Origin of the sequence: Pseudomonas floridensis, assembly GCF_002087235.1 — a bacterium.
Classification (GTDB): domain Bacteria; phylum Pseudomonadota; class Gammaproteobacteria; order Pseudomonadales; family Pseudomonadaceae; genus Aquipseudomonas; species Aquipseudomonas floridensis.
In genome coordinates this window covers 1-48,740 of the sequence record NZ_MUIO01000090.1, presented here as the reverse complement: position 1 = coordinate 48,740, position 48,740 = coordinate 1, and the positions used below count along the sequence as shown (strand labels likewise).

Annotated in this window: 43 protein-coding genes and 1 pseudogene; 29 read left to right on the top strand and 15 right to left on the bottom strand. The window is 60.9% G+C overall.

Features of this window, described 5'->3' with window-relative positions:
- Positions 1 to 95: 95 nt before the first annotated feature.
- Together BZK31_RS21430 and aptA are read right to left on the bottom strand one after the other, a co-directional pair.
- Positions 96 to 1,589: a CoA-acylating methylmalonate-semialdehyde dehydrogenase gene (locus BZK31_RS21430; RefSeq protein WP_083185212.1), complete on the bottom strand. Its 1,494-nt coding sequence runs from the start codon at positions 1,587 to 1,589 to the stop codon at positions 96 to 98.
- Positions 1,590 to 1,670: 81 nt separating this feature from the next.
- The gene (gene aptA / locus BZK31_RS21425) at positions 1,671 to 3,017 is read right to left on the bottom strand and encodes an omega-aminotransferase AptA (protein ID WP_083185210.1); all 1,347 of its coding nucleotides are present in this window, start codon (positions 3,015 to 3,017) and stop codon (positions 1,671 to 1,673) included.
- Between the two features lie 113 nt (positions 3,018 to 3,130).
- On the opposite strand from aptA, the gene BZK31_RS21420 reads away from it, so the two are divergent.
- The 9 genes from BZK31_RS21420 to BZK31_RS21380 all read left to right on the top strand — a co-directional run bounded on the left by BZK31_RS21420 (position 3,131) and on the right by BZK31_RS21380 (position 13,619).
- On the top strand, positions 3,131 to 4,051 hold the full coding sequence (locus tag BZK31_RS21420; protein WP_083185208.1) for a LysR family transcriptional regulator: 921 nt from the start codon (positions 3,131 to 3,133) through the stop codon (positions 4,049 to 4,051).
- Between the two features lie 187 nt (positions 4,052 to 4,238).
- On the top strand, positions 4,239 to 5,636 hold the full coding sequence (locus BZK31_RS21415; RefSeq protein WP_083185206.1) for a uracil-xanthine permease family protein: 1,398 nt from the start codon (positions 4,239 to 4,241) through the stop codon (positions 5,634 to 5,636).
- Between the two features lie 83 nt (positions 5,637 to 5,719).
- A complete protein-coding gene (locus BZK31_RS21410) occupies positions 5,720 to 6,382 on the top strand; it encodes a TetR/AcrR family transcriptional regulator (protein WP_083185205.1) in 663 nt (220 codons plus the stop codon).
- Between the two features lie 32 nt (positions 6,383 to 6,414).
- Positions 6,415 to 7,008, top strand: coding sequence for an IMPACT family protein (locus BZK31_RS21405; RefSeq protein ID WP_083185203.1), 594 nt, complete (start codon positions 6,415 to 6,417; stop codon positions 7,006 to 7,008).
- A 520-nt stretch (positions 7,009 to 7,528) separates the two neighbouring features.
- Entirely contained in the window at positions 7,529 to 9,082 is a 1,554-nt protein-coding gene (locus BZK31_RS21400; RefSeq protein ID WP_083185201.1) for an ABC transporter ATP-binding protein, read from the top strand.
- Between the two features lie 11 nt (positions 9,083 to 9,093).
- A complete protein-coding gene (locus tag BZK31_RS21395) occupies positions 9,094 to 10,194 on the top strand; it encodes an ABC transporter permease (protein WP_083185199.1) in 1,101 nt (366 codons plus the stop codon).
- Positions 10,194 to 11,120 carry an ABC transporter permease gene (locus tag BZK31_RS21390; protein WP_083185197.1) on the top strand — a complete coding sequence of 309 codons (927 nt, stop codon included), beginning with the start codon at positions 10,194 to 10,196 and terminating at the stop codon, positions 11,118 to 11,120. The genes BZK31_RS21395 and BZK31_RS21390 overlap by 1 nt, the downstream gene beginning before the upstream one ends.
- Positions 11,121 to 11,353: 233 nt before the next feature.
- Entirely contained in the window at positions 11,354 to 12,037 is a 684-nt protein-coding gene (locus BZK31_RS21385) for an SDR family oxidoreductase (protein ID WP_083185196.1), read from the top strand.
- A 226-nt stretch (positions 12,038 to 12,263) separates the two neighbouring features.
- Positions 12,264 to 13,619 (top strand): 8-oxoguanine deaminase, encoded by a 1,356-nt coding sequence (locus BZK31_RS21380; RefSeq protein WP_083185194.1) that lies wholly within the window; start codon positions 12,264 to 12,266, stop codon positions 13,617 to 13,619.
- A gap of 30 nt (positions 13,620 to 13,649) precedes the next feature.
- On the opposite strand, the gene BZK31_RS21375 is transcribed toward BZK31_RS21380, so the two are convergent.
- Positions 13,650 to 14,741: a calcium:cation antiporter gene (locus BZK31_RS21375; protein ID WP_083185192.1), complete on the bottom strand. Its 1,092-nt coding sequence runs from the start codon at positions 14,739 to 14,741 to the stop codon at positions 13,650 to 13,652.
- 243 nt (positions 14,742 to 14,984) lie between these two features.
- Between BZK31_RS21375 and BZK31_RS21370 the strand changes: the two genes are divergently transcribed.
- The 7 genes from BZK31_RS21370 to BZK31_RS21340 all read left to right on the top strand — a co-directional run bounded on the left by BZK31_RS21370 (position 14,985) and on the right by BZK31_RS21340 (position 21,988).
- Positions 14,985 to 15,905 carry a Fe(3+) dicitrate ABC transporter substrate-binding protein gene (locus BZK31_RS21370; protein WP_083185190.1) on the top strand — a complete coding sequence of 307 codons (921 nt, stop codon included), beginning with the start codon at positions 14,985 to 14,987 and terminating at the stop codon, positions 15,903 to 15,905.
- Entirely contained in the window at positions 15,906 to 16,895 is a 990-nt protein-coding gene (fecC, locus tag BZK31_RS21365) for an iron-dicitrate ABC transporter permease FecC (RefSeq protein ID WP_167378074.1), read from the top strand.
- A complete protein-coding gene (locus BZK31_RS21360; RefSeq protein WP_083185189.1) occupies positions 16,892 to 17,860 on the top strand; it encodes an iron chelate uptake ABC transporter family permease subunit in 969 nt (322 codons plus the stop codon). Before fecC ends, BZK31_RS21360 begins: the two co-directional genes overlap by 4 nt.
- Before the next feature lie 4 nt (positions 17,861 to 17,864).
- Entirely contained in the window at positions 17,865 to 18,656 is a 792-nt protein-coding gene (gene fecE / locus BZK31_RS21355) for a Fe(3+) dicitrate ABC transporter ATP-binding protein FecE (protein ID WP_083185187.1), read from the top strand.
- Positions 18,657 to 18,806: 150 nt separating this feature from the next.
- A complete protein-coding gene (locus BZK31_RS21350; RefSeq protein WP_083185185.1) occupies positions 18,807 to 19,901 on the top strand; it encodes a BMP family ABC transporter substrate-binding protein in 1,095 nt (364 codons plus the stop codon).
- A 74-nt stretch (positions 19,902 to 19,975) separates the two neighbouring features.
- Positions 19,976 to 20,956 carry a 2-oxoglutarate and iron-dependent oxygenase domain-containing protein gene (locus tag BZK31_RS21345; protein WP_083185184.1) on the top strand — a complete coding sequence of 327 codons (981 nt, stop codon included), beginning with the start codon at positions 19,976 to 19,978 and terminating at the stop codon, positions 20,954 to 20,956.
- Positions 20,957 to 21,034: 78 nt separating this feature from the next.
- Positions 21,035 to 21,988, top strand: coding sequence for an adenosine deaminase (locus tag BZK31_RS21340; RefSeq protein ID WP_083185183.1), 954 nt, complete (start codon positions 21,035 to 21,037; stop codon positions 21,986 to 21,988).
- A gap of 559 nt (positions 21,989 to 22,547) precedes the next feature.
- Here the strand turns inward: BZK31_RS21340 and BZK31_RS21335 are convergent.
- Entirely contained in the window at positions 22,548 to 23,162 is a 615-nt protein-coding gene (locus tag BZK31_RS21335) for an AvrPphF family type III effector (protein ID WP_167378073.1), read from the bottom strand.
- A gap of 67 nt (positions 23,163 to 23,229) precedes the next feature.
- Positions 23,230 to 23,622: a CesT family type III secretion system chaperone gene (locus BZK31_RS21330; RefSeq protein ID WP_083185182.1), complete on the bottom strand. Its 393-nt coding sequence runs from the start codon at positions 23,620 to 23,622 to the stop codon at positions 23,230 to 23,232.
- A 333-nt stretch (positions 23,623 to 23,955) separates the two neighbouring features.
- Between BZK31_RS21330 and BZK31_RS21325 the strand changes: the two are divergent.
- Positions 23,956 to 24,687 (top strand): annotated as a pseudogene (locus BZK31_RS21325) (Tn3 family transposase).
- A 34-nt stretch (positions 24,688 to 24,721) separates the two neighbouring features.
- Here the strand turns inward: BZK31_RS21325 and BZK31_RS21320 are convergent.
- Together BZK31_RS21320 and BZK31_RS21315 are read right to left on the bottom strand one after the other, a co-directional pair.
- Positions 24,722 to 25,414 carry an ArsR/SmtB family transcription factor gene (locus BZK31_RS21320; protein ID WP_083185180.1) on the bottom strand — a complete coding sequence of 231 codons (693 nt, stop codon included), beginning with the start codon at positions 25,412 to 25,414 and terminating at the stop codon, positions 24,722 to 24,724.
- A 454-nt stretch (positions 25,415 to 25,868) separates the two neighbouring features.
- Positions 25,869 to 26,774: a LysR family transcriptional regulator gene (locus tag BZK31_RS21315; RefSeq protein WP_083185178.1), complete on the bottom strand. Its 906-nt coding sequence runs from the start codon at positions 26,772 to 26,774 to the stop codon at positions 25,869 to 25,871.
- Positions 26,775 to 26,891: 117 nt separating this feature from the next.
- Between BZK31_RS21315 and BZK31_RS21310 the strand changes: the two genes are divergently transcribed.
- The gene (locus tag BZK31_RS21310; RefSeq protein WP_083185176.1) at positions 26,892 to 27,905 is read left to right on the top strand and encodes a zinc-binding alcohol dehydrogenase family protein; all 1,014 of its coding nucleotides are present in this window, start codon (positions 26,892 to 26,894) and stop codon (positions 27,903 to 27,905) included.
- Between the two features lie 57 nt (positions 27,906 to 27,962).
- Here the strand turns inward: BZK31_RS21310 and BZK31_RS21305 are convergent, their stop codons facing one another.
- Positions 27,963 to 29,159 (bottom strand): multidrug effflux MFS transporter, encoded by a 1,197-nt coding sequence (locus BZK31_RS21305; protein WP_083185174.1) that lies wholly within the window; start codon positions 29,157 to 29,159, stop codon positions 27,963 to 27,965.
- A gap of 264 nt (positions 29,160 to 29,423) precedes the next feature.
- The gene (locus BZK31_RS21300) at positions 29,424 to 29,621 is read right to left on the bottom strand and encodes a heavy-metal-associated domain-containing protein (RefSeq protein WP_083185172.1); all 198 of its coding nucleotides are present in this window, start codon (positions 29,619 to 29,621) and stop codon (positions 29,424 to 29,426) included.
- 145 nt (positions 29,622 to 29,766) lie between these two features.
- Between BZK31_RS21300 and BZK31_RS21295 the strand changes: the two genes are divergently transcribed.
- From BZK31_RS21295 to cueR, 3 genes are all read left to right on the top strand, one after another.
- A complete protein-coding gene (locus BZK31_RS21295; RefSeq protein WP_083185170.1) occupies positions 29,767 to 30,147 on the top strand; it encodes a hypothetical protein in 381 nt (126 codons plus the stop codon).
- Between the two features lie 69 nt (positions 30,148 to 30,216).
- Positions 30,217 to 32,415 carry a heavy metal translocating P-type ATPase gene (locus tag BZK31_RS21290; protein ID WP_083185169.1) on the top strand — a complete coding sequence of 733 codons (2,199 nt, stop codon included), beginning with the start codon at positions 30,217 to 30,219 and terminating at the stop codon, positions 32,413 to 32,415.
- The gene (gene cueR / locus BZK31_RS21285) at positions 32,412 to 32,861 is read left to right on the top strand and encodes a Cu(I)-responsive transcriptional regulator (RefSeq protein ID WP_083185167.1); all 450 of its coding nucleotides are present in this window, start codon (positions 32,412 to 32,414) and stop codon (positions 32,859 to 32,861) included. Before BZK31_RS21290 ends, cueR begins: the two co-directional genes overlap by 4 nt.
- Positions 32,862 to 33,014: 153 nt before the next feature.
- Here cueR and BZK31_RS21280 read toward each other — a convergent pair whose 3' ends face one another.
- Together BZK31_RS21280 and BZK31_RS21275 are read right to left on the bottom strand one after the other, a co-directional pair.
- Positions 33,015 to 33,911 (bottom strand): PA4780 family RIO1-like protein kinase, encoded by an 897-nt coding sequence (locus BZK31_RS21280; RefSeq protein ID WP_083185165.1) that lies wholly within the window; start codon positions 33,909 to 33,911, stop codon positions 33,015 to 33,017.
- 201 nt (positions 33,912 to 34,112) lie between these two features.
- The gene (locus tag BZK31_RS21275; RefSeq protein WP_083185163.1) at positions 34,113 to 34,925 is read right to left on the bottom strand and encodes an AraC family transcriptional regulator; all 813 of its coding nucleotides are present in this window, start codon (positions 34,923 to 34,925) and stop codon (positions 34,113 to 34,115) included.
- A gap of 85 nt (positions 34,926 to 35,010) precedes the next feature.
- Here BZK31_RS21275 and BZK31_RS21270 point away from each other — a divergent pair, with 85 nt between their 5' ends.
- Positions 35,011 to 36,039, top strand: a complete 1,029-nt coding sequence (locus tag BZK31_RS21270; RefSeq protein WP_083185161.1) for a bile acid:sodium symporter family protein — start codon at positions 35,011 to 35,013, stop codon at positions 36,037 to 36,039.
- A 6-nt stretch (positions 36,040 to 36,045) separates the two neighbouring features.
- Here the strand turns inward: BZK31_RS21270 and BZK31_RS21265 are convergent, their stop codons facing one another.
- The 3 genes from BZK31_RS21265 to BZK31_RS21255 all read right to left on the bottom strand — a co-directional run bounded on the left by BZK31_RS21265 (position 36,046) and on the right by BZK31_RS21255 (position 39,166).
- A complete protein-coding gene (locus tag BZK31_RS21265) occupies positions 36,046 to 37,497 on the bottom strand; it encodes a DUF726 domain-containing protein (protein ID WP_083185159.1) in 1,452 nt (483 codons plus the stop codon).
- 34 nt (positions 37,498 to 37,531) lie between these two features.
- Positions 37,532 to 37,810, bottom strand: a complete 279-nt coding sequence (locus BZK31_RS21260) for a hypothetical protein (RefSeq protein WP_083185157.1) — start codon at positions 37,808 to 37,810, stop codon at positions 37,532 to 37,534.
- A gap of 78 nt (positions 37,811 to 37,888) precedes the next feature.
- Positions 37,889 to 39,166: an acetyl-CoA C-acetyltransferase gene (locus BZK31_RS21255; RefSeq protein WP_083185155.1), complete on the bottom strand. Its 1,278-nt coding sequence runs from the start codon at positions 39,164 to 39,166 to the stop codon at positions 37,889 to 37,891.
- A gap of 109 nt (positions 39,167 to 39,275) precedes the next feature.
- On the opposite strand from BZK31_RS21255, the gene BZK31_RS21250 reads away from it, so the two are divergent.
- The 7 genes from BZK31_RS21250 (at position 39,276) to BZK31_RS21220 (ending at position 46,065) form a co-directional block, all read left to right on the top strand.
- Entirely contained in the window at positions 39,276 to 40,631 is a 1,356-nt protein-coding gene (locus BZK31_RS21250; RefSeq protein ID WP_083185153.1) for a 3-oxoacyl-ACP reductase, read from the top strand.
- A gap of 30 nt (positions 40,632 to 40,661) precedes the next feature.
- Positions 40,662 to 41,519: a MaoC/PaaZ C-terminal domain-containing protein gene (locus BZK31_RS21245; RefSeq protein ID WP_083185152.1), complete on the top strand. Its 858-nt coding sequence runs from the start codon at positions 40,662 to 40,664 to the stop codon at positions 41,517 to 41,519.
- A 104-nt stretch (positions 41,520 to 41,623) separates the two neighbouring features.
- Positions 41,624 to 41,929: a MazG-like family protein gene (locus BZK31_RS21240; protein ID WP_083185151.1), complete on the top strand. Its 306-nt coding sequence runs from the start codon at positions 41,624 to 41,626 to the stop codon at positions 41,927 to 41,929.
- Entirely contained in the window at positions 41,926 to 42,675 is a 750-nt protein-coding gene (locus BZK31_RS21235) for a methyltransferase domain-containing protein (RefSeq protein WP_083185150.1), read from the top strand. The genes BZK31_RS21240 and BZK31_RS21235 overlap by 4 nt, the downstream gene beginning before the upstream one ends.
- 18 nt (positions 42,676 to 42,693) lie before the next feature.
- The gene (locus BZK31_RS21230) at positions 42,694 to 43,317 is read left to right on the top strand and encodes a DUF4136 domain-containing protein (RefSeq protein ID WP_083185148.1); all 624 of its coding nucleotides are present in this window, start codon (positions 42,694 to 42,696) and stop codon (positions 43,315 to 43,317) included.
- Between the two features lie 18 nt (positions 43,318 to 43,335).
- Positions 43,336 to 43,899 carry a DUF4136 domain-containing protein gene (locus BZK31_RS21225; protein WP_083185147.1) on the top strand — a complete coding sequence of 188 codons (564 nt, stop codon included), beginning with the start codon at positions 43,336 to 43,338 and terminating at the stop codon, positions 43,897 to 43,899.
- 132 nt (positions 43,900 to 44,031) lie between these two features.
- Positions 44,032 to 46,065 carry a pilus assembly protein TadG-related protein gene (locus BZK31_RS21220; protein ID WP_083185145.1) on the top strand — a complete coding sequence of 678 codons (2,034 nt, stop codon included), beginning with the start codon at positions 44,032 to 44,034 and terminating at the stop codon, positions 46,063 to 46,065.
- Here the strand turns inward: BZK31_RS21220 and BZK31_RS21215 are convergent.
- Positions 46,062 to 48,740 (bottom strand): PAS domain-containing sensor histidine kinase (locus BZK31_RS21215; RefSeq protein WP_341865301.1); only part of this gene is annotated, 2,679 nt, incomplete at its 5' end. The genes BZK31_RS21220 and BZK31_RS21215 overlap by 4 nt on opposite strands.

The following is a 48,740-nucleotide window of genomic DNA, read 5'->3' as shown; positions in this document are numbered from 1 at the left end:
GTCAACCGTTATTTTCAAAAACCTTTCATTGATTCAATCAGCCCCAATAGACACGGGATAAATCAATAGAAGCGCGCAGCCCTTTAGGTCACCTATTACAAGCTGGGAAACGCAAATTGCGACGCCTCATGGCTCGCGCGTTGCGGCCAGCGCTGGGTAATGGCTTTGCGACGAGTATAGAAACGCACTCCATCCGGTCCATAGGCATGCAAATCACCGAACAGCGAGCGCTTCCAGCCACCGAAGCTGTGATAAGCCACCGGTACCGGCAAAGGCACGTTTACGCCGACCATCCCCACTTCGATCTCGTCGCAGAACAGGCGCGCCGCTTCGCCATCCCGCGTAAAGATGCAGGTGCCATTGCCGTACTCATGATCATTGATCAGTTGCATGGCGGCTTCAAGGCTATCGACACGCAAGATGCACAGTACCGGCCCGAAAATCTCTTCTTTATAGATCCGCATTTGCGGCGTCACTTTGTCGAACAGGCAGCCGCCCATGAAGAAGCCCTGCTCGTGACCTGCAACCTCAAGGCCGCGACCATCGACGATCAGGCTTGCCCCCGATTGAACGCCGTCCTCTATGTAGCTGCTGACCTTGTCGCGATGTTGACCGGTCACCAACGGCCCCATGTCCAGACCACAACTCGTGCCTGCACCTATTTTCAGGCTCTGGATCTGCGGGACCAGCTTCGTCACCAGTGCATCGGCAATCTGATCGCCGACGCAGACCGCAACGGAAATCGCCATGCAGCGCTCGCCACATGAACCATATGCCGCGCCCATCAACGCATTCACCGCATTATCCAGGTCCGCATCCGGCATCAGCACCGCATGGTTCTTCGCCCCGCCCAGTGCCTGAACGCGCTTGCCGCGAGCGGCGCCCTCTTTATAGATGTATTCGGCGATAGGCGTAGAACCGACAAAACTCAGCGCCTTCACTTCCGGCGCTTCGATCAGCGCATCGACTGCCACCTTGTCACCATGCACCACATTAAGCACACCCTTGGGCAGTCCCGCTTCATGCAACAGCTCGGCAATCAGCAGCGTCGAGCTGGGATCACGCTCGGACGGTTTGAGAATGAAGCAGTTACCACAGACAATGGCCAGCGGGTACATCCAAAGCGGCACCATCGCCGGGAAGTTGAAGGGCGTGATCCCCGCGACAATACCCAGCGGCTGGAAGTCTGACCAGGCATCGATGTTCGGCCCCACGTTGCGGCTGTATTCGCCCTTGAGCACTTCCGGTGCCGCACACGCGTACTCAACGTTCTCGATACCGCGCTTCAACTCCCCCGCCGCATCTTCCAGTGTCTTGCCGTGCTCCTCGCTGATCAATTGAGCGATACGGCTTTCGTTCTGCTCCAGCAGTTGCTTGAAGCGGAACATTACCTGAGCGCGTTTCGCGGCAGGCGTGCTGCGCCAGGTCGGAAAGGCGGATTTCGCTGAGTCGATGGCCTGCTGAACGGTTTCACGGCTGGCAAGCGCCACATTGCGAATGGCCTGACCGGTCGACGGGTTGAACACATCAGCCGTGCGTCCTTCACCGGAAACGAACTCACCGTGAATCAGGTGCTGAATGTTGTTCATGAACAAACTCCAAAAAATTTCCGTCAGGCGCGAACTGCTTCGCGCCTGGTATCTATATAAGAAGGATTCGAATGGAAACGATCAATCGACCAGATTCAGTGCTTCGCCCACCGCGTCGAATAGCCGGTCCAGGTCCTGCGCCTTGCTGTTGAAGGTTGGCCCGAACTGCAACGTGTCGCCGCCAAAACGCACGTAGAAGCCCGCTTTCCACAGTTTCATTCCGGCTTCAAACGGCCGCACGATGGCATCCCCGTCCCGCGGCGCAAGCTGAATCGCGCCTGCCAGACCGTAGTTGCGGATGTCGACGACGTTCTTGCTCCCTTTGACGCCATGCAACGCACGCTCGAAATGCGGCGCCATTTCCGCCGCCTGCTGCACCAGATTCTCGCGCTGCAGCAGGTCGAGCGCAGCCAGGCCGGCGGCACAGGCCACCGGGTGGGCCGAGTAGGTATAGCCGTGCGGGAATTCGACGGCGTACTCCGGCGTCGGCTGATTCATGAAGGTCTGGTAGATCTCGCTGCTGGCAATCACCGCACCCATCGGGATCGCGCCATTGGTGATCTGCTTGGCGATACACATCAAGTCGGGCGTCACGCCAAAGCTGTCGGCACCGAACATCGAGCCGGTGCGACCAAAACCGGTGATCACTTCGTCGAAGATCAGCAGGATATTGTGCTGGTCACAGATCTCGCGCAGGCGCTTGAGATACCCCTGCGGCGGAACGATCACACCTGCGGAGCCCGCCATTGGCTCGACGATCACCGCAGCGATGTTCGATGCGTCGTGCAGCTCGATCAGCTTGAGCATTTCGTCAGCCAGCGCGATGCCGCCCGCCTCAGGCATTCCTTTTGAATACGCATTGCTGGCCAGCAGCGTATGAGGCAGATGATCGACATCCATCAACTGACCAAACATCTTGCGATTGCCATTTACCCCACCCAGGCTGGTGCCTGCGACGTTAACACCGTGGTAACCACGCGCCCGCCCGATCAACTTGGTCTTGGTGGCCTGGCCTTTGAGACGCCAATAAGCGCGCACCATCTTCACTGCCGTGTCGGCGCACTCGGAGCCGGAGTTGGTGTAGAACACATGGTTGAGGTTGCCCGGCGTCAGGTCGGTGATTTTCTCCGCCAGCTGGAACGACAACGGATGGCCGAACTGGAAGCCCGGCGAGTAGTCCAGCACACCCAGCTGTTTGTAGACGGCTTCCTGAATTTCCTTGCGGGTATGTCCGGCGCCACAGGTCCACAACCCGGAAAGCGCATCGTAAATCGTGCGGCCCTTGTCGTCTGTCAGATAACTGCCTTGCGCGGCAACGATCATGCGCGGGTCTCGCTGGAAGTTACGGTTGGCCGTGTAGGGCATCCAGTGAGCATCCAGCTTCAATTGACGGGTAACACCGGGATCGGACGACTCGAACATATTCATTGGAGCGAACCTCGTGGGGTGCTGGAGCAGACAGTTATTTAGGTTAAGGTGCCATGGAGCCAATGTCCGAAAAATCCGACTTTCATGATCTTTAGTTTGGTAGAGACTAAACAATGAGCACCCGCCGCACCGAACTCCTCGCGCAAGTCAGTGACTTCGATATCCGCCTGTTGCGCCTCTTTAAAAGCGTCGTCGAGGCCGGCGGCTTTTCGGCGGCGGAAAGCGCGCTGGGCATCGGCCGCTCGGCGATCAGTCAGCAGATGAGCGATCTGGAGCAGCGCCTGGGTTTACGCCTGTGCCAGCGGGGTCGCGCCGGTTTCTCGGTGACCGATGAAGGTCATGAGGTCTATCAGTCAGCACTGCAATTGCTGGGTGCTGTGGAAAGTTTTCGTACCGAGGTCAACGGTCTGCATCAGCATTTGCGCGGCGAACTGAATATCGGTCTGACCGACAACCTCGTCACCATGCCTCACATGCGCATCACTCACGCGCTCTCGCGACTCAAGGAGCGTGGACCGGATGTGCGCGTCAATATAAGCATGATTGCCCCGGCCGAAGTCGAGCAAGGTGTGCTCGAAGGGCGGCTGCATGTTGGCGTTGTGCCTCAGGTCAGCGTGCTGCCTGGCCTTGAATACCTGCCGCTCTACAGCGAACGTTCGCTGCTTTACTGCGCCGTCGGTCACCCGCTGTTCTATGCCGATGACGCGGCACAGGACAGCGCACGTCTTGCGGAGCAGGACGCCATCGCGCCGACGTTCAGACTGCCGGTCGAGATTCAGGCTCATTATCAGGCGCTGAAATGCACGGCCAGCGCATCGGATCGAGAAGGTATGGCATTCCTGATTCTGACCGGACGCTACATCGGCTATCTGCCGGACCACTATGCCAGCGCCTGGATCAAGGAAGGCCGTTTGCGCGCACTCAAGCCTGACTCACGGTTTTACGACTTGAGCCTGGTGACGGTGACACGCAAAGGAAGACGCCCTCATTTGGTGCTGGAAAACTTCATGGAAGGCTTGTCTGCTACCCGATGACCCACTTTCAGCGTTACGTCATATTAATCTGCATGACCAGACCTGACCCTGAGGTGCCGCAGTTGATTGATCTGGCTGGATATATCGAGCGTTTCGGATCCATTACCTGAGCAACTGGACAGCTTTTTGCAACACATCTGGATAACGATACGCCAGCTCATGGCACATCCTGATTCGAGAACCTGCCATGCAGCCCGACGCTCCTCACCACAATGATCTGATCTACGGCCTCGACGACCGGCCAAAACCTCCAACGGCACTCCTTGCCGCACTGCAACATGTGCTCGCCAGCTTCGTCGGCATCATCACGCCGCCATTGATCATCGGTTCGACGCTGGGTCTGAGTGCCTATCTGCCGTACCTGATCAGCATGGCGCTGATGGTTTCCGGCGTCGGCACGTTCATTCAGGCGCGCCGCCCATTCGGCATCGGTGCCGGGATGATCTGCCTGCAAGGCACCAGTTTTGCGTTTTTGGGAGCGGTGCTGTCGGCAGGTTTTCTGGTCAAGCAGCGCGGTGGCAGCCCGGAAGACATCATGGCGATGATCTTCGGCGTGTGCTTTTTCGGCGCGCTGGTGCAGATCGTGCTCAGCCGCTGCATCGGCCAGTTGCGCCGCGTGATCACGCCCTTGGTGACCGGCATCGTGATTACGCTGATCGGCGTCAGCCTGATCAAGGTCGGTGTGACGGACCTGGGCGGCGGCTTCAACGCGCCTGACTTCGGCTCGCCGTTGAACCTGGCGCTCGGCGTGTTCGTGCTGGTGGTGATCATTGCGCTGAATCGCTCCAACACGCCATGGATTCGCTTGTCCGGGATCATCATCGGCCTGGCCGTGGGCAGCCTGGCGGCCTGGTTGAGCGGGAAGCTTGTGCCGCAACCGATTCACGATTTGCCCCTGATCAGTGTTCCGGTGCCGTTCCGGTTCGGCTTCAGTTTTGACTGGAGCGCTTTCCTGCCGGTTGCGCTGATTTATCTGATCAGCAGTATCGAAACCGTCGGCGATCTGACCGCCAACTGCATGCTCGCCAAACAACCAATCAGCGGCCCGAGCTATGTCGCGCGGCTCAAGGGCGGCGTGCTGGGCGACGGCGTGAGCTGCATGCTGGCCGCCACCTTCAGCGCCTTTCCCAACACCACATTTGCCCAGAACAACGGAGTGATTCAGTTGACGGGCGTGGCCAGTCGCTATGTCGGACTGTACATCGGTACGGTGCTGTTCATGCTCGGGTTGTTCCCGCACATTGGCGCCATCGTTCAGCAGATTCCCAAGCCGGTGCTGGGCGGCGCAACCCTGGTGATGTTCGGTAGCGTTGCCGCAGCCGGCGTGCGGATTCTTGCGCAATCGCCACTGGATCGCCGCAGCATGCTGATCATCGCCACGTCGTTCGGCGTCGGTCTGGGTATTGCCTCACAGCCCGCGCTGCTGCATGAGATGCCAAAACTCGTACAGAATCTGTTCGACTCGGCGATCACCAGCGGCGGCCTTACCGCGATCCTGATGTGCCTGCTGATTCCCGAAGATAAAGCCGCCGTAACCAATGCCGAACGTGTGCCAGTGGCAGACCCCCTTGAGCCTCGACGTTAAATTCCCGAGCCTGCGCTTGCGGGATGACCGCAGGTGAGTTATCTGTGCACTCGCTGCGCCCCTTGATCTGTCCGGAACCGACCATGACCCTCCAAGTCCCTGCGCACAACGCTCACGTCGCAAAGCCTGCCAGCCGTATTCGTCAGAAGAACGAAGAGGCCATCATCAAGGCCGCTGAAGACGAATTCGCCCGTCACGGCTTCAAGGGCACCAGCATGAATACCATCGCGCTCAAAGCCGGGCTGCCCAAAGCCAATCTGCACTACTACTTCACCAACAAGCTCGGTCTCTACGTGGCCGTGTTGAGCAATATCATCGAGTTGTGGGACAGCACCTTCAACACCTTGAGCGTGGACGACGATCCCGCCGAGGCGCTGGCCCGCTACATCCGCGCCAAGATGGAGTTTTCGCGTCGGCAGCCCCAGGCATCACGGATCTTCGCCATGGAGATCATCAGTGGCGGGGAATGCATGAGCGAGTATTTCAGCCAGGATTACCGCCTGTGGTTCCAGGGACGGGCGGCAGTTTTCCAGGCCTGGATCGACGCGGGAAAGATGGACGCCATCGACCCGGTCCACCTGATTTTCCTGCTGTGGGGCAGCACTCAGCACTACGCTGACTTCGCCTCCCAGATATGCCGTGTCACCGGACGCACGCGCCTGACCCGACAGGACATGGACGAGGCCAGCGAGAACCTGATCAGGATCATCCTCAAAGGGTGTGGGCTTACGCCGCCAGCCTTGTAGAATTCGCACCTTGTCGCCTGTCGGATACACGCATGCCTTTTACCCTCAAAGGCCCTTGCGAATTTCGTGAAGAAATCCGCAAGAGCCGCTTCATCACCCTCGCAGCTCCCATCACCAGCCCGGCTGACGCACAAGCGTTCATCGATCAGCACAGCGATCTGAACGCCACGCATAACTGCTGGGCCTGGAAGCTGGGCGATCAATACCGCAGTAACGATGACGGCGAACCGGGTGGCACTGCGGGTCGGCCGATTCTGGCAGCGATCGAGGCGCAGGGTTTCGATCAGGTCGTGGTGCTGGTGATTCGCTGGTATGGCGGCATTCAACTGGGCACCGGTGGCCTGGCCCGTGCTTATGGCGGAGGTGCCAACAAATGCCTGCAACAGGCACCTCGGCTGGAACTGGTCAACCGGCTGTCGTTCCAACTCGAATGCAGTTTCAGTGAGCTGGCGCTGGTCAAGGTTCGCCTTGCAGACGCCAATGGTCTGGTTGAAGCCGAGGATTTCACGGCCAATGGTGTGGAGATGTCGGTCGCCCTCGCGCCGGAGCATGTCGAGACACTGCAACGGCAACTGGCCGACTTGAGCCGGGGCAGGATTGTGTTACACCGCGCGTCCGCTCTGTAACCACAACGTCAAGAAAGTCTGCGTTTTGCCCACATCTACTGTGCATCCGGCTGTGGATAAGCTGAGCACATACCGCTGCAAGCCTTATCGGGCAAGCGATACGGGCGATTGATCATTTTTTGTACAATTAACAAGTGTCGCTGTAAAAACATCGACAAAACAGCGATTTAACGACCCTTAGCACGTTCGGCTGCTAAGCCATACGGCGTTATTCTCGGTTCATCGCCTTTCGCACAGGAACTGTGGAGCAACCTGTGGATAACAGGTGCAAGGGTCGCGCTGCGGGTTGACCGGTCTCTCTCGCAGGCATCTGTACATTTTTTGCTCAAATCAATGAGCCATATTAGCTCTCGTTATCCGCAGGTACGCCCCGATCTGGTGCCGATAGCTCGCTTATTGGCTTAGCGAGCACTTTATGCCGTTCTGTCAGGCCCGATTCTGCGCATTGTGAGAAAAGCTGACTCCCTGGCCAGGATTTTGCTTTACCCACGAGCGATCCTCTCCTGCATCAGAGCCCGATATGTCAAACCACGCGATACCTGCGCGTCTCCAATTGCGCCACATCACCAAACGGTATCCCGGCTGTCTGGCCAACGACGCCGTCGATCTGACCATTCAGCCAGGCGAAATCCACGCGCTGCTGGGTGAAAACGGCGCCGGCAAGAGCACCCTGATGAAGATCATCTATGGCGTGACGCAGCCGGACGCCGGTGCCATCGTCTGGCAAGGTCAGCCGCAGACCATGCGTAACCCCGCGCAGGCGAGGAGCCTGGGCATCGGCATGGTGTTTCAGCACTTTTCACTGTTTGAAACCCTGAGCGTGGCGCAGAACATCGCCTTGGCGATGGGTGCGGCTGCCGGAACACCGAAACAGCTGGAGCCACGCATTCGTGAGGTGTCACAGCGCTATGGCATGGCTCTGGAGCCACAGCGGCTGGTCCACAGCCTGTCGATTGGCGAGCGGCAAAAGGTAGAAATCATTCGCTGCCTGATGCAGGACATTCGCCTGTTGATTCTCGACGAGCCGACGTCCGTGCTCACGCCGCTGGAAGCCGAAGAGTTGTTCGTCACCCTGAGGCATCTGGCGGCCGAGGGCTGCAGCATCCTGTTCATCAGCCACAAGCTGGGTGAGGTCCGGGCCCTGTGTCACAGCGCAACGGTGTTGCGCAACGGAAAGGTTTCAGGGCACTGCATCCCGGCCGAATGCTCTGACCTTGAGCTGGCGCGGCTGATGGTGGGTGATGCCGAAGGCCTGACCGCGCAGTATGAAAAAGTCAGCGGCGCGGCACCGTTTTTGAGGATCGAGCGCTTGTCCTGGCACAACCCCGACCCGTTCGGTTGCTCGCTGAAGGACGTGAGCCTGCAAGTGCGCAGCGGCGAAATCGTCGGCATCGCCGGTGTAGCGGGCAACGGACAGGACGAATTGCTCGCTCTGCTCAGCGGCGAACAGCGCCTGCCCGTCGATCAAGCGGCCACGCTGCGTTTCGCCGATACACCGGTCGGCCACCTGCGTCCCGACGCCAGGCGCAAACGTGGCCTGGCCTTCGTACCGGCCGAACGCCTGGGCCACGGCGCGGTGCCTGAATTGAGCCTGGCCGATAACGCGCTGCTCACGGCGTTTCAGCAAGGTCTGGTCAGCCGCGGCTTGATTCAGCGCAACAAGGTCCGCGCATTGGCGGATGAGATCATTCGCCGTTTTGCGGTCAAGACGCCGGATGCCCAGACCGCAGCGCGCAGCCTCTCCGGCGGCAACCTGCAGAAATTCATTCTGGGCCGCGAGATCATGCAGAACCCGAAACTGCTGGTGGCCGCGCACCCGACCTGGGGCGTGGATGTCGGCGCGGCGGCGGCCATCCATCGCGCACTCATTGCCCTGCGCGATGCCGGTGCGGCGATTCTGGTGATCTCCGAGGACCTCGACGAACTGTTCCAGATCAGTGACCGCCTCGCCGCCCTGAGCGGCGGACAACTTTGCGACCTGATTCCGACCGGACAGACCAGCACCGTGCAGATCGGCGGCTGGATGGCGGGTCAATTCGCCCCTTCTCAAACCCAGGCCCACACGCCTGGTTAACGGAGCAAAAGATGCTGCTTTCTCTGGAACCGCGCGGACAGCAGTCGCGCGCCATGTTGTGGTGCTCTCCCCTGCTGGCAGCCGTGCTGACGCTGGTGAGCGGATCGCTGCTGTTCATCGCGCTGGGGCTCGATCCCTGGGTGACGCTGCACACCTTGTTGATCGCGCCGGTCAGCGATCTGTACGGGCTGTCGGAACTGATGGTCAAAACCCTGCCGATTCTGCTGTGCGCGCTGGGTCTGGCAGTGGCCTATCAGGCGCGCATCTGGAACATCGGGGCCGAAGGCCAACTGCTGCTCGGCGCTCTGGCGGGCAGCGCGGTGGCGGTCAATATCATCGAGATGGAAAGCCGCTGGGCACTGGTGATCGTCCTGCTCGCCGGGACACTGGCCGGTGCCGCATGGGCCGGAGTGACCGCCTGGTTGCGCACGCACTTCAATGCCAATGAAATCCTCACCAGCATCATGCTCAACTACATCGCGCTCAATCTGCTGCTGTACTTCGTGCACGGTCCGCTCAAGGACCCGGCGGGCATGAACTTTCCAGAGTCGGCGACCTTTGGGGACGCCAGTCGTCTTCCGCTGCTGATGGAGGATGGCCGCGCGCATGTGGGCGTGTATTTCGCACTGTTCGCACTGATAGCGGTGTGGGTGCTGCTGCAGCGCAGCTTCATCGGTTTTCAGATCAAGGTGCTGGGTCTGGACAAACGTGCTGCCGGGTTCGTCGGCTTTCGTGAGAAACGTCTGGTGTGGCTGGCGTTGCTGATCAGCGGCGCGCTGGCCGGGTTGGCGGGTGTTTCGGAAGTCACCGGCCCCATCGGACAACTGGTGCCGCAGGTTTCGCCGGGTTACGGCTACGCCGCGATTACCGTGGCGTTTCTCGGGCGCCTCAACCCCATCGGCATTCTGTTCTCCAGCCTGCTGATCGCTCTGCTGTACCTGGGAGGCGAAAGCGCGCAGATGACGCTGAACCTGCCGCCCGCCATCACTCAACTGTTTCAGGGCATGATGCTGTTTTTCCTGCTGGCCTGCGATGTACTGATTCTTTACCGCCCGCGCCTGAAGCTGCGCTGGGCCAAGCGTCAGATGACGCCTGCCGTGGGAGCCGTGTGATGGATATCGATCTGCTGAGCAATATTTTCTACGCCATGGTGCGCTGCGGTACGCCGTTGTTGCTGGTTGCGCTGGGTGAATTGATCTGCGAGAAGAGCGGCGTGATCAACCTGGGACAGGAAGGCATGATGCTGTTCGGGGCGGTGATCGGTTTCATCATCGCGCTGAGTACTGGCAATCTGTGGCTGGGCGTATTGCTGGCGATGCTGGCGGGCATGCTGCTGTCGGCACTCTTCGCGCTGGTTGCGCTGGTGTTCAATGCCAATCAGGTGGCCACCGGTCTGGCCCTGACCATTTTTGGCGTCGGCCTGTCGAGCTTTGTCGGGGCTGCCTGGGTCGGCAAGCCGCTGAGCGGTTTCGAGCCGTTCGAGATCCCGCTGCTGAGCGAAATCCCGCTGATCGGCCGCATGCTGTTCGCTCAGGACCTGCTGGTTTACCTGTCCTTCGCCCTGTTCGCACTGGTGGCCTGGGCACTGCTGAAAAGCCGGGTCGGGCTGATCATCCAGGCGGTCGGCGAAAACCCTGATGCGGCCAGCGCAATGGGCCTGCCGGTACTGCGGGTCCGCACGCTGGCGGTGTTGTTCGGCGGTGCGATGGCCGGGCTGGCAGGCGCCTACCTGTCGCTTGCGTATACACCCATGTGGGCCGAAAACATGAGCGCCGGTCGCGGCTGGATCGCTCTGGCGCTGGTGGTATTCGCCAGTTGGCGTGTCTGGCGTCTGCTGTTGGGCGCCTACCTGTTCGGCCTGGCCAGCATTCTGCATCTGGTCGCACAAGGCATCGGGCTTGCGATTCCGTCCAACCTACTGGCCATGCTGCCGTATGTTGCGACCATCATCGTGCTGGTGTTGCTGTCTCGTGACGCTCTGCGCACCCGGCTGTACGCACCGGTTTCGCTTGGACAGCCTTGGCGGGCGGGGCATTGAGCCACATAAACATGAAGGCGCTTCGCAGCAGACTGCAGTGACCACCGGGCTTGGCTTACCCAGAACCATGAGCCAAGCTTCGTGGATGCTCACGGACCGCTTTGTAGCGGGTGGTTTTCAGGCTGAACGAAGTGGACAGCAGCGTTGCCGAACCAGAGAAGGCTCCTGCGTTGGACATAGCGTTTTGCCGCCGAGCCCGTAGCGCCCTTTTCAATCTGCCAAGGAGTTTTTTCATGACGACCAAAACCGCGCTGATCATCGGCGCCTCGCGTGGCCTGGGCCTTGGGCTGGTTCAACGCCTGACCGAACAGGGCTGGAAGGTCACCGCTACCGTTCGTGATCCACAGAATGCCGACAGCTTGAAAGCCATCGAAGGTGTGCGGATTGAAGCCGTGGACATTGATGACACCGCTTCGCTGGAAGTGCTGGTGCAGAAGCTGAAGGGCGAAGTATTCGACGTGTTGTTCGTCAATGCCGGAATCATGGGGCCCAAACACCAGAGCGCCGCGCAGGCCACCGCCGCCGAGCTGGGCCAGTTGTTCCTGACCAATGCGGTTGCGCCAATCCGCCTTGCCGAGCGCTTCATCGACCATATCCGTCCCGAGACGGGCGTTCTGGCCTTCATGAGTTCGGTGTTGGGCAGCGTTGCCTGCCCTGACGGCGAGACCATGACGCTTTATAAAGCCAGCAAGGCCGCGCTCAATTCGATGACCAACAGCTTTGTCACGCAACTGGGCGAGCCACGGCCGACCGTACTGTCGCTGCATCCGGGCTGGGTCAAGACCGACATGGGCGGCGAGAATGCCGCCATCGACGTGCAGACCAGCACCACCGGCCTGGTTGAGCAGCTCAATGCCTACGCGGGCAAGGGCGGGCATCACTTCATCAACTACAAGGGCGAGACGATTGCCTGGTAAATGATCGTGCGTGAGGCAGGAATGTGATCGTGCCGATGTTCTGCATCGGCATGCTGCCAGGAAAGCCTTGCACGCGTCCGTCCGAGCGCCACTTGATTAAAAACTGATCAACCCATTAAACTCGCCTCCCTTGCCGAGGCGCTGTCTGCCGCTGGCGACCCTGGATCAGCAGACAGGGCAACACTGAGCTGGCTAACCCTGAACCCACTTTCAGAGGAGCCGGCCGATGTCCGCGATCCGTATCTGGTTGAAAAATCCCCTCGCTGTCTTCACTGCCAATGACCTGGACGCCCGTGGCGGGCTCGTGATTGAGGGCGGCGTGATCACCGAAATGCTGGCGGCAGGGCAGCAACCTGCCCTTCCCTGTGCCGAAATCTTCGATGCTCGCGAGCATGTGCTGCTGCCCGGCCTGATCAACACCCATCATCACTTCTATCAGACCCTGACCCGAGCCTGGGCACCCGTGGTCAATCAACCTCTGTTTCCATGGCTCAAAACCCTGTACCCGGTGTGGGCGCGCTTGACGCCCGAGAAACTGGCCGTCGCCAGCAAGGTTGCGCTGACCGAGCTGTTGCTGTCCGGATGCACCACAGCCGCCGATCACCATTACTTGTTTCCAGACGGTCTGGAACAGGCCATCGACGTACAGGTGCAGAGCGTGCGTGAACTGGGCATGCGCGCCATGCTCACTCGCGGCTCCATGAGTCTGGGCGAAGCCGACGGCGGACTGCCGCCGCAACAGACCGTGCAACAGGGCGAGGTGATTCTGGCCGACAGCCAGCGCCTGATCGAGACCTACCATGAGCGTGGCGACGGCGCTCAGATTCAGATCGCCCTTGCGCCGTGCTCGCCCTTTTCCGTCACGCCACAGATCATGGCTGAAAGCGCCGCACTGGCTGAAAAGCTCGACGTGCGCCTGCACACTCATCTGGCCGAAACCCTTGATGAGGAAGACTTCTGTCTTCAGCGCTTCGGCCTGCGCACGGTGGATTATCTGGACAGCGTCGGCTGGCTCGGCCCACGCACCTGGCTGGCACACGGCATTCATTTCAACCCGGAAGAAATCGTCCGTCTGGGTGACGCGGGTACGGGCATCTGTCATTGCCCAAGCTCCAACATGCGCCTGGCCTCCGGCATTTGCCCGACGCTGGACCTGACCGCAGCAGGCGCACCGCTCGGGCTTGGTGTGGATGGTTCAGCGTCCAACGATGCCTCGAACATGATCCTCGAAGCGCGTCAGGCGTTGTACCTGCAACGGCTGCGCTACGGCGCGGAAAAGATCACGCCCGAGTTGGTGCTGGGCTGGGCCACCAAAGGCTCGGCACAGTTATTGGGGCGTACTGACATTGGCGAGCTGGCAGTCGGCAAGCAGGCTGACCTGGCGCTGTTCAAGCTCGACGAGTTGCGCTTCTCCGGCAGCCACGATCCGCTGTCAGCGCTTCTGCTGTGCGGTGCAGATCGTGCGGATCGAGTGATGATCGCTGGCAGATGGCGCGTGATCGAGGGTCACGTGGAAGGGCTGGATCTGCAGCACCTGATCGCACAACACCGCCAGGCTGCGCGTGAGCTGATTCAGGGTTGAGCGCTCAAGGACGAGCGCTCGCCCCTCGGTTCAAAGCCCCAGACACGACAGCATGATGAACGTCGCAAACAGCACGAAGTGGGTCATGCCTTCGATGGCGTTGGTTTCGCCGTCGTTGAGGTTGATCGCGCTCACCAGCAGGGTGATCAGGATCATCACGGTCTGTACCGGGGTCATGGCCATCTGGAACGGCTGGCCGCTGTAGAGCGCCATCGCTTCCATCACCGGGACGGTCAGGATCACCGTCGACAGCGAGGCGCCCAATGCGATGTTGACCACCGATTGCATGCGGTTGGCCAACGCGGCACGCAGCGCGGTCAGGATCTCGGGCGACGCGGAAATGGCCGCGACCAGAATTGCGGTCATGACCGGCGGCGCGCCGGTGCCTTCCAGGCCGAGATCGACGGTCTTGGACATCACCTCCGCCAGCGCACCGATCACCACTACGCCGACCACGAGCGTGGCGATGGAACGGGTCAGGTTCACGGGTTCTGCGTGTTCTTCAGGCTGATCCTTGCGCTTCTTCTTGTCCGGGTAGCTGTAGCTGAAAAAGTAGCTGTGCGGCCCGACCTGCATGCGCAGGAACAAGGTGTAAAGCAGGATCATCGCGCCAATGGTGAACGCCGAGTAGATTTTCCAGTTCGCTTCGGGAATGAACTCGGGAACCACCATCGACACGCCCATCGCGGTCATGATCATCACGCTGTAGGTGCGCGCCGAATCATCGTTGTAAGACTGCTCGCCGTGCTTGATGCCGCCCATGAGCGCCGCCAGGCCGAGAATGCCGTTGATGTCGAGCATTACGGCAGAGTAAATGGTGTCGCGCACCAGCGTCGGTGACGGCTCGTTGCTCATCATGATCGCCAGGATCACCACTTCGACCAGCACCGCCGACAGCGTCAGGATCATCGTGCCGTAAGGATCGCCGACTTTCTCGGCGAGCATTTCGGCATGATGGGCCACGCGCAACGAGGCGCAGACAATGAAGCCGACCAGCGCCAGACCGGCCACCAGAGCGACTGTCTGACCGTTGCCCAGCAGCGTGTGCTCCAGCGGATAGGCGACGAAGGTGGCGATGATCGCCAGCAGTAAAAACTTCTCTTGCTTGAGCAATGCGCCCATTTCGTTCCCCAAACCCTTGCGACACATCGCCGCGGATGTATATGAAGGTGTCTGTCAGTGAAGCCGTTCAGAGTGCAGGGTGTGACAAAAGGTTTCAAAAAAAGCCCGGAATGAGAACGCCACCCACACGTAAATGACTTTTGATCCCGCCGCCACGATGTGAAATAGTGCCCGCCGTTTTATTCGCGACCTTCCGGCGCGGCTGTTTTCACCGCTCTGTTCCCGCAGCAAAGGACATTCGCCATGCGTGCTTTTCGACTGACCCATCTGCTGGCTGGCAGCCTGTTGGCGGCCCTGGCCTGCGCAACTCAAGCCGCGCCGATCGATATCGATGACGGCCAGCACAAGGTTCATTTGCCTGACACCCCCAAACGCGTGGTCGTGCTGGAGTTCTCCTTTCTCGACAGCCTGGCCTCGGTGGGCGTGACACCGGTGGGTGCCGCGGACGACGGCGATGCCAATCGCGTGCTGCCCAAAGCACGCAAGGCCATCGGTGAGTGGCAGTCGGTGGGGCTTCGCTCGCAGCCCAACATCGAAGTCATCGCGCGCCTCAAGCCGGACCTGATCATTGCCGACCTGGGCCGTCATCAAGCGCTGTATAACGATCTGGCCAGCCTGGCACCGACATTGATGCTGCCGTCGCGTGGCGAGGATTACGAAGGCAGCCTGAAATCCGCCGAACTGATCGGCACCGCGCTGGGCAAAGGTCCGCAAATGCAGACGCGCATCGCCGAGAACCGCGAGCACCTGAAAAACGTCGCGGCGCAGATACCGGCCGACACCAAAGTGCTGTTCGGCGTCGCTCGTGAAGACAGCTTCTCGGTCCACGGCCCGCACTCTTACGCTGGCAGCGTGCTGAAAGCCATCGGCCTGCAGGTGCCAGAAGTGCGCAAGAACGCAGCGCCGACCGAGTTCGTCAGCCTCGAACAATTACTGGCGCTGGATCCGGGCTGGTTGTTGGTCGGCCACTACCGTCGCCCAAGTCTGGTGGACAGTTGGAGCAAGCAGCCGCTGTGGCAGGTTCTGAGCGCGGTGCGTAACAAGCAGGTGGCCGAAGTGGATGGCGACAGCTGGGCGCGTAACCGCGGCATCATGGCCTCCGAGCAGATTGCCGATGATGCGCTTGCGGTCCTCAAGGGCGGCAAGGCCGTGATCAACCCGTAAATGCGGCGCTGGCTGATGGCGAGCGTAATCGCCGCAAGCTGTCTGGGCCTGTTCTGGATGTCACTGTTCGCCCTGTCGCCGTTCACTGTCCGGCAGATCGATGCCTGGAACGGACTGTTCACGCTTGGTCGCGAGGGCGGCAACATTGCCTACATCGTCGCGCAGTTGCGGGTGCCGCGAGCCTTGTGCGCGGCGCTGGTCGGCGCCTGTCTGGGCGTGGCCGGGGCCTTGATGCAAGGCATCACCCGCAATCGACTGGCTTCGCCATCCCTGTTCGGCGTCACCGCAGGCGCGGCGCTGGGTCTGGCGCTGTTCTCGACCGGACTGGTCGCGCTGCCCTTTCCCGGCGGCGCGTTGCTGATGACGTGCCTGGGTGGCGCGCTGGCCTGGATCACCGTGTTCAGCCTCGGCGGTGCCTGGTCGCCTGCCACGTCGCAAGGGCGACTGGTGCTGGCGGGCGTCGCGGTGGCAGCGTTGTGCGCGGCGCTGACCCGCCTGACCGTGATCCTCGTCGAAGCGCAGGCGCAAAGCGTTCTGAACTGGCTGGCCGGCTCGCTGGCCAATGTCGGTGCCGAACAACTGCAACTGCTCTGGCCCTGCACGCTGATCGGCATCGTGTTCGCGATTGCTTGCGCACCACGCCTGAACCTGATCAATCTCGGTGAAGACGCCGCCCGCTCGCTGGGCGTGCGGATCGGCGCATTGCGCCTGCTGGTGTTCGTGGTCAGTCTGATGCTGGTCGGAGCCAGCGTCTGCGCGGTCGGGCCGATCGGCTTCGTCGGCCTGATCGCGCCGAACATTGCCCGCCAGGCGCTGGGTAACGACTATCGCTGGCTGATTCCGGTCAGTGCCGGACTGGGTGCTGCCATCGTGCTGGCGTCCGACCTGATCAGCCGCGCCGTGGCCTTTCCGGTCGAAACGCCTGCGGGCGTGGTCACCGCGTTGATCGGCGCGCCGTTCTTTCTGTTTCTGGCGAGGCGTGCGCTATGAACAGGCCTCGTTCTACCCTGTTGATTCTGATCGGTCTGTTGTTGCTGGCGCTGTTGCTGAGCCTGAGCGCGGGCACCGTCTGGCTGACGCCCGGCACCGTACTCGACCACCTGATCGCGCAAGACGCCAAAGACTTCGAGGTCTGGAATCATCGTCTGCCACGTGGCCTGATTGCGATTGTGACTGGCTGTGCCTTCGGTCTGGCGGGCGCCATCGTTCAGGGCGTGATCCGCAATCCGCTGGCCTCGCCGGAGATTCTTGGCGTGACCCAGGGTGCAGGACTGGCGCTGACCATCGCGATCATCGGCTTCCCACAATTACCCGTGTCCGCGCTGCCGTTCGTGGCGTGCCTGGGCGGTGCGGGTGGCGCGTTGCTGCTGGCGCTGTACAACACCGGCGTGCAGTTTTCCGGGGTGCGTTTCGCGCTGTCGGGTGTCGCCATCGCAGTCACACTGTCGAGCATCACCGAGTTTCTGATCCTGTCCAACCCGCTGGACATCAACACCGCCTTGCTGGCGCTGACCGGCAGTTTGTGGAGCCGCAACTGGCATCACGTATTGCTGACCGTACCGCTGCTGATATTGATTCCGGCCACGCTGCTGCTCGCCAAACCGCTCAACCTGATCGGTCTGGGCGACGAAGCGGCGCAGAGCCTGGGCACCGGCCTCACGCGCACCCGCTGGCTGGCGATGGGCAGCGCGGTGCTGCTGACCAGTATGGGGGTCGGGATCATCGGCCCGATCAGTTTCGTCGGCTTGGTCGCCCCGCATATGGCTCGCCGCCTGGTGGGCGGCCATCATCAATATTTGCTGCCGGCATCGATGGTATTGGGCGCACTGTTGTTGGTCCTGGCCGACACGCTCGGTCGCACGCTGATCGCCCCCAGCGAAATTCCAGCCGGGATTCTTACGGCTGTGATTGGCGCTCCGTATTTCCTGTGGCTGCTGGCCCGATTCAAAGGTTGATCCCATGAGCATTCTTCAGGCGCAGCAACTCGACATCGGCTACGGCGCAACGCGCATCGTGCAAGACCTGTCGTTCAGCCCGCCGCCCGGAAAGGTCACCGCGCTGATCGGTCCCAACGGCTGTGGCAAGTCCACCCTGCTCAAAGCGTTCGCACGGATTCTCACCCCGCAGTCCGGCAGTCTGAGCCTGGACGGCAAAGCCTACCGCGAGCTGTCGGCGCGGGACCTGGCCCGCAAGGTAGCGTTTCTGCCACAAGTGCTGCCGATCCCCGAGGGCGTCAGTGTGCGGCAACTGGTGGCTTACGGTCGCAGCCCGCATAACAGTCTGTGGGGGCGGCTGAGTGGGGCGGATCAGCACAGCGTCGATCAGGCCTTGCAGCGCATGGAACTGAACACCCTCGCCGACCGGCCGTTGTCCGACCTGTCCGGCGGACAACGCCAGCGCGCATGGCTGGCGATGATCCTGGCCCAAGACGCGGCAATCGTGCTGCTCGACGAACCGACCACCTATCTGGACATCAGCCATCAGGTCGAACTGCTGGACCTGATGCGCGCCCTCAGCGCCGAAGGCAAAACGGTCATCACGGTGTTGCACGACATCAATCAGGCCTGCCGTTACGCCGATCATCTGGCGGTCATGCAGGCCGGGCGACTGGTGGCCAGTGGTGCGCCGGGCGAGGTGCTGGATGCCGAGCTGGTTTGCCGGGTGTTCGACGTGCAGGTACAGATCATGCGCGAGCCGGTGGCCGGCACGCCGATGTGCATCGTCGAACGCAGCACGCGCTGCACCAGTTAGCGGCGAAACATGTATCGCCTGCACCGTCGCGCGGCAGGCAGGATCACTCAGACCGGGCCGCGACGCGTCTACGGCATAACTTGTCTTTGTGGTCAGCTATTTGCATTGGCGGAGTATCCACTCCAACAAGACTGCAAGGAGCAAGACCCGATGCACCTGACCACCCCACGCCGTCCCCTGAAAAAACTGCTGTGCGCCATGACCGCTGTCGTAGGTCTCGGTGCAAGCCTGCTCGCCTCGGCAGCCGATCCGTTGAAAGTCGGCTTCGTCTACATCGGCCCCATCGGCGACCACGGCTGGACCTATCAGCACGAGCAGGGCCGCAAGGCGATGGTCGCGGCGCTGGGCGACAAGGTCAGCAGCAGCTACGTGGAAAACGTGCCCGAAGGCGCGGACGCCGAGCGCGTGATCCGCAACATGGCCAAGGGCGGTTACGACCTGATTTTCAGCACCTCGTTCGGCTACATGAACCCGACCCTGAAAGTTGCCAAGCAGTTTCCCAAGGTCAAGTTCGAGCACGCCACCGGCTACAAACAGGACAAGAACATGGGCACCTATCTGGCCCGCACCTACGAAGGCCGTTACGTCGGTGGCTTCCTGGCGGCGAAGATGACCAAGACCAAGAAGATCGGCTACGTCGCCTCGTTCCCGATCCCTGAAGTCTTGCGCGACATCGACGCCATCCAGCTAGCGCTGAACAAGTACAACCCTGGCACCGAGATCAAAGTAGTTTGGGTCAACTCCTGGTTCGATCCGGGCAAGGAAGCCGACGCCGCCAACGCGCTGATCGATCAGGGCGTGGACGTGGTCTTCCAGCACACCGACAGCCCGGCGCCGATCCAGACCGCCGAACGGCGTGGCGTGTATGCCGTCGGCTACGCCTCGGACATGGCGCACTTCGGTCCCAAGGCTGTATTGACGTCCATCGTCAACAACTGGGGCCCGCATTACATCCAGGCCACCGAGGGCGTGATTGCAGGCACCTGGAAACCGCAGGATTACTGGGGCGGCCTGAAGGAAGGCACGGTCGAATTGCCGATCAGCGATCTGGTGCCCGCCGACGTGAAAGCTGAAGCGCAGCAGATCATCGCCAGCATCGAGAGCGGCGAATTCCACCCGTTCACCGGCCCGATCAAGGACCAGACCGGCACCGTGAAAATCCCGGCTGGCGTGGTTGCGACCAACGCAGAACTGGCCTCGATGAACTACTACGTCGAAGGCATCAAGGCTGAATTGCCGAAGTAATCTGCCTGGTGGATCGCGCCCTCGTCCCGTAGGCGTGATCCATCTGACGACCACCGGATTTCCAGGACCGTTTCATGGACCAGCTTCCCATCATCGACATCGCCCCGCTCTATGGCACGGACACGCAAGCCTGGCAGACAGTTGCTCGCCAGATCGACAGCGCCTGCCGTGAATGGGGATTCTTCTACATCACGGGTCATTCGATTGCGCCACAGCGCATAGAGCAAGTGCTGGCGGCCGCCAAGTCGTTCTTCGCACGGCCCGCGGCCGAAAAGCTCAGGATCGACATCACCCAAAGCACGCATCATCGCGGCTATGGCGCCATTGCCACCGAGCAACTGGACCCCAGCCTGCCAAGTGACCTGAAGGAAACCTTCGACATGGGCCTGCATCTGGACGCCGGTCATCCCGACGTGCTAGCAGGCAAACCGCTACGCGGACCGAACCGGCACCCCGACATTCCAGGCTGGGAAAGCCTGATGGAACAGCATTATCTGGACATGCAGGCGCTCGCGCAGACCCTGCTGCGAGCCATGACGCTGGCACTGGGCATCGAACGGGACTTCTTCGACCAGCGTTTCAAGGATCCGGTCAGCGTGCTGCGCATGATCCATTACCCGCCACGCCACACGGCCACCTCAAGCGAGCAGCAAGGCGCGGGCGCACACACCGATTACGGCTGCGTCACGCTGCTGTATCAGGACACGGCAGGCGGTTTGCAAGTACGTAACGTGCGCGGCGAGTGGATCGACGCGCCGCCCATCGACGGTACGTTCGTGGTCAATCTGGGCGACATGATGTCGCGCTGGAGCAACGACCGTTACCTGTCCACGCCGCATCGGGTCATCAGCCCGCTGGGTGTCGATCGTTATTCGATGCCGTTCTTCGCCGAACCGCATCCGGATACGCGCATCGAATGCCTGCCGGGCTGTCAGAGCGAAAGCCAGCCGGCGCGCTATCCTGTCACGACCTGTGCCGAGTTTCTGCTGTCGCGTTTTGCCGATACCTACGCCTATCGACGCGAGCAGGAAGCCGTGCAAGCGCCTCTTAGTTGAACGGTCGGTCAGGTTTTACCCTGTTGAGCGCTGCGCATCTGTAGAATGCCCGCGATCTGCACCTGATGAGAAAAGCACATGTACGACTGGTTGAACGCACTGCCCAAGGCAGAATTGCACTTGCACCTTGAAGGTTCGCTGGAACCCGAGCTGCTGTTTGCCCTGGCCGAGCGCAACAAGATTGCTCTGCCCTGGAACGACGTCGAAGCGCTGCGCAAGGCGTATGCCTTCAACAATCTGCAGGAATTCCTCGACCTGTATTACCAGGGCGCCGACGTGCTGCGCACCGAGCAGGACTTCTACGACCTGACCTGGGCCTACCTGCAACGCTGCAAGGCGCAGAACGTGATTCACACCGAACCGTTTTTCGATCCGCAGACCCATACCGATCGCGGCATTGCGTTCGAAGTGGTGCTGGCCGGGATCACCGGCGCGCTGAAAGACGGCAAATCGCAACTGGGCGTCGACAGCGGCCTGATCCTCAGCTTCCTGCGCCACCTGAGCGAAGAAGAAGCCGGGAAGACCCTGACCCAGGCACTGCCGTTTCGCGATGCATTCGTGGCTGTCGGTCTGGACAGCTCGGAAATGGGTCATCCGCCGAGCAAGTTCCAGCGCGTCTTTGACCGTGCTCGCCACGAAGGCTTCCTGACCGTGGCGCATGCCGGAGAAGAAGGTCCGCCGGAATACATCTGGGAAGCACTGGACCTGCTGAAGATCGAACGCATCGACCACGGCGTGCGCGCCATCGAAGACGAGCGACTGATGCAGCGCATCATCGACGAACAGATCCCGCTGACCGTCTGCCCGCTGTCCAACACCAAACTGTGCGTGTTCGATGACATGGCCCAGCACAACATTCTCGACATGCTGGAGCGCGGCGTGAAGGTCACGGTGAACTCGGACGACCCGGCTTACTTCGGCGGCTACGTGACCGAGAACTTCCACGCGCTGTATACGCACCTGGGCATGACTCAGGATCAGGCCAAACGCCTGGCGCAGAACAGCCTCGATGCACGATTGGTCAAACCCTAGCATCGACCTTCGATCACGCCCATGCTCCGCGTGGGCGTACCGCCCTTAACGCTCTGCGTCACAGAACTATGGACACCGAGCGTCCTGCCGCTGATCCGGGTGTCGCCACGCAGTAGCCTTTTAGGGGGCCTACAGAATTCGAAAAAAATCGTACGCTACGGTTTTCCGAACGTATGGCGGTATGCCATTTGCCAAGCTTCGGGGTCACCCAGCCAAACACCCCTTAGCGTCAGGCGTCTCACTGGCACCACATCAGACTAGGGGCGTTTTCTGACGCCGAGGCGTAAATCTCTATGGATTCAACCTCATACGTCGAATGCATAGCGTACGATTTTGTCCGTTTTTCCTATCGATCCCCACATCAAGAGGCTGAGATGCGCAACTGTTTTATCGGGGCGGATGCTTGGGAAGAAGAAATTGAACGACACTGGTAGGGCTTAGTGCACTTTCTGTTCCGTTGCTCCCCAAACCCCTAGTACTATTTTTTCCGAATTCTGAATGCTCCCCAGACAATAGCCAAACCACGCAATGCGTGGTCTGGCGGGAACATAAAAATGTACTAATCGAGGATATTGACTGGTACTTTTCGGCCTTTAGGCAATGTCACGATCAGCGCCTCTACCCTGTCCCCCCCTGCGCTCATCGCAGAGTTATCACTGTAGACCTTGCCTCCTTGATTCAGAAAGTCGCCCAGTCTCATTTCAGTAGTTACATGATCGGAACGTGCGTAATGACTGAGAGCCCCGAGCGCGCCCCGACCCGCCATGACATTCAGGGACGGCGTATTCAACGAGGATGCATGTGCTATTCGAGGCCTGTAGGCATCGGCCTGGTCAGGTCTCGCTCCAATATGCTGGGCATAGGGGCTTTCTTGTAACTCTTCATGAAGTGCGACAATAGCACCTGAATTTGGATTCCCGGTTGCATACCCATTGCGCACGTATTCTCTCGGGGTCGTGCGATAGACTGACGTCTCACTGTTTAAGTCGTAAACCCTCATAGGATCATGCGCGTCGAGGAAATTTTCCCTCTCCTCGCTGGACAATTGGTGGATGGAAGTCAGCGTGTATTGTCCAACGAACCGCGAGGGTGAGCTTACACCCGATCCATACACGGGACTTGCCGGAGGGCTATAGGTTCGACTGACGCCTCCCGAATGACAGATGTTGCCCATTCAAACGTTCTCCAGATGGTTGATAAAACTTTCCTGGCCAGGATCAATGGCGGTTTAGACCGAACGTTCAGACAAATCCAAACGTTTTTTTTACCTCGCCCGACAGATTCAATAATGCTTCGACAACGCGGCGCATTTCTACACTATCAAGATTTAGCAAGGGGATTCTCGTATGCACGACTCCGCCTTTTTTTTCACTCAGGCCGACGGTGAAAAATGGCATTCTTAAGTTAAATTCGTTAAGCCTCAGGAGGCGTTGGCAAGCGTGGCTGTCTAAGTTGTCGATAACGCCAATATCAGATAAGAAATACACCCACTTGAATGTGTCCTGATAAATCTTTATAGAAACTTCGTTGAATTCAAAGCAATAAACTTCATGCTCATGTTTTTTCTCTTGAAAACCAGGCATGCCATAGTCTTTTGCGAGCCCATCAATTAAGCGGTCGAACGAATTCTTCATGGAGCCCCCCTCAGATCATGCCCAGTTCAGTGGTCATACCTATGTAGCTGGTTCCATTTGACAACCTTTTCATGTACGTGAAGCTCTGACAGAGGGTGGGGAAGGTGCATCCACGCCTGATCTTTGCGGTGAAATCACCTGCATTAATACTGATTGATAGGTATTTCCACTAGACCAGTAACGTCCGAGCCTCTTCCTAGGTGTTGCCGCTGACCAAAAACCGACCCAGGTGTTCATCTGCTTCTGCTCACTTTTAGAGCAGGAGAACACAAGGTTATCAGCATGGAAATGTTGGGAAAAATCCGTCGGATGTACTTCCGCGACAAGCTCTCACTGCATCAGATAGCCATCCTCATCGAGTCCGGACTAAAGATCACGCCGCTGGATGCAGCAGTGCCGGACACCGTCCAGGCACTGATCGACAAGACCAGTCAGCTACTGCCGCGCATCAAGATCACTGAACTGCTGTTGGACGTGGATAAATGGACAGGCTTCACCCGCCACAATCAGTTCAACCATGCCTTTGCGGCTAACCGGGACGAGATTCTACGCCTGAGCACATCTATCAAGCAGGGCACTGTCACGGCCTCGTTGATGCTGCGCAAGCTGGGTAGCTATCCGCGTCAGAACGGTCTGGCCGTGCCCCTGCGGGAACCGGGCCGGATCGAGCGTACGTTGTTTGTCCTTGACTGGTTGCAAAGCGTCTAGCTACGTCGTCGTGTGCACGCTGGGTTGAACAAGGACGAAGCGCGCAATGCCTTGGCCAGGGCGGTATTTTTCAACCGCCTTGGTGAAATCAGGGATCTCAGCTTCGAACAGCAGCGCTATCGGGCGAGCGGACTGAACCTGGTGACCGCCGCCATTGTGCTGTGGAACACCGGCTATCTGGAGCGGGCAACCCAAGGACTGACCGATGCCGGAAAGCCGGTGAGTACCTACCGGTATCAATACCCGTCGCCGCTGGGCTGGGAGCACATCAACCTGACTGGCGATTACGTCTGGCGGCAGAGCCGCAAGCTAGAAGACGGTAAATTCAGGCCGCTACGACAGGTCGGAAAACCTTAGCATACGATTTTTCCGAATTCTGTAGGCTACCCTTTTACGCCGCTGACGCAATCTTGCTGATCTCCCGCTGTCCGCTCGACGACACTTGCAGCGTACTGGACTCCTCGGTGGTGCGCAGCCAGCCCATCTGGATGAACAGTTGCAGCAGGCCGGCGCCCAGCGCACCGCCCAGGTGTGGGCTGCGTTCACTCCAGTTGGCGCAGGCGCAGACGGTTTCACGCTTGCGTTGGGCGAGCGCCGGTATATAGATTCCGCGTTCGGCGAACTTGGCCATGCCCTTGCTCGTGACCTCTAGACGTTTCTCCTGCTGCTCGATCCACCCCGCGCCCATCAGGCGCTGGTAAAGCTCGGCCGCCATTTCACCGCCCAGATGATCGCAACAGATGCGGGCGCGACGCAGCGGCAAGGAAGGCATCGGCTGCGCGACAATGCGGCTGATCTGGTCGGCGCTGGCCAACGACGCACTGGCCAGCGCCTCGACCGCCGCGCCCACCTCCGGCGCCGCCAGCCGGAAGAAGCGCTTGCGACCCCGCGCCTCCTGCTTCAACAGACCGCCGCTTGCCAGGCGCGCCAGATGCGCGCCCGCCGAAGAGGTCGAGAGGCCCGCCAGCAGCGCCAGCTCATCGGCGGGGCGAGCAGTACCATCCATCAATGCCCAAATCATTGCGCTGCGCTTGGGGTCGGCCAGCAAAGTCGCAATCTGGCTGATGCAAGGTGCATATTCCATGTGTTCACTCCCTGTTGAAACATTCATCTATTGCGATGACATATTGACAGCAATCACGCCTCAGTAAAGTTGAACGCGGATCCAACTTGAAATGACAAGTATAAACTCTATGCACCCTTGTCCGATTGAGTAAAAGCCGCTTTGGCCACTCTATTGCCATATCGGTGGCCATCATTCTGACTCAGGCGCAAGCCCAGGCCGCGCCGTCATCGAACAGCAGCGCACCGCCAGCCCGCTCTAGCTCAGGGTTTAGCAAACCGGAGCGGAAAAAATCTTCGAAAAACAAGGGAAAGGCCTACGGCAAAAATGCCAAAAACGTTCAATAACTGTTAGGTGCATTCACCAGAGAGCGAGGGAACTTTGCACATCGAAAATGCATTTAAACACCATATTTTCCGAAACTTCCGTAGGCTGATTCTTCAATTTATGTAGCCCTATAAAACATTAAAAGTCTTTATTGGCTTACAGCATGTTGCTTGCACTGCGTACGAAGCATATCGAGCAGCAGATTGACCGGTTTGCTGAGTTGCGCGCGATGGGCACACAACAGGTTCAAGGGGGCAAGTTCTCCGCACAAATGCGGCATCAGGACCAGCAGGCGTCCGGCCCTGACATCGGCGGCCACGTCCAGCCACGACTTGTACGCCACGCCCTCTCCGGCCACCGCCCAGCGTCGCACCACGTCGGCGTCATCGCTGAACCGGTTGCCGGTTACCGTGAGGCTGACTTCGCGCTTGCCGTCCTCGAATGTCCAGCGGTCATGAACCCGCTCGCCCAACATGAACAGCAGGCAGTTGTGCTGCGCCAATTGTTCGATCTGCTGCGGCTGGCCGTGGCGTTCCACGTAAGCCGGAGAGGCGCAAAGCACGCGCCGGTTGTCCGGCAGGACCGGCAACGCAACGAGCGAGGAATCCTCCGGCTCGCCATAGCGCAAGGCCAGGTCCACAGGTTGGCGGAACAGGTCGGCAATGCGATCACCCAACAACAGACGCACCGTGAGTTGCGGGTGTTGCTGTTGAAAGGCGTCCAGCCAGGGCAGCAGCACGTTGCGTCCCAGATCCGACGGTGCCGAGAGTTGCAATACGCCGTCGCAACGGTCCTGACTGCTGGCCAGCAAACGCTGCCCTTCTTCAAGGCTGCCCAGCGCAGCACGGGCGTATTCGAGAAACCCCTCACCCTCGGCGGTCAGGCGCAGGCTGCGTGTCGACCGGGCCAGCAGTCGGGCACCCAGTTGCAGTTCCACCCGCTTGAGCGATGCGCTGGCCACTGCTGCAGACAAGTCCATCACTCGTGCGGCAGCGGAAAGACTGCCCAGGTCGGCAGCACGCACGAATAGTTGCAGGTCATCGAAACGCAGCATGTGAAGTCCCGGATTATCAAAAAGAAATTGAAAGAGCCTGCCGTTTTAGCGGGTTTTATCCTTACGGGAAATAGCTAATGATCCGTTCATCCCTTTTCCAGATCGAGGACTGCGTCAATGAAAGCCATTGCCTACTACCAATCCCTGCCCATTAGCGACGCCCAGTCACTGCAGGACGTCGAACTGCCCGAACCGGTTGCGGGCGCTCGAGATCTGCTGGTCCAGGTCAAGGCCATTTCCGTGAATCCGGTCGATACCAAGATTCGCCAGAACGTTCAGCCCGAAGACGGTGTCGCCAAAGTGCTGGGCTGGGACGTGGCAGGCGTGGTCAAAGCCGTCGGCAGCGACGTTACGCTGTTTCAACCGGGCGACAAGGTTTACTACGCAGGTTCGCTGACCCGTCCCGGTGCCAACAGCGAACTGCACGTCGTGGATGAACGCATCGTCGGCCGCATGCCCAAGTCACTGAGTTTCGCGCATGCGGCCGCACTGCCGCTGACCGCGATCACCGCATGGGAGCTATTGTTCGAGCGCCTGCAAATCGCTCAGGGCAAGGGTGACAGTGGGCAGAGCCTGTTGATCGTCGGCGCGGCAGGTGGCGTGGGTTCTATCCTGACTCAACTGGCCCGCCAGTTGACCTCGCTGAACGTCATCGGCACCGCCTCGCGCGAGGAGACCACTAACTGGGTTCGTGAGCTGGGCGCACATCAGGTGCTGGACCACAGCAAACCGCTGAGTGAAGAACTCAAGCGCGTCGGCCTGCAAGCGGTTACCCACGTCGCCAGTCTGACCCAGACGGGGCAGCACCTCGACGAACTGGTCGAAGCCCTCAAGCCACAAGGCAAGCTGGGCCTGATCGACGACCCCAAGTCGCTGGATGTCTCCAGGCTCAAGCGCAAAAGCCTGTCGCTGCACTGGGAGTTCATGTACACCCGCTCGATGTACGAAACCGAAGACATGATCGAGCAGCACAACCTGCTCAATCGCGTGGCGGAACTGGTGGATGCCGGGACGCTGAAAACCACCTTCGGCGAGCACTACGGCCTGATCAATGCCGAAAACCTGCGCCGTGCTCACGCGCTGCTGGAAAGCGGCAAGGCCAAGGGCAAGATCGTGCTCGAGGGGTTCTGAGCCGCAGCGTTCAGGGTTGTGTCAGCCGCATGACCTGCTGACACAATCCTTGACCGGTCAGGCTGGCGTGACCTGTGCGTCACGCTGAGTCTGTAGCCTGCGCGTATACACCGATGCGCCGACTGCCAGGACACCGCACAGGCTGATGACCAGCGCCATCGGCGTTGCGGTGCCATCGTGCAACACCCCCACCAGGCTCGCGGCAGCTGCCGCAACGCTGAATTGCAGACAGCCCATCAATGCCGACGCGCTACCCGCACGGGCCCACTGACCGTTCATGGCACAGGCCGACGCGTTGGGGATGATGCAACCGAGGCTGGCGACACAGATGAACAACGGAATCAACAGTGGCCAGAGCGCTTCGGTGCGCAAGCCAGTCATGCCAAGCAGCACCAGACCCGCAGCGAGGTAGATCCACACCGTGCGCGCCAGCAGAAAGGCCGGGCCGGTCTTGCGCAGAATACGGGCGTTGATCTGCGCAACCAGAATGAAGCCCGCCGCATTGGTGCCGAACAGCCAACCGTAATGCTCGGCAGGTACGCCGTAGAGCTTGATGAACACGAACGGCGAACCGGCCACGTAAGCGAACATGCCAGCCATGGCGATGCCGCCCGTGAGCGCATGACCGATGAACACACGATCCGTCAGCAGACGCCCGTATTGACGCAATGCGCCACGCAGTGGCTGACGCGGTGTGCTGGCGGCCATGCTTTCCGGCAGGCCCAGCGCAACGGCGGTCAGGCACAGCGCGCTGAACAGCGTCAGGCTGACGAAGATCGACTGCCAGCCAAAGGCATTGACCAGCACGCCTCCGAACATTGGCGCCAGAATCGGTGCCAGGCCCATGACCAGCATCAGTTGCGAGAACACCTTGGCGGACTCCACGGCATTGCACTTATCGCTGACGATTGCCCGCGACAACACCATCCCGGCGCAACCGCCCAGTGCCTGAACGAAGCGTGCCCCGATCAACCATTCCAGATTGGGCGCAAAGGCGCACGCCAGCGAGGCCAGCGTAAACAGGCTGACACCCACCAGCATCGGGATGCGCCGTCCGAACCGGTCGGCCATCGGGCCATAGGCGAGCTGTCCCAGCGAGAGGCCAAGAAAATACGCCGCCAGGGTCAACTGGACGTGTTTTTCATCAGTCTGGAAATACGAAGCGATGGCGGGAAAGCCGGGTAGGTAGAAATCAATGGCCAACGGGCCGAAGGCGCTCAATGCGCCAAGAATCAGGATCGTACGTAAATTCATCAGTCGTCCATAGCGATGCGGGGCAACGGGTTAGTCTAACCGCCTTACCCTGAACAGGACGGAATGCAGAGAAATTAATTCAAGATTTTTCTGTTTTACAGAACATCGAGACTGATGGGTGGACGCGCCTTACGGGCGACAACATCAATCCAGTAACAGAGTGGCTTTTTGAAGAATATGTTAGTGGAATTGCGCCCAGACCCGGCGCAGTTCCACCTAACGACGCTCATCCAGCGAGTGATGGTGTTGAATGACAGGACAGGCTCAGACCGATTGAGCCTGATAACCTTCTTCAGCGATCAGCCGGATAATGTGCTCGGCGCTCAACACGCTCTGCACCTTGACCTCTTGGCTGGACAGCTCGATCTGCACATCGGCGGCGGGGTCTTCTTGCCTGATGGCCTGAGTCACGGCACGTACACAGTGCCCGCAGGTCATGCCCTGAACAGTGAATAACTGCATGTGATGCTCCTCTGAGGGTGGATGAGGTGCATCTTCAACCTTGTCATCGTGGCAAGGTCAAGTTTTTACTGTTTCTGCCGGGCTGGCATTCGGCGTTATCGTGGGCCAAGCTCCATCATCGACGTTTTCATCAGGAGTATCAGCGATGCGCTGGTCAGTAGTTAGCCTCTTCAGCATTCTCGGCCTATTGGCTGCCGCACCCGCCGTTCAGGCGGCTCAGGATTACGGCATTCTGATCATTTCCCGCGAGCGTCTGGAAGTGGCAACCTCGTGCGAGATCGGCATCTACATTCAGGATCAACTGGCCGGGCGGCTGTATCAGGAAGACTCGGTGTCGTTCAATCTGCCAGCGGGCCCCGTATCGGTTCGCCTGCGCCGGCTGCCCGGAAACGTGGTCGGCTGCGAGCCGGGAATGGAAGCAGCGAGCAGCACCACCATTCAGATGCATGCCGGTGACATCCTCAAGTACCGCATCGCGACCAGCCTCAAGGGCATGTACCTCAAGAAAGCCGACCTGAACTATTGATTCGCCCTTGACCTTGCCCATGTGGCAAGGTTGATCCTTGCAGGTATCCAGCCTCAGGGAGTCAATGAGATGCAAGACACCATCACCTTCGACCTGCCCATCAGCGGCATGACCTGCGCCAGTTGCGCAGGTCGGGTCGAGCGTGCCCTGGCGAAAGTGCCGGGGGTCAACAGCGTGACGGTCAATCTGGCCAACGAGCGCGCCCATGTTCAGGCCGAGCCCAAGACCGATCCACACACCTTGATCAACGCTGTCAGCCACGCAGGATACGGCGCGACGCTGCTTCAGGACGAGCGTGTCGAAACCGAGCGCAAGCGTCATAGCCTGCACCGTGAACGCGCGGCCTTGCTGCTGGCGATCGTGCTCGCCGTGCCGCTGATCGTACCAATGCTGCTATCGCCAATGGGCGTGCACTGGATGCTGCCCGCCTGGGCGCAGGCTGCCCTGGCGACGCCGGTGCAGTTCCTCCTCGGGGCGCGTTTCTATGTGGCGGCGTGGAAAGCCGTCAGGTCAGGCGCGGGCAATATGGACCTGCTGGTAGCGATCGGCACCAGCGCCGGATACGGCTTGAGCGTCTATCAATGGCTGAATGCCGCACCGGGCACCACGCCGCATCTGTATTTCGAAGCCTCGGCGGTGGTCATCGCGCTGGTGCTGCTGGGCAAATACCTGGAAAGCCGCGCCAAGCGCCAGACCGCCAGTGCGATTCGCGCGCTTGAGGCATTGCGTCCGGACCGCGCCGTACGGGTTGTGGACGGTATCGAACAGGATGTCACCGTCAGCGCCCTGCAGCTCGACGACAAGGTGCTGGTCAAACCGGGCGAACGTTTTCCGGTGGACGGCGAGGTGCTCGACGGCCACAGCCACGCCGACGAAGCGCTGATCACCGGTGAAAGCCTGCCAGTGGCCAAGCAGCCTGGCGATCGGGTCACGGGCGGCGCCATCAATGGTGAAGGCCGGTTGCTGGTCAGAATCACTGCGCTGGGCTCGGAAACCGTCCTGGCCCGCATCATCCGTCTGGTCGAGGACGCGCAGACCGGCAAGGCACCGATTCAGCGACTGGTGGATCGGGTCAGTCAGGTGTTCGTGCCGGTGGTGCTGCTGATCGCCCTCTTCACCCTGGCGGGCTGGCTGCTGGTCGGGGCGTCGCTGGAGGTGGCGTTAATCAATGCGGTGACGGTGCTGGTGATCGCCTGCCCCTGTGCGTTGGGACTGGCAACGCCGACGGCGATCATGGCGGGCACCGGCGTCGCGGCGCGCTACGGCATTCTGATCAAGGACGCCGAAGCGCTGGAACGCGCCCATGAAGTCACCGCCGTGGTGTTTGACAAAACCGGCACGCTGACGTCAGGCACGCCCCGGATCACCAACATGATTGCTCTGGAAGGCAACGAAGAACAGCTGCTGCAACGCGCAGGCGCCTTGCAGCGCGGCAGCGAGCACCCGCTGGCCAAGGCGGTGCTGGACGTCTGCCATGAGTGGCAATTGAAACTGGACGAGATCGAACACAGCCATGCGCTGAGCGGGCGCGGCATTGCCGGTACCGTGCAGGGTCACGCTCTGGTGCTGGGCAATCGACGTCTGCTGGAAGAAAGCGGTTTGCCCATGGGCGATCTGGTCGAGTCGGCACGCATCTGGGAAGCTGAAGGACGAACCCTGTCGTGGCTGATCGAACAGGCTCCCGAGCCGCATGTCATTGGCCTGTTTGCCTTCGGCGACTCGCTCAAGCCGGGAACGGATCAGGCCGTGCGCGAGCTGAACGCGCGCGGCATCACCAGCCACCTGCTGACCGGCGACAATCGCGGCAGCGCTCAAGTGGTGGCCAAGGCGCTGGGCATTCACGATGTGCATGCCGAAGTGCTGCCCGCCGATAAGTCAGCGACCGTGACGCAGTTGAAAAACCATAACGTAGTGGCAATGGTCGGCGACGGTATCAACGACGCGCCTGCTATGGCTGCTGCGGATATCGGCATCGCCATGGGCAGCGGCACCGATGTCGCGATGCAGGCGGCGGGCATTACCCTGATGCGTGGCGATCCGCGTCTGGTGCCGGCTGCACTGGACATCAGCCGCAGGACATACGCGAAGATCCGCCAGAACCTCTTCTGGGCCTTCGTCTACAACCTGATCGGCATCCCGCTGGCCGCGCTGGGCTATCTCAATCCGGTACTGGCCGGGGCCGCGATGGCGCTGTCCAGTGTCAGCGTGGTGAGCAATGCCTTGCTCCTCAAGACCTGGAAGCCAAAAGATCCAGGAGATGCACCATGAACATCGGTCAGGCAGCGAAACAAAGCGGGTTAAGCGCCAAGATGATTCGCTACTACGAATCCATCGATCTGCTGCCGGCGGCGCATCGCAGTGACAGCGGCTATCGGATGTACAGCGCGGATGATTTGCACACTCTGGCCTTCATCAAGCGCTCGCGGGATCTGGGGTTTTCGCTGGAAGAAGTCGGCAAGCTGCTCACCCTCTGGCAGGACCGCCAACGCGCCAGCGCCGACGTCAAGGCCCTGGCTCGCCAGCACATTGTCGAGCTGAATCAGAAGATCAGTGAACTGGCCGGACTGCGCGACACCCTGCAGAACCTGATGGACCACTGCCAGGGCAATGACCGCCCCGACTGCCCGATCCTCAAGGACCTGGCCTCCGGGGGCAACTGCGAGCAACATCAACACACCGGCCCCTGCGGGAGCGAACCTGTTCGCGAAGACTGATGAGCTGCATACCGCCGTGAAGCGGGCCGCGCAGGACGATGGGTGATGTTTGTGATCACACCGATGCGATGCCGCAGACACCGAACACGGAGCGTCCTGGCAGGCGTTACCACGCGGGCGCGTGGTAACGATCAACCTGTCAGACGCTGATCATCACTGCAACCAGGGCGGTGGCGGCTCTTCGGCGGATTTGCTCAGTGGTGCGTCATCGGCGGCGCGGGCGGCCTGACGGCGGGCTTCGTCCAGACGTGCCGCTTCGATTTCACGCAGCACACCACCCACATCGGCTTCGTCCTCCGGCTCGTCGAACTCGCCGGTCAGCACGGTCGCAGGCGACAACGTACCAGCCTCGTAATACGACCACATTTCCTTGGCGTATTTGGTCTTTCTGAGTTCCGGCGCAAAGCGGCCGAAATACAGCGCCATGTTGCCCACGTCACGTTCGAGCATGCTGAACGCGTGGTTGTTGCCCGCCGCATCCACCGCCTGCGGCAGGTCGATGATGACCGGTCCGCTCGGCGCCAGCAGCACGTTGAACTCGGAAAGGTCACCGTGCACCAGACCGGCACACAGCATCAGCACGATCTGCTCGATCAGGAACGCGTGATACTCGCGGGCCTGATCCGGCTCCAGCACCACGTCGTTCAGACGCGGCGCGGCATCGCCGTACTCGTCGGCCACCAGCTCCATCAGCAGCACGCCTTCCAGGAAGTCGTACGGCTTGGGCACTCGCACACCGGCATTGGCCAGACGGAACAGCGCCGCCACTTCGGCGTTCTGCCAGGCGTCCTCGGTTTCTTTGCGACCGAACTTCGAACCCTTGGCCATGGCCCGGGCCTGTCGGCTGTTGCGTACCTTGCGACCTTCCTGATACTCGGCCGCCTGGCGGAAACTGCGTTTGTTTGCCTCCTTGTAAACCTTGGCACACCGCAGCTCTTTGCCGCAGCGCACCACATAAACAGCTGCCTCTTTACCACTCATGAGTGGGCGCAGCACCTCGTCGACCAGACCGTCTTCGATCAGGGGTTCAATGCGTTTAGGAGTTTTCATCAGCTTTTATTGTGGGTCCTTTGTGGCCAGATACGCGTCTGTTGCCGTTATACGGCAATCCTCCCCCAGCGAGTAGGGGCAGTCTGTTTTGAGTTGTACGGTTTTTTGCCGAAAATCCGTGCAACGCCCCGGTTTCAAGCACCTTTCGTGCCGCCTCCTTCGCTAAAGAAAGTGCGTGGTAACACCGCTGCGGCGCGCTATTCATCCGGCTGACTTGAACAGCTCACCCGGCGTGTAACCGAACAAACCCTTGAATGCGGCAATGAATGCAGAGGTCGAGTCATAACCGCAGGCGAGCGCCGCATGGGTCACGCTGTGCCCTTCTTCCAGCGCGCCCAGCGATGACAGCAAACGGGCACGTTGGCGCCAGCCACGAAAGCTCAGGCCGGTTTCGCGCTGAAACAGACGCATCAGGGTTTTCTCCGAAGTGCCCAGCCGCAAGGACCAGTCGCGCAGCGAGATCAATTGATCAGGGGCCTCGATCAGCTCATTGCATAATCCAAGCAGTCGGGCGTGACGTGGCAACGGCAGTGAAAAACCGACCTCGGGCAATTGCGCGAGCTGATCGAGCAGCACATGCACAAGGCGCGATTCCTGGCTGTCGTGCTCGGGATAGGTCGCGGGCAACAGACAGAAGCTCTTGATCAGTTCGCGCGCCAGCGGCGTTACCTCCAGCACCCGGCAACGCGGCGGAGCCCAGTGCGAGTCTTCGCGGCGGATGTACAGGCTACGCATTTCTGCGCGCATGGAGGTCACCACCTCATGCTCCATGCCCGCCGGAATCCACACGCCCCACTGCGGCGGTGCGAAGAAACTGCCCTCTGCGGTGTGTACACCCAGAACGCCACTGATGGCGTAGGAAAACTGCACCCAGTCATGCCGGTGCGATGGTGTCCAGGACCCGGCATCGAGGCTTTCGGCACGTGCGTAGAGCGGACGCGGCAGATCGACCAGCGCGGGAATCTGCCGTTGCCCCTCCAGAGGTCGCCCGTCAATCTGTCCGTTAAGAGGCATGTTATGACCTTATGTCGCAAGACGGCTGTCAGCCGACAGAGTAGCCTGCGCGCATCCTTGTTTACAAAAATTGCCCGAGCGTCCCATGCAATCTCTCAAACATTTCAAGCGTGTCGCCACCGACTGGTTCCTGTGGGGCATGGTGCTGGCGACGGTGCTGGCCTATTTTTTCCCGCGCTTCGGCGCAACGGGCGGCAGCATGCATGCCGAATACGTCATCAATATCGGCGTGTTCGTGGTGTTTTTTCTGCATGGGGTCAACCTCTCCAGCGAGCAGATCAAGAGAGGCCTGAGCAACTGGAGGCTGCATGTGATGATTCAGGCGTTCACCTTCGTGGTGTTTCCGCTGCTCTGGCTGCTGTGCGACAAGCTGCTCGGCTCGCATGTCCCCGCGCTGCTGATGCTGGGTTTCTTCTACCTGTGCGCCCTGCCCTCGACCATTTCCTCGTCCGTGGCACTGACCGGCAGTGCGGGCGGCAACGTACCGGCAGCGATCCTCAATGCCAGCCTGTCCAGCGTGCTGGGCATTTTCATCACGCCGTGGCTGGTCAGCCTCGTGGTTGGCCGCGGGGCGGGCGGGATCGATCTGAGCGACACGCTACTGAACCTGAGCATGCTGTTGTTGCTGCCGTTGGTATTAGGGCAGTTGCTGAGGCCGCTGCTGGGCAAGTTTTTTGCGCGGCACAAGAAGTACACCAACATCATCGACAAGCTGGTGATTCTGTTGCTGGTCTATGCAGCGTTCTGCAACTCGATGATCTCAGGCATGTGGCAGAGCCAGGGCAACAGCGTGATCCTGACCGCCTTCGTCGGCACCGCCCTCTTGCTCGCGGTGATTTTGCTGATGACTACGCGCACGGCGCGCGTGTTGAAGTTCGATCATGCCGACAAGGTCGCGGCAGTGTTCTGCGCCACCAAGAAATCCCTGGCGGCCGGCGCACCCATGGCGGCGTTGATCTTCGGCAGCAATCCGGGGCTGGGCCTGATTCTGTTGCCGATCATGATCTATCACCCGATGCAGTTGATCGTCTGCTCGGTAATTGCCGAGAATTACGCCAGTCGTCACCGCCAGCAACTGTCGGACGCGGCGCTGGAAGAAGCGCGGGCTGCCTGACGGGGCTCACATCAGGCCGTCGTCGTCGAGCGTCACCCGCGCATAGAAGACAATCGCCACAGTCGGAATCAACGCGGAATAGCCCGGCTTCAAGGCCGTGCCGAAACGCGTCAACACACGTTGCACGGGTGCCTGACGAATCGCCGCCAGCAGGCCCTTCAGCGAGCCGGGCTGGCGACCCGCTGGCTCGACGGTCGTCAGTGAACGGCTCTGCGACGCCACACGCTCGACCTCATCGCCTGCCGGCCTGAAGAAGGACGACACGGTCAGGCGCTCAGCCAGCGTATCGATGTGTCGGGCGTACACGTCCCACGGCATGGCCCGGACACTGGCCCGCGGCATTTCCGCCAGCGGATGCGCCGCCGTAAAGGCATGCTGGAAGAACGTCCTGAGCAGCAACTCTTCGACTTCGACCACGGTGGCGCAGTGGTGCAAGGCATCGCCCAGGTCGTATTGCCGGGCGAGCATGCCGAGCACGCGGGTGTACGAGATGCCCCGACGGCGAGCGGCATTGACCACACAGTGACCGGCGACCAGCTGAAATTCGCGAACGAAGGCGTAGGTCCGGTCCTGTTCCGAATCCTTGAGGTCTGTCCAGCGGCTGCTGCGCAGGTGTTTGATCGCCGCCTCCAGCAGATAGTCGGGCGAGCGGGCCAGTACGCTGTGCAGGTACGTGTCCTGCAACACTGGGTCCTCGTTGGTCAGTTGCAACGCGACCTCATCCAGGTCCATGCCTTCGCAGCCGCTGAAACCGGTGGCGATCAGCACTTCCTGCAAGCGTCGCCAATAGTGCTGGTGGCGATAGCGCTGCATGTACACATTGTCGAAGTGCTCCACGGGACCGCGCCCCAGGCTCTTTTCGCCCAGATTGAGCAACAGCACATGGTCTTCGGTGGAGTAAGCGTTGATCAGCCGCCCGGATATCCGGCGTTTGAGCACCTTTGCCTGGTCGGCCGAAATGCGCACGGCCGCCGCCATCAGCAATACATCGCCAATGATCAGACCATGTTCGGGCGGTCGATCCAGCCCTTTTAGCGCGCTCATCAGCAGGCGCCCGCCCAGCGAATGGCCGATCAGGTTGACCCGCTTTACGTCCGGATGATGCTCGAACAGGTAGCGGTCCAGTTGCGCCAGCAGCGCCTTGCCCATGGCTTCGGCGCGAGAGCGGATCTTGGAGAAGTGAAAGGCGCGATCTCCGGCCAGGGCTGCCGCACCAGCCAGCGGATGCATACGGGCGGCGGCCATCAGAAAGCCACGAGAGCGATTGTCCATCTCGGTGAAATGGCTCGACGGCCAGAAGGCCAGAATGTTCACACTCTGGCGCAGGGCCGACGGAATACTGTTGGCCAGCAGCCGCCGGTCGTTGAGGTCGTGCCCCGACGAATAGCCGTGAATGAAGACATTGGCGACGCTGCCCGAAGGTCTGGGCAGCGTCAGAAACTTGAAGTGATTGTCCACGTTGTCCTGTTTCGCCCGAGCGAAGCGCTCCCGTTCAGTTTCTGACGATGAATCGCTTGGCGATGAGCATGATCAGCCGCAGGCAGAACACCACGCCGGTCAGCGAGATGACGACCTTGGCGACCAGAATGAAATAGCCTTCGATCTCCTCGGAAATCAGGCCCATCAACAGGCCCATACCGCCGATCAGCAGACCGATCAGCGCCAGACCTATGTAGGGACGCAGCCAGCGGGATTTAGACCCCTTGTCGAACAGGTAAAGCAAGGCACCCACCAGGATCAGGAGCACCGCCACGCCAATAATGAGTCCCATCCTTCACCTGTCTGCGCTGCGAATGGGTCGATTATGCCGAGGCCCCCGGTCTATTGCCATCGGCATGGCGACAGACGTCTAACGCTCCAGAATCGCGGTCACGCCCTGCCCGCCCGCCGCACAGATGGAGATCAGCCCGCGCCCGCTGCCTGCGGCATCCAGCAGCTTGGCCAGATTGGCGACGATCCGGCCGCCGGTCGCGGCGAACGGGTGACCGGCGGCCAGCGAGCTGCCTTTGACGTTCATCTTGCTGCGGTCGATGGACCCTAATGGCGCATCCAGCCCCAGGCGCATCTTGCAGTAGTCCGCATCTTCCCAGGCCTTGAGCGTGCACAGCACCTGAGCGGCGAAAGCTTCGTGGATCTCGTAGTAATCGAAGTCCTGCAAGGTCAGGCCATTACGCGCCAGCAAGCGAGGCACGGCATACACCGGCGCCATCAGCAGGCCTTCCTCGCCCCTGACGAAATCCACGGCAGCGGCCTCGCCATCGCGCCAGTAAGCCAGCACCGGCAGGCCACGCTCTCTGGCCCATTCCTCACTGGCCAGCAGCACGACCGACGCGCCGTCGGTCAGCGGCGTGGAGTTGCCCGCCGTCAATGTCCCCTTCGCGCTGCGTTCAAAGGCGGGCTTGAGGCTGGCGAGCTTCTCCAGAGTCAGATCGGGGCGCAGGTTGTTATCACGATTGAGCCCCAGATAAGGCGTCATCAGATCGTCCTGCCAGCCCTGTGCATAGGCCGCCGCCATTTTCTGATGGCTTTCCAGCGCCAGTTGGTCCTGCGGCGCACGCTCGATGCCCCAGGTCTGCGCCATCAACTCGCAATGCTGGCCCATCGACAGGCCGGTACGCGGTTCGCCATTGCGTGGCAATTCCGGCTTGAGGTTGTGCGGACGCAACTGCATCAGCGCCTTGAGCTTGTCGCCGGTGCTTCTACTGCGGTTGACCTGCAACAGAATGGCGCGCAGGTCCTCGTTGACCCCGATGGGCGCATCGGACGTGGTGTCCACGCCGCCCGCAATACCGCACTCGATCTGCCCCAAAGCGATCTTGTTGGCCACCAGCAACGCTGCTTCCAGACCAGTGCCGCAGGCCTGTTGGATGTCGTAGGCCGGGGTTTGCGCCGAAAGCCTTGAGCCGAGCACACATTCGCGGGTCAGGTTGAAGTCACGCGAATGCTTGAGCACCGCACCGGCCACCACTTCACCCATGCGCAACCCGTGCAGATTGAAACGCTCGATGAGCCCTTCGAGTGCTGCCGTGAGCATGTCCTGATTGCTGGCCGTGGCATACGGGCCATTGGAGCGGGCGAACGGGATGCGGTTACCGCCTACTATTGCGACCCGGCGAGGCTGCGTCATGGAAAACTCCCTTTGTTCAAACGGATAGATGAACAGCGTAGATGAGCAAGAACAAACCTCGTTCGGCTGTGGTCCATTCCTTTGAACCCCGACTCCAGGAGAGTGTTCCATGCCGTCAGATCGCTATATCGATTTCGCCAACTCCGACGTAGGCCGTCGCCTGGTGAAAGCCGTCGGTCTGCCGACCCCCACACGGCTGGAGCGCTGGCAGGCCGGGCGTTTGCGTCCTATCGAAGGTACGCTGCTGATCAGCGCCGGTCCTCTGGCCGATCGGGTGCGAGTTTTCGCTCACCGACTGACCGACTCGCTGTACAGTTTTGGTAGCGACATGCCCGGTGCGAGTGCCTGGGTCGCCAATCAGAGCCCCGGATTGAAAGCGGTGGTGTTCGACGCCAGCACGCTATTGAGAACCGAACAACTGCGCCAGTTGCGCGATTTCTTCCAGCCGCTATTGCGCAGTCTCGATACCTGCGCGCATGTGGTGATCCTCGCCAGATCGCCGGAAACCCTCGAAGATCCACTGGCCGCCAGCACCCAGCAGGCCATCGAAGGGTTCTGTCGTTCGCTGGGTAAAGAGTTGCGCAACGGCTCGACGGTCAAACTGCTGCAAGTGGATGACGGTGCCGAAGAGCAACTGGAAGGCGCGCTGCGTTTCTTCCTGACGCCCAAGAGCGCGTTCATCTCGGGTCAGCTGCTGCACCTGACCCGCTGTCCTTCGCAGGTCCAGGACTGGAGCCGTCCGCTGGCCGGGCGCAAAGCGCTGGTCACCGGTGCTGCACGAGGCATCGGTGCCTCGATCGCCGAAACCCTGACCCGCGACGGTGCTCAGGTCATTCTGCTGGATGTGCCACAGGCAAGGGCCGATCTGGAGGCCCTGGCCGCACGCCTCGGCGGGCAGGCGCTGGCGCTGGACATCTGCGCTGCGGATGCGCCCGGTCAGTTGCTGGAACACCTGCATGGCGGCATCGACATTCTGGTCCACAACGCCGGCATCACCCGCGACAAGACGCTGGTCAACATGCCGGAAGATTTCTGGGACTCGGTGCTGGCCGTCAACCTCAATGCCCCGCAGGTATTGACCCAGACCCTGCTGGACAACAATGCCCTGAACGATAACGCCCGCGTGGTATTGATGGCCTCGATCAGCGGCATCGCCGGTAATCGCGGGCAGACCAACTACACCACCAGTAAGGCCGGGTTGATCGGTTACGCCCGCGCCATGGCGCCCGGTTTGAAGTCGCGTGGCATCAGCATCAACGCAATTGCGCCGGGCTTCATCGAAACCGCAATGACCGCCCAAATGCCGTTCACTCTGCGTGAGGCCGGTCGACGCATGAGTTCGCTCGGTCAGGGCGGCTCGCCTCAGGACGTCGCCGAAGCCGTGGCGTGGTTCAGCCAGCCAGGCACCGGCTCGGTGACCGGTCAGGTATTGCGTGTCTGCGGTCAAAGCGTGATCGGGGCATAAGACTCTGCATTGAGTTCAAGGAGATGAATGATGACGGCTCACTGGCTCTATCTGGATGCACTGCAACCGTTGCCGAACCTGTTTCTTCAGGCCGCTTTGCGCCGCAAGGTGACCGGTACGCAACTGCCTGATCTGGGCCTGCGCAGTTGGGTGTCGGTGGATGCCGAGAAGCTGGCCGCGTATCGCAAGGCCTGCGGTTTTAAGGACAGCAGCCTGCTGCCTCCGACCTATCCGCACGTGCTGGCCTTTGCGCTGCAGATGCAGTTGATGACGTCCAAAGAGTTTCCGTTCCCGCTGCTGGGTCTGGTGCACATCGCCAACCGCATCGGTATCCACCGCCCGCTCGGCAGCGTGAGCCAATTGTATGTCAGCGTGCAGGCCACCGACCTGCGGCCGCATCCCAAGGGTGCGACGTTCACGCTGGTCACTCAGGTCGAAGACAGTGTCGGCCTGCTTTGGGAAGAAGACAGCACGATGCTGTGCAAAGGCGTCAGGCTGGACGGCGAGATGGATGAGCACATCGAGCCCGCTTACCTGCCCGTCATCGAACACGCCACCTGGCAGGCGCCGTCACACATCGGTCGTGAATATGCGCGGGTTTCGGGTGACTACAACCCTATTCACCTGAGCGCACCGAGCGCCAGGCTGTTCGGCTTTCCGCGTGCCATCGCCCACGGCATGTGGCTCAAGGCCCGGACGCTGGCCGCGCTGGATGATCATCTGCCTGCCTCGAACGTGGACATCACCGTGCAGTTTCAGAAGCCGGTACGTCTGCCCAGCGATGTAACGCTGTTTACCAGCGCGGCGGGCTCCCATGGCCAACTGCGTCTGGACGGCAAGCCTGACCTGGTGCACATGGTGGGCAGTTGGCAGCCTGCGGTGGAATAACCAGCGCGTTACAGGCGGCAAACAGGCTGCGAGCTGAACAAAGCCAAACGCCCGCTTGCCTGTCGGGCGCTTCCGCCTGAAGCTATGCGCTTCAGGAGAGCACCATGAACCTCGACGAATTGACCCAACGCCTGCACCGCATCCGCGACCAGAACGACTGGAAGCAGTTTCACAGCCCAAAAAACCTGGCCATGGCCGCCAGCGTGGAAATGTCTGAACTGGTGGAAATTTTCCAGTGGCTGCGCGAAGACCAGTCCCGCGAACTGCCACCCGAAAAATTGGCTCACGCCGGCCAGGAAGTAGGTGACATCGTCCTCTATCTCCTGCTGTTGTGCAGCGAACTGGGGCTGGACATGGATGAGGTCGTACGCAGCAAGCTGGCTGACAGCGAGCGGAGATTCGCCAAGTGAGCGACCGCCATTTCGATCAGCTGGCGACCCGCTTCGCTGAAAAAATCTACGGCGGTGCCAAAGGTGCGATCCGCCTGGCGGTGCTGCAGGCCGATCTTGAAGAAGCATTGCCTGAGCGCCCGCTTCGTGTGTTGGATGTGGGCGCGGGGCTGGGCCATATGGCGTTGTGGCTTGCCGAACGGGGGCATGACGTGACCCTCGCCGAACCGGCTGAACCTATGCTTGAAGGCGCCCGCCAGCGTTTCGTCGAAGCCGGGCAGACCGCGACCTTCATTCAGGCGCCCTGGCAGCAACTGCCCGAACGGTTGACCGGGACCTATGATCTGGTGATCTGCCATGCCGTGCTGGAATGGCTGGCCGAACCGCACACTATCCTGCCGGTGCTGCGTCGACTGACACGCTCCGATGGCTGGCTGTCACTGGCGTTTTACAACCGTGACGCGCTGATCTATCGCAACCTGCTCAAGGGCCATTTCCGCAAGATGCGCAGCAACGACATGGCCGGTGAAAAGCAGAGCCTGACCCCGCAGCAGCCGCTTGACCCTCGGGAACTGGCGACGCAACTTGAAGCACAGTGGCGAGTCGAAACCTGTAGCGGCGTGCGTGTGTTCCATGACTACATGCCGGTCGAGTTCCAGGCCCGGGCCGGGCTGACCGATCTGCTTGAAATGGAACTGGCGCACCGACGTCATCCGGCGTTTGCAGGCCTGGGTCGTTACCTGCACTGGATTTGCCGTCCAGCCTGACATTCTGCGGAGATCCTCATGAAAAACCGCCTCGCTTTGATCGTCCTGTTCCTGGCCACCAGCGCCTGCCAGAGCGACAACCCGTATGTCGCCAGCTCCCTGCCCCTGCCGCCTGCGCCATCGCAGGCCGCGCAGACGCTGGACCTGAGCGCCTACCCCGCGCCGCCGCGGGATTACGGACGCTATCGCAGTTGGGCGTGGCTCAATGGTCAGCTACCGCCCGGCACCGCCTGGATGGATTCGGCACAGGTCGCCGAAGCGGTGAGCAACGGCCTGGATCAGCGCGGCCTGAGACCTGCGCGCAGCACGCCAGCGGACGTTTACGTCAGCGCCGCGACGCGCCAGGAAACCCGGCTGCGGCAAGTGCGTGAGGATTACGATCCCTATTATGGTGGAGGCCTGGGCTATGGCGGTTATGACGGGTATCGGCGCGGCTACGGCGGCGGTTACGCGACCGTGCCTGTGGTGCGCACCTACCAGGAAAGCGTGATGGTGGTGCACATCAGCCTGTTCGATGCCCGTAGCGGCCAGCCAATCTGGAGCACCAGTGCCGATGCGCGCGTTGGCAACGATCAGTCAGATCGCAACAAAGCGTTACGTCAGGCCGTGCAACAGGCCCTGACGGCTTATCCTCCCCGGTAATTCTTTTGGAGAACTGCCATGTTTCGCCGTCTTGCCCTGTTGTGGTGTCTGCTACTGATCACCGCGTGTCAAACCAGTCAGGTCAATCGTGACTTCGACGCCCAACGCGATTTCGGCGGTTATCGCAGTTGGAGCTGGAAAGAACCCGGCGTGCAGTATCAGCCGGACGACCCACGTCTCAAGAGCGATCTGACCGAACAACGTATCCGTCAGTCGATCACTGATCAGCTGGACCAACGCGGCCTGCGCAAAGCTCCCGCCGACGGACGCGCCGATTTGTATGTTCAAGCCTGGCTGGTGGTCGAGAATCGCCAGCAACTGGTCAGCACTAACTACGGGGGTGGCTGGGGTCCGTGGGGCGGCTATGGCTACTGGGGCGCACCGATGAGCACCGAAACCCGCAGTGTTGATTACAAGGTATCGACCCTGCAGATCGACCTGTTCGACAGCAAGGATGGCAAGCTGGTATGGCGCGGCAGCACCGAGCGCATTCTCAGCGATAACGCCGGGAATCCGACTGACCGGGAAACCGCCGTACGCGCCACTGTGGCGAAAATCCTGGAGCAATACCCGCCACGATAGTGTTTCGAACGTCAGGCGAAAAGCGCAGAACTCACCGGGCAAATGATGCGTTTACGCCAGCACGCTTCCAAGGCGTTGACTACACTCCCACGCAACGGGTGAGTGAGCGACGGCCATGCCGAAGGAGTGCTGATGTCTCCCCTGAATCGTTACGCTGCGATGCAGGATCGGCAACGCGGCGCAATTGGCCTGATGGCGGCGTTGACGCTGTTGCTGGCCCTGCTGTGCACGCTGTTGGTCATCGACAGCGGCAGGCTGTATCTGGAAAAACGTTCCCTGCAACGGGTTGCCGACGTCGCCGCGCTGGAAGCCGCCGGCCGCAAGGGCACCTGTGCGGCTGGCGCGAGCGCCGCCAACTTTGCCAACCAGAGTGCACTGCGTAACGGTTTCACACCCGGCAGCGATGGCCGTACGCTGGTGGCCAGTTGCGGGACCCTGTCAGTGAATGCCCAGAGCCGCCGGGTTTTCACTGCAGACGCCACACAGTCGCAAGCCATCCAGGTGGTGGTCACGCATCCTGTCCAGCGAAGCATTGCTGCCGGCATCGCAGCCTTGCTCGACAGTACACCCGCCTCGCCCACCATTCAGCTCAGCGCCACCGCCGTTGCGGCCAGCACGCCGCCGGTCGCGGCACTGACCATTCGCAGTGCGGCAGTTACGGTCGACAGTGCCAGGGCCGCGATTCTCAATCCAATCGTGGGCAGCATGCTGGGCGGGACACTGAATCTGGGCGTCGCCAACTGGCAAGGCCTGGCCAACACCGACCTGAGCCTGCTCAACTACCTGAACCGACTCAAGCTGGACCTGAACCTGACCGCCGTGGGCTACACGCAGGTGCTCAACACCACGGTGTCGGTCAGTCAGCTGATCCAGAGCGCCATCAACGTGCTGGACCCCAGCGGCACATTGAACGCCACGGCCACGATCGCCGGCCTGCAGGCGGTCAAGACCGCCGCCGGGGCGACCACGGTGTTGCTGGGGGATCTGCTGGCCGTGCAGGGCAGCACCGACATTGCCGCATTGAACACCAGTCTGCGGCTGCTGGACCTGGTCCAGGGTCTGGCGCAACTGGCCAACGACAAAAACGGCATTTCGGCAGCCACACAAATCAACGTCGGCAATCTGGCCCAGGTCACTACCCGCATTCAGGTCATCGAACCGCCACAACTGTCGGCGATAGGTGATCCCGGCAAGATCGATCCGCTCAACCCCAAGACTGGCGCCAACCGGATTTACGTGCGCACTGCGCAGATGCGCGCGCTGGTGTCGATCAACCTGCCGGTGCTGGGCACGATCACTTCGCTGGCCAATACCGCCGGTTCGGTGGTGGGCAGCCTGACTCCGCTTCTGAACAGCGCCCTGAGCCTGAACCTCGCGGGCGTGGTGACGTCAGCCACCTGTGCGCTGGGCCTTAACAGTTGCATGGTGTCAGACTTCAAATTTCTGACCTCCAGCGCCTCTTCCAGCGCAGGTCCGAGGATCGATCTGAGCCTGACGCTGGCCAGCGCCGACAGCTACGTGAGCGCTTATACCTGCACCAGCAACACCAACAAGACGCTGACCGTTCGCACCGACGCCACGTTACTCAGCGCCAAGCTGGGACTGATCGACACGGCGGCGGCCTTTCCGGCCAGCACCGACCCCGCCGCAATCATCGCAATGCCATTGCCGGTGCTGGACATCGGCACCATGACTTGCCAGAAAATCCTTGGGCTGCTGGGCAACTGCACGACAAGGGTGCCGTTCGGCGGCGGCGGGATCGGCTTGAGTTTCGACCCGGTCAATCAGTCACCGCTGGGCACCTCCACCGTGGTCACCACCACCTTCAGTTCGCCCAACCTGCCGGAAATCAGCAACTCACCGTACTTCATCACCGGAGTGAACTCGGTCAAGCCCAGCAGCGTGCTCGATGGTGTCGTTTCAGGCGTGAAAGTCGATGTCTACAAACCGTCGAGCAGCACGGTGCTGGGTAACGTCATCATGGGTGCCGCCTCACTGCTGAGCAGCCTGACCAGTGCGCTGGACGGCATCGTCGAGAGTACGCTCAAGCCCTTGCTGACCTCGGTGGTGGACCCATTGCTCGCCTCGCTTGGCGTCACGCTGGCCCCCGCCGACGTGGGCGCCAACCTGAGTTGCAACTTCGGCCAGGCCAGCCTGGTGATCTAGCTGGCGTTGAAGATCGGCAGTTCGATGCGGAACCGGGCGCCCTCGCCCACGTTGCTGACGGTCAACTGGCCGCCCATCTGATCGACGATGCCGTAACTGACCGACAACCCCAGTCCGGTGCCGACGCCCACCGGTTTGGTGGTGAAGAACGGCTCGAAGATCCGCTCCAGCAAACGTGGGTCGATCCCGCCGCCGTTGTCCTGCACGGCAAGCCGGATGATGTTTTCGTCCCGCTCGATCTCGACGCTGATCCACGGCTCGAAATCGCGATCCTTTTCCCGCCTCGACAACAGTGCGTCGCGGGCGTTGACCATCAGGTTGATCAGCACCTGCTCCAACTGATCGACATGCCCGCGCACTTGCACGGGTTCGCCCATTTCGCCGATGCGCAACTGCACGCCCTTGCCTTTCATGCTCTCGGCCAGCATCGACACTGTGCCTTCCACGGCCTGAGCCGGGGTAAACAGTTGTTCTTCGATTTCCGAGCGGCGACCGAAGACCCGCATGTGGTCGACGACTCGCGCCGCACGCTGCACTTGAGAGTCGATGCGATTGAGCTTTTCGGTGAGGTACTCGATGTCGACATCGCCTCTGCCCAATCGCTTGAGCACATTGACCACCGCCATGCGCATCACGTTGAGCGGCTGGTTGATCTCGTGGGCGAGCCCGGTGGCCATTTCGCCGAGGGTCGCCATCTTGGCACTCTGATTCAACTGCATCCGCGAGCGACGCACGTCGGTGTTGTCGCGCCCCACCGCCTGAATCTCGATCAACTTGCCCTGCTCATCGAACACACCGCGATCGGCCCACACCCACCAGGCGTATTCACGGCCGGGCAGCTCGATGCAGATTTCTGCGGTACTCATCGGTTCTTCAGGCGTCAACTGGCTGATGCGGCGGACGAAGGCCTCACGCTGCTCATCGGAAAGCCAGTCGCCCAGATTGATACCGGTCAGTTGCTCCGGCGTGCATTCCATGTAGCTGGCCAAGGGTTTGTTGCCGAAACTGAGCACCAGATCCGGCGTGTAGCGGCAGATCATCGCGGGCGAGTCCTCGACCAGAATCCGGTAGCGCTCCTCGCTCTTGCGCACCTGCTCGGCGGCGAGCGTGGCATCCGTGACATCCAGCCACAAACCGACCGCCTCCACCGGCATGCCGAGGTCGTCACGCAGCAGACGGGCTTCGTCGAGCAGCCAGTGATAGCTTCCTTCCCTGTCGCGCAGGCGATAACGACGACTGACGAACCCTTCGCGCAGCAACTGCCGGTTGCGTTCAAACCAGATGTCGCGGTCTTCAGGATGAATGTATTCGGCGAGTTGACCCTCGACGCAGTCGGCCAGCGTCCAGCCCAGCAACGGCGTGAGGCTGTCGCTGAAGAAGGTCGGTTCCAGATTGCCGTGGTCGTAGCGCTGCACATAGATCACCGCGGGCGAACTGGCGATCAGGTTATCCAGCCGCGCATGAGCCGCCGCCGCATCGGTTTCCTGATTCTTGATGTCGCTGACATCCAGCATGAACCCCAGCACGCGTTGCACCTGGCCGCTGATCAACGCCTGGCCCTGGATCCGGAACCAGATCGTTTCCTGAGCCGGATCGGTCTGCGCCAGCCGGACGCAGAGCAGCATGGCGGTGCCCTTGTCGCGTAACTGGGTCAGGCGGCTGGTCAGTTCCTGACGGTCGGCGGGATGGATCAGTGCCAGCCAGTCCTGACGCGGCAGGCTCTCGACCCGGTCACCCAGACGCAGACTGCGCGCCAGCTGAGGGGCCAGCAGAATCTCGTCGTTGCCGGGCAACAATTCCCACCAACCAGTGCCGAGCAGGTCCTGAAGCACGGCCAGACGCTCGACGTGATGACGGTTATGCTGCTCGGACAGTCGGAACAGCACCGGACCGGCCAGCGCCGAGCACAGGTTCAGCCATTCACGCTCACCCAGATCCGGTGCCTGCTCACGGGCATCGTAAAAACCGAACAGCAGCCAGGCCTTGGCCACGCTGTCGCGGCTATGGGGCATGAGAAACCCATCGGCATTGCCGAAGGCGCTTTGCAGCGCACTGGAATGCGCGCCGCCCATGTCGAACGACAGCTGGTGCGTGACGTTGGCGTCGAGTGAGTCGAGCGCCATGCCCAGACGCTGACCGGCCTGCCACAGCTCCGGCGCGGTGTGCGCGTTGTAATGGCAATAAACCCGCCACCCAACGCCACTGGCCTCGGGCAGCACCAGCGCGACACAGGGGATGTGCCAAAGCTGCGCCAGTTCCTCGAGCTGCTCGGTCACCACCGACTTGAGCCGGTCCACATGGCACACCCGCACCCGCTCGGCCATTTGCCCGGCGAAGCGCAGACACTGTTGGCGGCTACGCGCCGCACTGGCCTCTTCCATCAGATCGCTGATGTCCAGCAACTGGAGGAGCCAGTCCTTGCCATGCGCCTGTACCCAGCCGCGCGCGTGCAGCGTGTGGGCATCGGCACTTTTGAAGTCGAGGTCGAGCATGTGCCCCAGCCAGTCCTGCGGGACGCCTTCGATCACCAGCGCGCTGTTGGGCAGCAGCAGGCTCATCAAACGTTGCGACGCTGCCGAGGCTGCGGCGATGCCCAGTCGTGAGCCCAGATGGGGGCTGATGCTCTGCACGCGTCCTTCAGGCAACGACGGGAGATGCCTCGGCACGCCCCAGCC

Excerpts from the sequence above, each read along its gene's own strand:
- BZK31_RS21420 (WP_083185208.1), top strand. The coding sequence starts at position 3,131 with ATGAGCACCCGCCGCACCGAACTCCTCGCGCAAGTCAGTGACTTCGAT.
- BZK31_RS21400 (WP_083185201.1), top strand. The coding sequence starts at position 7,529 with ATGTCAAACCACGCGATACCTGCGCGTCTCCAATTGCGCCACATCACC.
- BZK31_RS21275 (WP_083185163.1), bottom strand. The coding sequence starts at position 34,925 with ATGCCTCTTAACGGACAGATTGACGGGCGACCTCTGGAGGGGCAACGG.
- BZK31_RS21220 (WP_083185145.1), top strand. The coding sequence starts at position 44,032 with ATGTCTCCCCTGAATCGTTACGCTGCGATGCAGGATCGGCAACGCGGC.
- BZK31_RS21330 (WP_083185182.1), bottom strand. The coding sequence starts at position 23,622 with ATGAAGAATTCGTTCGACCGCTTAATTGATGGGCTCGCAAAAGACTAT.
- BZK31_RS21370 (WP_083185190.1), top strand. The coding sequence starts at position 14,985 with ATGCGTGCTTTTCGACTGACCCATCTGCTGGCTGGCAGCCTGTTGGCG.
- BZK31_RS21245 (WP_083185152.1), top strand. The coding sequence starts at position 40,662 with ATGACGGCTCACTGGCTCTATCTGGATGCACTGCAACCGTTGCCGAAC.
- BZK31_RS21385 (WP_083185196.1), top strand. The coding sequence starts at position 11,354 with ATGACGACCAAAACCGCGCTGATCATCGGCGCCTCGCGTGGCCTGGGC.
- BZK31_RS21335 (WP_167378073.1), bottom strand. The coding sequence starts at position 23,162 with ATGGGCAACATCTGTCATTCGGGAGGCGTCAGTCGAACCTATAGCCCT.
- BZK31_RS21395 (WP_083185199.1), top strand. The coding sequence starts at position 9,094 with ATGCTGCTTTCTCTGGAACCGCGCGGACAGCAGTCGCGCGCCATGTTG.
- BZK31_RS21315 (WP_083185178.1), bottom strand. The coding sequence starts at position 26,774 with ATGCTGCGTTTCGATGACCTGCAACTATTCGTGCGTGCTGCCGACCTG.
- BZK31_RS21270 (WP_083185161.1), top strand. The coding sequence starts at position 35,011 with ATGCAATCTCTCAAACATTTCAAGCGTGTCGCCACCGACTGGTTCCTG.
- BZK31_RS21345 (WP_083185184.1), top strand. The coding sequence starts at position 19,976 with ATGGACCAGCTTCCCATCATCGACATCGCCCCGCTCTATGGCACGGAC.
- BZK31_RS21305 (WP_083185174.1), bottom strand. The coding sequence starts at position 29,159 with ATGAATTTACGTACGATCCTGATTCTTGGCGCATTGAGCGCCTTCGGC.
- BZK31_RS21280 (WP_083185165.1), bottom strand. The coding sequence starts at position 33,911 with ATGAAAACTCCTAAACGCATTGAACCCCTGATCGAAGACGGTCTGGTC.
- BZK31_RS21410 (WP_083185205.1), top strand. The coding sequence starts at position 5,720 with ATGACCCTCCAAGTCCCTGCGCACAACGCTCACGTCGCAAAGCCTGCC.
- BZK31_RS21295 (WP_083185170.1), top strand. The coding sequence starts at position 29,767 with ATGCGCTGGTCAGTAGTTAGCCTCTTCAGCATTCTCGGCCTATTGGCT.
- BZK31_RS21375 (WP_083185192.1), bottom strand. The coding sequence starts at position 14,741 with ATGGGCGCATTGCTCAAGCAAGAGAAGTTTTTACTGCTGGCGATCATC.
- BZK31_RS21290 (WP_083185169.1), top strand. The coding sequence starts at position 30,217 with ATGCAAGACACCATCACCTTCGACCTGCCCATCAGCGGCATGACCTGC.
- BZK31_RS21260 (WP_083185157.1), bottom strand. The coding sequence starts at position 37,810 with ATGGGACTCATTATTGGCGTGGCGGTGCTCCTGATCCTGGTGGGTGCC.
- BZK31_RS21320 (WP_083185180.1), bottom strand. The coding sequence starts at position 25,414 with ATGGAATATGCACCTTGCATCAGCCAGATTGCGACTTTGCTGGCCGAC.
- aptA (WP_083185210.1), bottom strand. The coding sequence starts at position 3,017 with ATGAATATGTTCGAGTCGTCCGATCCCGGTGTTACCCGTCAATTGAAG.
- BZK31_RS21415 (WP_083185206.1), top strand. The coding sequence starts at position 4,239 with ATGCAGCCCGACGCTCCTCACCACAATGATCTGATCTACGGCCTCGAC.
- BZK31_RS21390 (WP_083185197.1), top strand. The coding sequence starts at position 10,194 with ATGGATATCGATCTGCTGAGCAATATTTTCTACGCCATGGTGCGCTGC.
- BZK31_RS21255 (WP_083185155.1), bottom strand. The coding sequence starts at position 39,166 with ATGACGCAGCCTCGCCGGGTCGCAATAGTAGGCGGTAACCGCATCCCG.
- BZK31_RS21250 (WP_083185153.1), top strand. The coding sequence starts at position 39,276 with ATGCCGTCAGATCGCTATATCGATTTCGCCAACTCCGACGTAGGCCGT.
- fecC (WP_167378074.1), top strand. The coding sequence starts at position 15,906 with ATGCGGCGCTGGCTGATGGCGAGCGTAATCGCCGCAAGCTGTCTGGGC.
- BZK31_RS21430 (WP_083185212.1), bottom strand. The coding sequence starts at position 1,589 with ATGAACAACATTCAGCACCTGATTCACGGTGAGTTCGTTTCCGGTGAA.
- BZK31_RS21240 (WP_083185151.1), top strand. The coding sequence starts at position 41,624 with ATGAACCTCGACGAATTGACCCAACGCCTGCACCGCATCCGCGACCAG.
- BZK31_RS21405 (WP_083185203.1), top strand. The coding sequence starts at position 6,415 with ATGCCTTTTACCCTCAAAGGCCCTTGCGAATTTCGTGAAGAAATCCGC.
- cueR (WP_083185167.1), top strand. The coding sequence starts at position 32,412 with ATGAACATCGGTCAGGCAGCGAAACAAAGCGGGTTAAGCGCCAAGATG.
- BZK31_RS21230 (WP_083185148.1), top strand. The coding sequence starts at position 42,694 with ATGAAAAACCGCCTCGCTTTGATCGTCCTGTTCCTGGCCACCAGCGCC.
- BZK31_RS21340 (WP_083185183.1), top strand. The coding sequence starts at position 21,035 with ATGTACGACTGGTTGAACGCACTGCCCAAGGCAGAATTGCACTTGCAC.
- BZK31_RS21350 (WP_083185185.1), top strand. The coding sequence starts at position 18,807 with ATGCACCTGACCACCCCACGCCGTCCCCTGAAAAAACTGCTGTGCGCC.
- BZK31_RS21310 (WP_083185176.1), top strand. The coding sequence starts at position 26,892 with ATGAAAGCCATTGCCTACTACCAATCCCTGCCCATTAGCGACGCCCAG.
- BZK31_RS21300 (WP_083185172.1), bottom strand. The coding sequence starts at position 29,621 with ATGCAGTTATTCACTGTTCAGGGCATGACCTGCGGGCACTGTGTACGT.
- fecE (WP_083185187.1), top strand. The coding sequence starts at position 17,865 with ATGAGCATTCTTCAGGCGCAGCAACTCGACATCGGCTACGGCGCAACG.
- BZK31_RS21225 (WP_083185147.1), top strand. The coding sequence starts at position 43,336 with ATGTTTCGCCGTCTTGCCCTGTTGTGGTGTCTGCTACTGATCACCGCG.
- BZK31_RS21380 (WP_083185194.1), top strand. The coding sequence starts at position 12,264 with ATGTCCGCGATCCGTATCTGGTTGAAAAATCCCCTCGCTGTCTTCACT.
- BZK31_RS21360 (WP_083185189.1), top strand. The coding sequence starts at position 16,892 with ATGAACAGGCCTCGTTCTACCCTGTTGATTCTGATCGGTCTGTTGTTG.